The sequence below is a fragment of the Nocardioides proteolyticus genome, assembly GCF_051280635.3.
Classification (GTDB): Bacteria; Actinomycetota; Actinomycetes; order Propionibacteriales; family Nocardioidaceae; genus Nocardioides.
In genome coordinates this window covers 55110-112780 of the sequence record NZ_JBNBPO030000009.1, presented here as the reverse complement: position 1 = coordinate 112780, position 57671 = coordinate 55110, and the positions used below count along the sequence as shown (strand labels likewise).

Here is a 57671-nt window from a genome sequence, read left to right as displayed (position 1 = left end):
CGGGGGCTTCGTCCACGTCCATCCCTACGGGGCGCCGGAGCAGACGGATCGGGGCACCCTGCTGACGTTCCACACCACGTTCGAGGAGCCGGGCGACTACCGGATGTTCGTGCAGGTGCGGGTCGAGGGCCTGCTCCACCAGGTCGCCGTGACCACCACCGTCACCTGACGTCGAGCTCCAGGGTGGTCACCGGGCTGGTGAACTTGTCGGTGCGGACGCTGACCTGGAGCTCCCAGGTCCCCGCGGTGGGGAACACCACGTCGGCGACGTAGGTGCCCGAGCCCGTGGGCACCACCGGCACGGCGCCGAGGTCGACGGTGTCGCTGCTCAGGCTGACCGTCGGAGCGTCGTACAGGTCGATCGGCTCGCCGGTCTCGTCCTGCACCTGGACGATCAGCTGGCGCTGGCGCCCAGGGGCGTCGTCGAGCAGCGCGAGCACGCGCACCTCGTCGGCGCTCCCGGTCACGACGCCCGTCGTCGCCGTGTCGGTGCTCCCCTCGCCCTCCCCACCGGGTGGCTTCTGCGCGAGGAACCCGGTGACCGCCAGCACCGCGACCAGCAGAGCGGCCTCCGCCGTCACCGCCCTGCGGACGAGTCCCGTGCCGCGCCGACGGTCGTCGTGGCCCGGCCCGTCGGTGACGAGCGGGAGCAGTCGGAACCGGTTGAGGGCGGCCACCGCGACCACGACCAGCACGATCGCCACCTTGACCAGCAGCAGCCGGCCGTAGGTGGTGTCGACCAGCCCCGACCAGGAGCCGAGGATCCGCCAGCCCATGACCACGCCGGACGCCGCCAGCACGGCGACCAGCGCCGCGGCGAGGGTCGAGAAGCGGGCGAGCAGCTGGGCCGCGTCGCGCGGGCGGCCGGCGAGTGCCAGCAGGGCGATCGCGAGCCCGACGAGGCCGCCCAGCCAGACCGCGCCGGTCGAGAGGTGGATCGCGTCAGTGAGGACCAGCAGGGGGCCCGGCTCGTACGCCTGGGTGTGCCCGACCAGGGCGGGCGACCACACGGCGAGCCCGGTCACCAGCTCGTCGATGAGCGAGCCGCCACCCCGGCCTGCCGACCAGGACGCGAAGCCGAGACCGACGACGTGGAGGATCAGCACCATGAGGTCGTCGCCGACCAGCAGCGGGTCGAGCGCCTCCGGGTCCCAGACGGCCGACAGCCCGCCGCCGAGCTGGTAGGCCCCGGCGAGGGGTACGGCGAGGGCCGCTGCGAGGACGGCCACGAGCGCCGCTCCCCGGAGCACGACGACCAGCCGGCGGCGGGTGCGGTGGGGAAGCCTGACTCCGCGGGTGGTCCAGGTGAGGAACAGGGCGAGTCCACCAGCGAGCAGCAGCGCGGCGTAGTCGACCGCCAGCACCACGCTCTGCAGCGCGGACAGCACGCCGCCGTCGCTCCCGCCGAGCTTCGGCGGCTGCACCGTCGGGCTGGGAGCGCCGACGTGGAAGGTCAGCGACCCGGCGATGGGGTGACCGTCCGTCGACACCACGCGCCAGGCGACGACGTAGGTGCCGTCCGCGAGGTCGTCGGGCAGGGCGCCGATGACCACCTCGTCCCGGGCCTCGGCCTCCACCTCGACGGGGTCGCCGGCGGCGTCGAAGGCCTGCACGGCGCGGGGCACGAGCTTGACCGGCTCGTCGAAGGTGAAGGTCACCTCGGTGGGCGCCTCCGGGAGGACAGCGCCCTCGGTGGGGTCGGTGGAGACCAGGGTGGCGTGCGCCGACGCCGGTGCCGCCGCGACGACCACCCACAGCAGGGAGGTGGTCGCGGTGACCAGCACGGCGGCGACCAGCGCCGGCACACGCCTCACGCCCGGCTCAGCCCCTGCGGCCGCTGCGCGCGAGGGCGATGCCTCCCAGCGCCAGGCCACCGACGCCCGCGACGAGCGCGGCGATCGCCAGGGCGTTGCCGCTCTCGTCCTCCTCGTCCGATGACGTCGCCTCCGTCGCGCTGTCATCGGCAGGCTCCTCGGTGGCGTGGGTGTCCCCGCCGCCACCTCCGGCGGTCACGGCGACGGTCGGGGCCGGCGCCTCGAGCTCGTCGGGATCCTGGCCCTCGGCTGCGGTCTCGACCCAGCCGGTCTCACCTTCGGTGCAGGTCTGCACGACCGGGAACGCCAGGGTCTCGCCCGCGGCGTCGGGAAGCTGCAGCGAGAGCTCCACGGTGTCGCGGAAGCCGTCGGGCAGCGGGGTCCGCGCCTCGTAGACGACCTGGCTGACGCGCTCGGTGATGGCATTGCCGTGCGAGTCCTCGACCGGCTCCTCGAGCTTCTCGGTCACCTTCTCGACCGTCCAGCCCGGGTCGACCGTCGGGGTGACCTGGAGGATCTCCTCCGGGAGCGAGATGGCGAGGCCGGTGGTGGGCGAGCCCTCGCAGCCGTGGCCGACGCTGAAGGTCAGCACGGTGTAGGCGCCCGCCTCCGTCGTCGACGGGGTGACCGTCACGTGAGCCGCGGCGGGCGCGGCTCCCAGGGCGACGAGGGCGAGGGCGGCGGAGCCCGCGCCGAGCGCGGGCAGGGTACGGCGGATCTGCATGATGTGCTTCCTGACTGTGCTGATGGTGAACGTGGGTGGACAGCAGCGACCTGCCCACCCGTCACGCGGGACGGCGGTCAGGTCGCAGGCATCAGCGCGGGTGGCCCGCGGGTGGGCGTCACGCACAGGCCGTGGTGGATCGGCTGCGACCGCAGCGCCGTCACGCCGAGCGCCCGGCGCAGCACCGGCGCCGGCAGGCGCCCGGGCCGCGCCCACTGCAGGATCACCGTGACCGCGCGGCGCCGCAGCAGCCACACCGTGCCCGTCACGGCGGCCGCCACCAGGTGTGCGGCCAGCATCGACCAGGACAGTCCGAACACCGGTCCGGCGTCGCTGTGTCCGTGGTGCGGTTGCTGGCTCAGGGTGACCAGCCACGCGTGCCCGAGGACCTGGGAGGCCAGGAGCGCCGGCAGCGCGACCCGGAGGGTCACCCGCCTGCGCAGCACGGCCAGCCCGGCGACGTACACGACGGCGCCGAAGGCGGCCAGCCACCCGACCTCGGGCGCCTGCCCACCGGCCGCGAGGTGGGCCACCGTGAGCGCCACCACCGTCTCGACGCTGCTGAGCGCTGCCGGCAGCGCGACCCGCGAGCGCGGCACGCTGCGGACGGTCAACACGCTGTCATTGTGCCGGGCGAGGTGGAGAAGCGCTCGGCCCGGGTGCCGGGCTGCCTCCGCGCATGCCGCTGGCCCCACCAGGCGGTGGGGTGTGGGGCGGGGAAGTCAGCCGGGGCAGGGTGGGCCGGTCTGGACGGGCCAGGGTCGGGTGTCGTGGTCCGGTGGCGGTCCGTGCACGGTCTCGTCGACGTGGATGGGTGGGTCGAGGGTGCGGGTGCCGGTGTGGTCGACGAGGAAGTGCCGCCCGTTGGGGGTGATCCACAGGTAGGTGCCGGGTTGGACGATGACGTAGCGCCAGGTGGAGAACGTCTTCGCCCGATGATGCGCCCGGCAGGCGGGGACGAGGTTGCACGGACACGTCACCCCGCCCTGGCTGTGGGGGAGGGCGTGGTCGAGGTCGCAGCGACTGGCGCGGCGGCCACACCACGGGAACGCACAGTGGTGGTCGCGCAGCTCGACCTGGTTGCGGTGACGGTCGGGGATCTCGTAGGAGTCCACCGGGATGTGTCCGGCGAGGTCGATCACCGGACGCACGACCACCGTCGTCCCGGCCGCGGACAGCCACTCCTTGATCTGTGCGACGGTGATCGGGCGTTGCTGGTCCTCCCACCGCCCCACCGGCGCACCGCCCTCGCTGGTGATGGCGGTGTCCGAGACGTGCACGTTCAGCACGGCCCGCCGGCCAGGCGATGCGGTGGTGACCTCACCGGTGGACTCGTCGACGGTCTCCAGGTCGAGAGTCAGGTCGTTGCGGGCCAGGTCGCCGACCGCGACCGCCCGCCGCACATCGAGCGACCCGTCGTGCCCAAGCTTCCCCAGCAACACCGCGCGGCGGTTGACGGCGGTGTCGAGGTCGGCACCGTCGGCGGCGTCGAGGACCCCGTCGACCTGGACGACTCCGTCGGTGACGTGGTCGAGGTGGACGTCGAACCGCCGGGAGTCGGCGGTCTCCTCACGCCGCTGCTCGGCGGCCTCGGGGTCGTAGAGGGTGATGGCTTCGTCGATGTGGTGCTCGACCTCCCGCCAGGAGCAGGAGCGGATGTGCGGGGCGAGCTTGCGGTCGACGTGCGCAGCGGCTTCGGGGCTGAGGTCGTGGGTGAGGTCGGCGACCCGTTCGGCCTTCCACGGCGCACAGCGTCCGGCGAGGACGGCGGCGTAGATGTGCTTGAGTCGCCACGCGCACCCGATGACCCGGCCGACGTAGGCGCGGCCACCGTCGGGGGTGCGCTCGAGGGTGGCGATGAGCTCCATCAACGCGAACTCCGAGACCAGGGGTGCACCTGGGCCGGCGATCGGGATCCCGGTGTCGACATACCCCTCGGTCAGCGTCGCGGCGCCCTCCTCGCAGTCGACGATGTTCTGGTCGGCCCAGGCGGTGATCACCTGCCACTCCCGGATCAGCGAGGCGCGTCGGGCCCGGACCTCACTGGCCGCGTGGGCGAGCAGCTCGACGGTCGAGCAGCCGTCGTACTGCCCTCCCTCGTCGGTGCCGATCCGGTGTTCCATGACACCCATCCAAGCACCAGCCGCCGACACAACCCCGAGCTCGAAACCCGCCTGGGGACAGGCGATTCCCATCCGACGATGTGGACGGAAAGTGGCGTGAACCAGCCCCACCGCCCGACCATCCGGACCTACGGAACCCGCCCCGCCACCTACGCAACGGAGGCCGGCAACGCAACCCGACCCCAGCCCAAACCGGTCCGCCGTAGAAGCCCCTTACGGCCCGGCACCACCTACGAAACCGCAGCCCTCACGACACCAGCCACACCCGAGCCCGACAAGCGCTCAGCTCCGCACCAACACCCGCTTGGCCGGCGTGAGCCTCGAGGCAGGCGCGGAGAGCGTGCGGAGGTGGATGTTCTGCAGCAGGCCCACCGCGAGCATGGAGGCGAACATCGAGGAGCCGCCGTAGGAGACGAACGGCAGCGGGACCCCGGTGACCGGCATGATGCCGAGGCACATGCCGATGTTCTGGAACGCCTGGAAGCCGAACCAGCAGGCGATGCCGGCGGCGGCGATCCGGCCGAAGACGTCGTCGGTGCGGACGGCGATCCGCAGCGCGCGCCAGAGCACGATGCCGAGCAGCGCGACGACGAGCGCGGCGCCGACCAGGCCGAGCTCCTCGCCGGCGACCGTGAACACGAAGTCGGTGTGCTGCTCGGGCACGAAGCCGGACCGGGTCTGGGAGCCGTCGAACAGCCCCTGGCCGAACAGGCCGCCGTTCCCGACGGCGATCCGGGCCTGCTCGACGTTGTAGCCGGCACCGCGCGGATCGAGCTCCGGGTTGGCGAAGGCGAGGAACCGGTCGACCTGGTAGTCCTCGAGCATCCCGCTGACCACCGCGAACGCCGCGACCAGGAGGCCGCCCGCGCCGAGGCCGGCCAGCCACAGCCGGTGCGCGCCGGAGGCGGCGATCACGCCGAACACGGTTGCCGTGAGCACCAGCATGGTGCCGAGGTCGGGCTGGGCGAGGATCAGCGCGGCGGGCAGGCCGGCCACCAGCAGCATCAGTACGACGTCCATCGTGCCGACCCGGTCACGCCAGCGCCCCTCGGAGCGCTCCGCGACGACCAGCGCCATGCCGACCACCACCGCGAGCTTCGCCAGCTCCGACGGCTGCAGCGACATCCCGCCGAGCACCAGCCACGAGCGGGAGCCGTTGATCGTGGAACCCATGGTGAGCACGAGCACCAGGCCGCCGACCGCCAGGAGGTAGGCCAGGGGCGCGAGGATGCGCACCCACCGGTGGTCGGTCATCACCACCAGCGCCATCAGGCCGAGCCCGAGCACGACGTTGACGACCTGCTTGAACAGGTAGGCCCGCGGGTCGCCGCCGGTCAGGTCGTCGCGCTCGATGGTGGCCGACCACACGAGGAGGCAGCCCAGCACCGACAGCAGCACGACGGCCACGAGCAGCACCCGGTCGACGTCGGCCCAGCGCATCAGCGCGACGCGGCGTGACGCGACGGCCCGGCGCGGACGACCGGCCGCGGACGCGCGGGTGGCCTGGATGCGGTTGCTCATCGGCGCTCCTCCGGGTCGCGGGCCGGCGGAAGGATCGACCCGTCCTTGCCGAACATCGGGAGAGACTCCGGCGGCGTGGTGCCGGGGATGGCCGCCTTGCCGGGGCGGACCTGCTCGCCGTCGATGCCGTAGATCGCCTCCCAGATCGCGCGGATGCCGTCTCCGGTGGAGCCGGATCCCGTGCCGCCCTGGCTGATCATCATCACGACCACGTAGTCCTCGGTGTAGGACGCCACCCAGCCGGTGGACTGCTTGCCGTAGACCTCGGCGGAGCCCGTCTTCGCGCGGATCTGCACGTCGTCGAGGGGGAAGCCGCCCAGCTTCCACGCCATGGTGCCGGTCCGCGCGACGCCCTTGAGCGCCTCGTCGATGTAGTTGAGCACGCGCGGCGGTACGTCCAGCTTCCGCTGCCTCTTCGGCTCGATCTCGCGGATCACCTCGCCGTCGGGCGAGACCACCGCCTTGCCGATGCGGGGCTCCCACAGCACGCCGCCGTTGGAGATCGCGGCGTACGCCCGCGCGAGCTGGAGGGGGGTGACGATGGTGTCGCCCTGGCCGATCGCGAAGTTCACCGCGTCGCCGGCGCGGTAGGCGTAGCCCTCGATGCAGAACTCGCGCGCGAACTTGTAGACGAAGTCGCTGGTCTTCGCGTCCTGCGGCTTGCCCGCGATGCCGCAGTAGTAGTCCTTCTGAGAGTCGTAGTACTCGCGCTTCCACTTGCGGTCGGCGATCCGGCCGGAGGCCTCGCCGGGCAGGTCGATGCCGGTGCGCGCCCCGAAACCCCAGTCCTTCGCACCCTCGACGAGCGGGTCGCGGGCCTTGACGTCGTCGACGTCGGAGCCGTACTGCCGCCAGTAGTCGTAGCCGATCCGGTAGAAGAAGGTGTTGCAGGAGACCTCGAGCGCGCGGGCGAAGCCGATGATGCCGTGGGCGCCGGACTCGAAGTTCTTGAAGTCGCGGTTGCCGACGCGGAAGGCGGAGCCGCACGGGAGCGTGGTGTCGAGGGAGTAGCCGTTGGTCAGGGCCGCCGAGGTCATGAACGGCTTCCAGGTCGACCCGGGTGCGAACTGCCCCTGCGTCGCACGGCCGAGCAGCGGCGTACCGGCCGCCTCGGAGTAGAGCCGCTCGAGCTGCCGGTCGCTGATGCCGCCGACCCACAGCGAGGGGTCGTACGTCGGCTGGCTGGCCATCGCGATGATCCGGCCGGTCTTCGCCTCCATCACGATCGCGGCACCGGAGTCGGCCTCGAAGTTGCGGCCGGTCACCTTGTCGCGGGTCTGCCGGGCGACCGAGATCATCTCGGCCAGCTGGCGCTCGACGACGCCCTGGACCTTGGCGTCGAGCGAGGTGACCAGGGTGTCGCCGGGCTGGGCGGCGAGGCCGGACACGTCCTCGCGCACGCGGCCCTTGGAGTCGACCGCGACCTGCTGGTAGCCGGGCTGACCGCGCAGCCACTCGTCGTACTCCTTCTCGACGCCGGCGCGACCGACGACGGAGGCACCGTTGACCGAGCTGTCGCCCGACGCCTCGGCGGCCTCGAGCTCCTCCTTGGTGATCGGGCTGAGGTAGCCCAGCACGTGGGCCGCGTTGATCCCGTAGGGCTCGGGGTACTTGCGGACGCTCTGTCGGTCGACCACCACGCCGGGGAAGTCCTCGGGCTGCTCCAGGATCCGCAGCGCCGCCGCCTCGCCGACGTCGAGGGCCACCGGCACGGGCTGGTAGGGCGACCCGTTCCAGCACTCCCCCGCGACGGCGCCCTCGTCGCCGCAGAGGACCAGCTTGCGCTCGATCCGCCGCACCCGCATGTCGATCGCCTCGGCAGTGCGCCGCAGCACGATGCTGCGGTCCTCCTCGGACATCCTGCCGAGCAGGGTGCGGTCGAGGGAGACCACCCAGGTCAGCCGGTTGGTCACCAGCGGCCGGCCCATCGCGTCGACGATCAGCCCGCGCTGCGGCTGTACGACGATCTCGCGCACCGACTGCGACGCCGCCTGGCCCTGGTACTCCTCGCCGGAGACCACTTGCAGGTAGTAGAGCCGCGCCGCGAGCGTCGCGAGCAGCGAGAAGACGAGGGTCTGGATCACGATCAGCCGCAGGCGGCTGCGGTGCGATGCCGCGGTCGAGGCCATCAGGCCCGGACCCGCACGCGATCGGCGGCGCCGTCGGTCGCCGTACGTCGGAACAGCCACAGCGTCGCGGGGACGACGGCGGCGGCCGCGACGACGTCGAGCACCAGCGCGATCACCGCGACCGGCAGCAGGTCGCCGACGCCGACCGCTCCGTCACCCAGCAGCAGCCCGGTCATCGCGAACACCGACGTGCCGACGAAGGAGCCGCCCGCCGCCGCGGCCAGCGTGAGCAGGACCGGTGGGCGACGCACGGAGTCGCCCCGACCGACGTCGGCGCGGTTGTCGTGGACCAGGCGCCCGACGACGTAGCCGACGACCATGAGGGCGAGCGCCCAGCGCCCGGCCAGGTGGTCGGCGGGCGGGGCGACGTCGAGCACGAGCCCGGCGAAGAAGCCGGTCAGCGTGGCGAAGCGGGTGTCGGTGGCGATCGCGGTGGCCACCACGACGAGCAGCACCAGGTCGGGCACGACGCCCAGGCCTCCCACGCGCCAGGCGAAGTGCGGGAGCACGGTCACCTGCAGCAGGAGCGCGGCCACGACGGCGAGGACGACCGCGGCCAGCCGGCCGCCCGAGCCGGGCCTCACGGCAGGCTCCCGTCGGCCTCGATCACCCGGGCGTCGGTGCCGGACGGCACCACCACCCCGACCAGGTCCAGGGAGGTGAAGTCGACGAAGGGGTCGATGACGGCGCGGTAGGAGGTCTCGCGGAGCGACTCGTAGACCTTGCGCACCTCGCCGATCGGCACGCCGGCCACGTAGGGCGCCCCGCCCTCGCTGCCCCAGGTCACCACGGCCTGGCCGACCTTCGGCACGACGTTGCGGTCGGTGAGCTCGAGCTCGAGCCGCTCGTCGCGGCCCAGCGTGCCCTTGCCGTGGACGAAGCCCAGCTCGAGGTTGTCGCCGATCCGCCCGCCGACGGCGGACCCGGAGTCGACGACCAGCAGCACGGTGGCCGTGTGGTCGGTGACCGAGGAGATCCTGCCGACCAGCCCCTCGGCCGCGACGACGGTCATGTCGGGCCGCAGCCCGGCGTCGGACCCCGCGTCCAGCGTCACCGTGCTCGATCCCGACTGCGCCGGGCCGAAGGCGATCACCCGGGCGGGCAGGAGGGCGTAGCCGAGGTCGCCGGCCACCTCGCGGAGGCCGTCGAGCCGGGCGAGCCGCCGCTCGTCGTACCCCGCCTTGGCGAGGTCGCTGCGGAGGTCGGCGTTCTCGGCCTCCAGGGCGGCCACCTCGTCCCGCAGGGCGCCGTTGGTGCGCAGCACGTCCGGGACGCCCGCGACCGGGCGCACCACGGTCGAGACGCCTGCCTGGAGGGGGCCGATGGCCTCGCCCGCCACCTGCCGGACCGGCTCGAGCGGCGAGTCGTCGCCGCCGGCGCTGTCGACCACCATCAGCGTCGCGCACGCGAGGAGGAGCGCCACCACCAGCGAGCGCGACGGCCGCCCGGGGTCGTCGTCGGGGTCGCGCTGCGGGCCGGTACGGCGGAGGCCGGCCTGCGACGGCGGCCGGACGGGCCGGGTGTCGATCGCCATCAGAACCGCCGCGGGTTGGTGACCAGCACCTGCTGGAGGGCCTCGAACTCCTCGACGCAGCGACCTGCGCCCATCGCGACGGACACCAGCGGGTCGTCGGCGACGTGCACGGGCATCCCCGTCTCGTGGCGGATCCGCTCGTCGAGCCCGCGCAGCAGCGCGCCGCCGCCGGTGAGCACGATGCCGCGGTCCATGATGTCGCCGGACAGCTCGGGCGGAGTCTGGTCGAGGGTCACCCGGACGGCATCCACGATGGCGTGCAGCGGCTCCTCGAGGGCGTGGCGGACGTCGGCGCTGGTGACGTTCACCGTGCGCGGGAGGCCGGTCACCATGTCCCGACCGCGCACCTCGCCCTCCGGCTCGCCGGGCCGCGGGAACGCGGAGCCGAGGGTGATCTTGACGTCCTCGGCGGTGCGCTCTCCCAGCATCACGCCGTGCTCCTTCTTCATCCACGCGACGATCGCGGCGTCGAGGTCGTCACCGGCGGTGCGCACGGAGAGGGAGGTCACGATGCCGCCGAGGGAGATGACGGCGACCTCGGTCGTGCCCCCGCCGACGTCGACGATCATGTTGCCGGTCGCCTCGTGGACCGGGAGGCCGGCGCCGATCGCGGCGGCCATCGGCTCCTCGACGACGTAGACGCGGCGGGCACCGGCCTGGTAGCCGGCCTCCTTGACCGCGCGCTGCTCGACCGGCGTGATGGAGCTCGGCACGCAGATCACCATGCGGGGCTTGGCGAAGTAGCGGCGGCGGTGGACCCGGGCGATGAAGTGGCGCAGCATCTGCTCGGTCGCCTCGAAGTCGGCGATCACCCCGTCACGCAGCGGTCTGAGGGCGGTGATGTTGTCGGGCGTGCGGCCCAGCATCTGCTTGGCCTCGTGGCCGACCGCGATCACCTCGCCGGAGGAGTCGTTGAGGGCGACCACGCTGGGCTCGTCGAGGAGCACCCCGCGCCGGCGGACGTACACGAGCGTGTTGGCAGTGCCCAGGTCGACGGCCATGTCCCGGCCGATGATGGAGTTCGCCCTCACGCATGCCTCGCAAAGCGTCGCCGGACCGACCCGGGTCGGGCAGGTCCGCTCGTGCGCATTCGGGGAAGCCGGACCACTCCAGGGAATGCTCCGGGGCGACCACCGGGCGCACGGGTACGGCGGCCTCCGGTGGCGAGACTAGGTACGCCGGGCCGTCGGGCCGTGGAGCCACGCCGGGGCGGCGTGTCCCGGAAGCCCGCAGGGGCCGGTCACCCCAGGTTCGGGAACCAGAGCGCGATCTCGCGCTCGGCGGACTCCGGGGAGTCGGACCCGTGCACGAGGTTCTCCCGGTTCGACAGCGAGTGGTCGCCGCGGATGGTGCCGGGCGCGGCCTTGCGCCCGTCGGTGGCGCCGTTGATCCCGCGGACCACCTCGATCGCCTCGTCGCCCTCGAGCACCAGCGCGACCAGCGGGCCACTGGTCACGAAGTCACGCAGCGGCGGGTAGAAGTCGCGCTCGACGTGCTCGGCGTAGTGCGCGTCCGCCTGGGCGGCGTCGATGTGGCGCAGCTCCATGGCGGCGATAGTCAGGCCCTTGGCCTCGAAGCGCGAGAGCACGCTGCCGACGAGACCGCGGCGGACGGCGTCGGGCTTGATGAGGACGAGAGTGCGTTGGGTCACGGAGCCAAACTATCCGCCTTCCGGCCCGGCCCGGTGCACTACCTCCGCTGGAGGGAGCGGGCGATGACGTCGTTGGCCGACCGCTGGAACGCCGCGACGATCGCGTCGAGGGTCAGCCGGCGGAGCTTGGCCAGCGTGCTCTCGAGGTGCTCGGCCTTGTCCCGGGAGCCGTGCTGCTCGTGCCGCCACGGCTCGAGCACCTCGTCGTGGAGCACCTCGGTGAGCTCGTGCGCCAGGGCCGACATGTGCCGGGCGATGGCCTCCCCCGCGGCGCGCATGCCGCTGACGGGAATGTCGAGCTCGATCAGCGAGACGGCGACGTCGAACCCGTGGACCGGCGTGAACTGGACGGTGCCGCGCTCGTCCTCGCTGCGTCGGAGCATGCCGAGCTCCTCGATGAGGGCGACCTCCTCGTCGGTGAGCCGACGGCCGGCGTGCTGGTCGAGCTGGCGGCGGGTGAGGTCCTGCGGTCCGCCGACCGTCCACGACGTGAGCATCGCCCGCTGGACCGCGAGGTCCTCGATGCTGGCGTCGTTGGGAAGCGACGCGAGGTACTTCTCGATCGCCTGCAGCGTGAACCCGTGGCCCTGCAGCGCCCGGATCATCTCCAGCCGGGCGAGGTGGGTGTCGTCGTACCACGCCATCCGGCCGCGACGAGCCGGAGGCGGGAGCAGCCCGAGGCTGGCGTAGTAGCGGGTCGTGCGGACCGTGAGGCCGGCCGCCGAGGCCAGCTCGTCGACGGTCCGCAGCGCGCCGTCGTCCGCGGGGTCCTGAGGGGGCTCTACCCCGGCAACGGCGGTCATGACTGTCACAGTACGACTGTCACGCGCTTCCTGCAACGTGCCGTAACCAACCCAGTTCCTGCGTGTTGTCCCAGCGATCCACCGGCCTCCGATACCTGGGGTTGACGTGCGTCACACCGCGGTGGACAGTACGGGTGTGACAGTAGAACTGTCATTCATGACCCGTGGCCGGGCACGGCAGGACCCAGGAGGAGCCGAGATGGCGGCAACCAGCAGCGATCGCGTGCTGCCGGTCCTCCGTGGTCCGCTGGGCGAGCTGGTCGGCATGCTGGCCTTCACCCGCAAGGTCTTCGGCGCGGTGGTCGCCTCCGTCGCCGCACGCCGCTTCCCGGTGGCCGAGAGCGTGGTCCAGACCTGGTTCGCCATCCGGGTCTGCACCCTTCCGGCGCTCGCCGTCTCGGTGCCGTTCGGGATCATCCTCGCCCTGCAGGTGGGGGTGTTGGCCCAGGAAGTCGGCGCCGTGTCGTTCACCGGGGCGGGCAACACGCTGGCCGTGGTGCGCCAGGCCTCACCGCTGATCACCGCCCTGATGCTCTCCGGCGTCGCCGGCTCCGCCATCTGCGCCGACCTGGGCGCCCGCACCATCCGCGAGGAGATCGACGCGATGGAGGTGATGGGGCTGCCGGTCGTCGAGCGCCTCGTCGTGCCGCGGATGCTGGCCGTCGTCGTGGTCGCCGTGCTGCTCAACGGCGTGGTCATGTTCTTCACGATCATCACCACCCTGTCGGTGAGCGTGGTCATCCAGGACCTGCCGCCCGGCAGCTACCTCGCCTCCGTCACCACCCTCGCCCAGCTGTCCGACCTGTGGCTCTCGCTGGTCAAGGCGGCCGTGTTCGCCGTGATCTGCGCGGTCGTGTCGTCCTACAAGGGCCTGCGCGCGGCGAAGGGACCGACCGGCGTCGGCGAGGCCGTGACCAGTGCCGTGGTCACCAACTTCGTGCTCCTCTTCGCCGCCAACTTCGTCATCTCGCAGGTGCACAGCACCTTCGCCGGAGGGCCGATCGGATGAGCGCGACGAGGACACCCGGCCCGGTCGACGTCCTCGGCCAGGTCGACCGCGCCGTGGTCGGACCGCTGGCCGGCATCGGGCTGCAGCTGGTCATGGCCTGGCGCGCCGTCGCGGGCCTGCCCCTGGCAGTCACCCGCTACCGCGGCGAGGTGGCGAGGGTGCTCGCCGAGGTGACCCTCGGCTCGGGGATCTTCCTCGTCGGGGGCGGCGTGGTGGGCGTGGTCCTCCTCCTCTCCACACTGACCGGCACCGAGGTCGGCCTGGAGGGCTACCAGGGGCTCGACGTGATCGGCCTCGCGCCGCTCACCGGCTTCATCTCCGGCTACGCCAACACCCGCGAGCTGGCGCCGATGGTCGCCGCGCTCGGCTTCGCCGCCCGGATCGGCTGCGGCTTCACCTCGCGGATCGGCGCGATGCGGATCAGCGAGGAGATCGACGCGCTGGAGTCGATGGCGATCCGCCCCATCCCCTACCTGATCAGCACCCGGCTGGTCGCGGCGTGGATCGTGGTCATCCCGCTCTACCTGATCGGCCTGGTCGGCACCTACGTCGCCACCGACTTCATGGTCACCACGTTCTACGGCCAGTCCGCAGGCACCTACGACCACTACTTCCGCACGTTCGTGGCCCCCGTGGACGTCCTCTACTCGGCGGTCAAGGTCGTGGTTCTGACCACCGTGGTGACTCTGATCCACTGCTACCACGGCTTCACCGCCAGCGGCGGGCCGGAGGGCGTCGGCCGCGCCACGGGCCTCGCGATCCGCGCCAGCATCATCTCCCTGACCGTCGTCGACATCCTGCTGACGCTCCTGCTCTGGGGCGCCGACCAGCAGGTGCAGATCTCGGGGTGAGCGCGCGGTGAGCGAGTTCGTCTTTCCCCACACCCGGGTCGACCCCCGCGTCCTGCGCCTGCGCCTGGCCGCGGTCGGCCTCTCCGGCTTCCTGTTGCTCGGCCTGCTCGGCGGGCTGCTGGCGCTGCAGACCCTCGGTGTGCTGAGCGGCGACGTGCGGCTGACCGTCCGGCTCCCCACCGTCGGCGACACCCTCGGCATCAACTCCGACGTGAAGTACCACGGACTGCGCGTCGGCCGCGTCGTCTCGGTCGACCCCGGCGTGGGGGGCGTCGACGACACCGACAGGGACGGCCCGGGCGCGCGGCGCGTGCCCGAGGCGGAGGTCCTGGTCGCTGCCGAGCACGCGGAGCTGATCCCGGCCGGGGTGAGGGCGCGGGTGCTCCCCGGCACCCTGTTCGGCAACGAGTACGTCGACCTGGTGGCCGCCGGACGAGGCGAGCCGGCCACCGTGAAGCCGGTGGCCGGCACCGGCGCGGCCACCGAGCACCTCCGCGACGGTGACGTGGTGGAGGCGGACACCTCCCGCGCCACGCTGCGGCTGATGGACACCTTCTCCGCCACCCAGCGGCTGCTGTCGTCGATCGACCCTGCGCAGTGGGACCTCGCGCTGTCGGAGATGGCCTCCGCCCTCGACGGCCGCGGCGAGCGGATCGCCGAGATAATCGTCGACGGCGACGCCTTCCTCGGTCGCTGGGCCGACCTGCAGCCGCAGGTGCGCCGCGACCTCGAGCTCCTGGCTGACAACGCCGACCTGCTCGCCGACGTGGAGCCGCAGCTGGTCGGCGCCCTGCGCGACTCCCGTCCGCTCGCCCGGACCCTGGTGAAGCAGGAGGAGGGCACGACCGCTCTGCTGACCGGCGTGCCGCGGCTGCTCGACGGCGACGACGGCGTCACGGCCTTCCTCCGGGCGAACGGCGACGAGACCGCCCGCCTGCTGAACGCGACGGCGGCCAACCTCGAGGTCTTCGCCGAGCGCTCCCCCTCCTTCGCCCTCGTGCTGCGCAACGTGCCCGAGCTGCTCCGCAACGGCGCCGCGGCGGTGCGAAACGGTCGGATCCAGATGGAGGGCGTCCTGGGCCTCCAGCTCCTCGAGCCGTACGACGCCGAGGACTGCCCCCGCTACCGCGACCGGTCCGGGCCGTGTGCCGGTGGTCGCCGGTGAGCCGCCAGCTCAGCGAGCTCCGGCGGCACCGCGGCGCGGTGATCGGCGTCGTGCTGTTCACCGCGCTCGCGCTGACCCTGACCGCCACCGTGGCGGGCACTCTCTCGCGGGCCCAGCGCGGCGACGCGATCGAGCTGCACGCCGTCTTCAGTGACGCGACCGGCCTGCGCGCCGGTGACGACGTCCGGGTCGCGGGCGTCCGCGTCGGCCGGGTCAAGGAGGCCCGGCCCGGCACCGGCGACGAGCGTGGGCTGGCGGTGGTGACGATGACGGTCTCCGCAGAGCAGCCGCTCCACGAAGACGTCATCGCGTCGGTCGACTACCTCAACCTGATGGGCCAGCGCTACATCGACCTCTCCCGGCCCGACCGCGACGCGGAGGGCCCCCGGCTGACCGACGGCGCCACCATCCCCCTGGAGCGCACCCGTCCGGCACTCGACCTCACCGCGCTGTTCAACGCGTTCGAGCCGATCTTCGACCTCCTGCAGCCGACCGACCTCAACCAGCTGGCCACCAACATCGTGCAGGTGCTGCAGGGCCAGGGCGGCTCGATCCAGCACCTGCTGACCCAGACGGCCGAGCTGACCTCCGGCGTCGTCGACCGCGAGGACGCGCTCGCGCAGGTCGTCGACAACGTCAACCTGGTGCTGCGCACCACCGAGGCGCACCGCAGCGAGGTGGTCGACCTCGTCGACGGGCTCGACTCCCTGATGGAGGGCCTCGCCGACGACCGCGACCGGATCGCCACCAGTCTCGACTCGGTGGTGCGGCTGAGCCGGACCACGGCGGAGCTGGTCGACGCCACCGGTGACGACCTGGTCGACGTCACGGCTCTCACCGAGCCGCTGGCCGGCCACTTCGCCCGACGGCGAGAGCTGCTCGACGACACGATGGTGGCGGTGCCCCGTCAGCTGGACACCTACCTGCGGACCCTCGGCTACGGCAGCTACCTCAACGTCTACGTCTGCACGAACTTCGCGCAGATGAAGGGGTTCGATCCGAAGCTCGACCTGGGCGTGCTCGGCGACCGTCACTCGAGGAGGTGTCGCTGATGGGCACGATGGCCGAGGTGTGGCGGAGCCTCGCGTGGCCGCTGCGGGTGGTGGTCGGGATCCTCCTGCTCGGCCTGGTCGCGCTCGGCCTCAAGTCGCTCGACGGCGACCCGGTCTACCACGCCAGGCTGCGGCACGCCGCAGGGATCGAGGCGGGTGACGACGTACGCGTGGCCGGTCTCCGGGTGGGCCGGGTGACGGCGGTCGAGGCCGAGCGCGACGAGGTCGACGTGGCCTTCGTGCTGCACCGCGCTCCCGCCGACCTGGGCCTCTCCGCGGACAGCACCGTGGAGGTGAAGCTGCTCTCGATCCTCGGCGAGCGGTTCCTGTCCCTCAATCCCGGCGCGGGCGAGACGTTGGCGCGGGGCGCGACGATCCCGGTCGAGCGAGCCCTCGACACCTACACGATCGAGCGGTTCTGGCTCGAGAGCACGCCCCGGGTGGAGGCGCTCGACCTCGAGCGCATGCAGGAGGCCGTCGACGTCCTCGCCACCGACGCGGCGGTGTCCCCGCGGCAGCTGCGCGACGCACTGGACGGCATCGCCGGGGTCTCGAGCATCGTGCAGGCGCGGGAGGCACAGCTCGACGAGCTGCTGGCCTCCACGCGCGGCGTCACCCGGCTGGTCCTCGACCAGACCAGCAAGGTCGACCGGGTGCTGGCCAACGGCACGGCGGTGCTCGTCATGGTGCACCAGCGGCGGGAGGCCGTCCGAGCCCTGCTGCGCGACGCCAACCGCTTCGTCACCGGCCTCGCGACTCTCGTCCGGGAGGGCGCCCCTCACCTGCGCCCGGCGCTCCGTGACCTCGAGAAGGTGCTCGCGGTCGCGCGTCGGCAGGAGAGGTACCTCGACCGCACGTTCGAGCTCGCCGGCCCCACGATGCGGGTCTTCACCAACGCGACCGGCGACGGCCCGTGGCTGGGCGTCAACGCGCCGGCGGCGATCGTCCCCGACGACCTGATCTGCTCTCTCGCCCCGGAGGACTGCAAGTGAGCCGCCGCAACGTCCTCCTCCTGATCGCGGGCCTCGTGACGGCCGCCGTGGCGCTCTCCGGAGCCCGCCTCGCCGGATGGCTGGACGGCGAGGACGACGAGCTGATGACCGTCACCGCCGACTTCACGGACACGACCGGCGTCTACGTCGGCAACGACGTGACGTACCTCGGCGTGGAGGTCGGCGAGATCGTCGAGGTGCAGCCGCGCGGCACCACCATGCGCGTGGTCATGCGCCTCGAGCGCGGCACGGAGCTCCCCCGCGACGCGGGCGCCGAGATCCTGCAGGGCTCGCTGGTCACCGACCGCTTCATCGAGCTCGGTCCCGCCTACACCGGCGGGCCGCGGCTCGCCGACGGTGCGCACATCGACCAGTCCCACACCCGCGCGCCGGCGACGATCGACGAGGTGGCGACGGCCATCGACGAGCTCGTCCTGGCACTCGACGCCGGGCTCGGCGACGACGCCGGCGGGAGGAACCTCGGCGACCTGCTCGCCACGACCGCCGACACGCTTGCCGGCAACGGCCCGCACCTGCGTCGAGCGCTCACCGAGAGCCGGCAGGCCCTGGCGGTGATCAACGCCAAGGACGCGGACCTCGCGGCGGTCACCGACAACCTCGTCGAGCTCGTCGAGGTGTTGGCCGACCGCGACCGGACCATCCGGACGTTCACCCGCACCGCCGCGGAGACCAGCACGGTGCTGGCCGACCAGCGTGACGAGCTGGTGTCCATGCTCGACAGCCTCGATGACCTGACCCGGCGGGCCGACCGCTTCCTCCGGCGCAACGGCGACGTGCTGCAGGCCGACCTCGCCGGCGTGGCCGATGTCGTCCGACTCGTGCGCAGGCACCAGGCGTCGCTCGAGGAGGCCTTCGACGTCATGCCGACCATGGCCGAGAACTTCGCCCGCGCCTACGACTGGGACCTCGGCCGGCTCCGGGTGCAGTTCTCCTTCGCGGCCGGCCCGTTCTCCGCAGCGTTCCGGGCGCACGCCTGCCGCGTCTTCGGCGAGGCCCTCACCGGCAACCTCGGCAAGCAGCTGTGCGCCGCGCTGTTCACACCGCAGGGCACCGGGCTGCTCGACGGGATCCTGGACGGCGTCTTCGACGCGGTCCCGGGAGGCATCCCGTGACGGCGACCGTCCGTCGCCTGGCCGCGGCGACCAGCATGGTGATCACAGCCGGAGCGGCGGCCGCCGGCTGCGGGCTCCAGCTCGAGGACGTGCCGATGCCCGGCCTGGTGAGCGGGCCGACGTACGCGATCGTCATCGAGTTCGACGACGCCCTCAACCTGCCGGTCGACGCGCCGGTGAAGCTGGAGGGCGCGACCGTCGGCCAGGTCACCGCGGTGGAGCCCGGCAACTACCTGGCCGAGGTCGAGGTCGCGGTGTCGGAGTCCGTCCGGCTGCGGAGCAGCTCGCGGGCCGAGATCCGGCTCACCTCCCCGATGGGATCCTCCTTCGTGCAGCTGCTCCCGGGGCGGAAGGGACCGGTCCTGCAGGAGGGCGCCACCCTGCCGGTGGCGGCCACGACGACCGCACCGGACGTGACCGACCTGCTCACCGCCCTGTCCACCGTGGTGACGGGTGGCGCGTTCGCGGACATCTCCACGATCGTCGACCAGCTCAACGTCGCCCTGACCGGCAACGCCGGCAGCGTGCGGCGGCTGCTGCGCCGGCTCGACCGGGTGGTCACCGACCTCAACGCCGACTTCCCGACCGTCGACCGCCTCACGGGCGCCCTGACCCGTCTCACCGACCAGCTGGTCGACGACCTCCCGCTGGTCACCGACTCCCTCACCGACCTGACGGACCTGGTGGTCTCGCTGGACGCCCAGCGCCAGGAGCTGGTCGCCGCGATGGAGTCGTTGAGCCGCTTCGACGCGGTCGCCACGCCGGTGGTGGGGGCGGTGCAGGACGACCTGGTCGCCCAGCTGAAGGACCTGAAGCCGGTCGTGCGCACGCTGCTCGACAACCGCAGGAGCCTCGACGGCGTGATGGCCGGCCTGGTCGCCTTCGCCAGTGGGAGCGACGAGGCCGCGCCCGGCGACTACGCGAACTTCGACCTGACCTTCCTGATGGACCTCCAGGCGCTGTTGAAGGTCGAGTACGGCGACCTGCCCACGGTGGACCCGCAGGTCCCGGACCCCCGCAGAGCCGAGGCGTCCCGGTGACCGGCGCGCAGCACCTCGCGGCGCAGCAGGCGGAGCGCGCCACGGCGCAGCGCGCCGCCTCCGGCGCCCGGCTGTGGCGGCGGCGGATCCGGACCGCCCAGGCCCTGATCCTGGTGATCCTGGTCGGGGGGGTCGTCTACGTCGCCGACACCGTGGTCGGCGGCTCGCTCTTCCGCGACCCCTACCGGGTGACCGTCGAGCTGCCGCAGGCGGCCGGTCTCCACGAGGGGTCCGTCGTGAACTACCGCGGCCAGCGGATCGGGGAGGTCGTCGACGTGCGGCTCAGCGACCGGCCGGGAGTCGCGGCGGTGGCCGAGCTCGAGATCGAGTCGCACGTCGACATCCCCCGCGACAGCGCGATGCAGGTGCGCAACCTGTCGGCGGTCGGCGAGCAGTACCTCGACGTACGGCCGCGCACGGACGAGGGGCCCTTCCTGACCGACGGTGCGACGGTGCCGGTCGACGAGACGACGGTCCCGCTCGGGGTGCCGGAGGTGCTGGCCCACGCCCAGGAGCTGATGCGGCACATCGACGTCGCGGACATCCGGACGATCGCGACGGAGACGGAGGCCATCTTCGGAGACGGCGCGGAGAACGTCCAGCTCCGCGCCCTGGCCATCGAGCTGGAGACGGCCTTCGCGATGCTCCGCCGGCTCGAGCCGGATCTCACCCGGCTGGCCCGGACGGCGCAGGCGCCCCTGCAGACGATGCAGGACCTCTCCCCCGAGGTGCGCCGGCTGAGCGGTGACCTTGCGGCGATCGCCGAGGCCCTCGCCGAGGCCACCCCGGACATCCGCGCGACCGTGGTCACCTCGCTCGACCTGCTTCCCCGCCTCGACCGGTTCTGGAGGGAGGCGTCCCCGGAGCTGCGGCGGCTCCTGCGCGACGGTGTGCCGCTCACCGAGATGGCCGCCCGCCACCTGCGCGGCCTGCACCACTGGCTGGACTGGGCACCCCTGCAGGCGAAGGTGATGGCCGGCAGCACCCGCGACGGCAGCGGTCGCGTGCTGCTCGTCCCGCGCATCCTCAAGAACTGCGTCTACGACCGCAGCCACCAGCGCGACGTCTCGCAGCTGGAGCGGCGCAAACCCCGCACCGACGTGCGGTGCACCGACCCGCCCCCGGGGACGCAGGGCCGCGGCTCCGCGAACGTCCCCCGTCAGTAACCCCACCCGAGAGGAAACCGATGACCGACAACCTGGCCGACACCCTCGCCGTCCGCGCCGAGATCGAGCAGGAGATCGCCGGCCTGACCGTGCCGATCGCCTTCGCCCGCACCGTGGCGGAGCAGGCGGACCGGCCGGCGTACTCCGACAAGGTCGGGATCGACCTCTCGGGCGGCTACGCACCCGGCTGGCGCACGGTGACCTGGCGGGAGCTGCGGGAGCAGGCGCTCGACGTCGCCGGCGCGCTGCTCGAGGCCGGCGTCAACGGCGGTGACCGCGTCGCGTTCATGGCCGGGAACCGGATCGAGCACATCGTCGCCGACATCGGCGCGACCCATGCCGCAGCCGTCACCATGTCGGTCTACAACACCCTGTCGCCGGAGCAGGTCGCCTACGTCGCGGGCCACTCGGAGCCGACCGTCGTGGTGCTGGAGAGCGCCGATCACCTGGCCCGCTGGGAGCGGGCGCTGGCGGAGACGGCGTCGATCCGCAAGGTCGTCCTCATCGACGCGGAGGCTCCCGCCGGCGACGACCGGTTCGTCGCGTGGACCGACTTCCTAACCGCCGGCAGCACCTGGCGCTCGACGCACGCAGCGGAACTGGAGGCGCGCACGGCAGGGATCCGGCCGGAGGACCCGCTGACGATCCTCTACACCTCGGGCACCACGGGCAACCCGAAGGGTGTGGTGCTCACCCACCACGGCGTCCTCTACGAGTGCATCTGCTCGTTGCGGGTCGCCGCCCCCTCCCAGCAGAACGACTTCATCTCCTACCTGCCGTTCGCACACATCGCCGAGCGGACGCTGGGGCTCTACATCCCGCAGATGCACGGCGCCCACATCCACCTGGTCGCCGACCCGGCACTGCTGCTCGGCGCGCTCGGCGAGGTGCGTCCCACCCGCTTCTTCGGCGTGCCGCGCGTGTGGGAGAAGATCAAGACCGGTGTCTCCGCCAAGCTCGCCGCCGAGACCGACCCGGAGAAGCGGGCGCAGGTCGAGCAGGCGCTCGCGGTCGGCCTGGAGTACGTCGAGGCCCAGCAGTACGGCGGCACCCCCTCCCCCGAGCTCGAGGCGCGGTTCAAGGCCGTCGACGAGGGGCTGCTGGCCTTCCTCCGGGCGCTGCTCGGGCTCGACCGCTGCGAGTGGGCCGCCTCCGCCGCGGCCCCCATGCCGTTGGAGGTCGCGAGGTTCTTCGCGGGTCTCGGCATGCGCATCTACGACGTCTACGGCATGACCGAGACCTGCGCCGCCGTCACCGCCTGCGGGCCCGAGCAGTTCCGGCTCGGCACCGTGGGCCGCGCCCTCCCCGGCATCGAGGTGCGGCTGGCCGACGACGGCGAGATCCTCGCGCGCGGTCCGGTGGCCTCCCAGGGCTACTACAGGCAGGAGGACGCCACCCGGCAGCTCATCGACGACGACGGCTGGGTGCACACCGGCGACATCGGCGAGATGGACCAGGACGGCTTCCTCAAGGTGGTCGACCGGAAGAAGGAGATGATCATCACCTCCTCCGGCAAGAACATCGCACCGTCCAACATCGAGAACTACCTGAAGGAGAGCCCGATCGTCGGGCACGCCCTGGTGTTCGGGGAGGGCCGGCCCTACGTCGTGGCGGTGCTGACCCTCGACGCCGAGATCGCGCCGGTCGTGGCCCAGCAGCTCGGCGTCGAGTACGGCGGCGACCTGGCCGAGCTCGCCCAGCATCCCGCGATCCTCCAGCTGGCGCAGCAGGCGGTCGACGCCGCCAACGAGCGGCTCTCCCGGCCCGAGCAGGTCAAGGCCTGGGAGCTGCTGCCGGTCGAGTGGACCGCCGAGTCCGAGGAGCTGACGCCCACGCTGAAGCTCAAGCGCCGTGTCGTCCACACCAAGTACGCCGATGTCCTCGAGCGTCTCTACTCCTGACCGCGAGCGGGCGGGTGGCCTGCCCGCCCGCCCGCTCGGGCCGGGAGGCGTCGTCTGGTACTCCGCCGGCGACCAGCGGCAGCTCGCGCTCGCCGTACGGCTGCTCCTGCACCAGGTGGCCCACCCGATGGTCGGTGCCGGGGTCGAGCAGCAGTCGGTCTACAAGACCGATCCCTACGGCCGGCTCTGGCGGACCACGATCTCGGTCGTCAAGAGCGTGTACGGCGGCGCGGCGTCCGCCGAGGAGGGCTACCGGCTGCTGCGGATGCACGCCCAGATCAAGGGCGTGGACGCGCAGGGCCGGGCCTACCGCGCGCTCGACAAGCAGGCCTACGCCTGGGTGCACTGGACCGCCTACGAGAGCAGCCGGCTGTTCCTGCGCGACTTCGGCCCGGGACTGACCGACGACCAGGACGAGCAGCTGTTCCAGGAGTGGCGCCGGCTCGGCCTGCTCATCGGGGTGCGACCCGACCAGCTGCCCGAGACCCGGGAGCAGTTCTGGATCGGCTGGCAGGAGATGCTCCCGCGGCTGGAGAACAACCCCGTCGTGCAGGACCTGTTGTGGATGGCGCCCCGGGCACCGCGGCTCCTGCCGGTCGGGCACCGCCTGGCCGACCGGCTGCTCGCCCTGGCGGCCGCACCGCTGCTGCGGGCCCAGCGCGACGTGATCGCGGTGACCGTCGACCCTGACCTGCGCGCCCGGATCGGGCTTCCCCCGCCGTCCCCGCGAGCCCACCGCACGGTCCGCCGGGTGCAGCGGCTCTCCCGGCTCGGCAACCGGCTGCCCGAGCCGGTGCGGTTCAGCCTGCTCGCCTACCTACGGGCCCGCCGCACCCGTCGCGGCGGCGCCACCTCGCCCGAGCCCGTCCGCTATCCCTGACCGCCCCCTGATCGATCGCCTGACGACCCCCTGACCGCCGAGGAGTCCCCCATGACCAGCACAGCCAGCACAGCCAACCCAGCCAGCCCAGCCACCCGCACCTCGGTGCGTCCCGCGTGGGTGACCGACGACCGCATCGCCGGCTGGAGCCGCTGGGTCCACCGGGACCCGTCGGGCACCGCCACCAGCATCGCCACCGCGCCGTACGACGGCCTGCCGACCGCGGAGGTGCCCGCGTCCACTGCCGACGACGTCGCGACGGCCATCGACAGCGCTCGAGCGGCGCAGCGCGCCTGGGCCGTCGTGCCCTACACGGCACGGGCGGAGGTGATGCTCCGCTTCCACGACCTGCTGGTCGAGCGCCAGGACGAGGTGCTCGACCTCATCCAGTGGGAGATGGGCAAGGCCCGGTTCAGTGCGTGGCAGGAGATCCTCCAGGTCGCCAACCTGGCGCGCCACTACGCCCGCCACGGCCGGCGCTATCTCGTCGACAACCGGGTGCGCGGCGCGATGCCCGGCCTGACCAGGGTCCGCGAGGTCCGCGTGCCGAAGGGCGTGGTCGGCATGATCTCGCCGTGGAACTACCCGCTCTATCTCGCCGTCGGCGACGTGGTCCCCGCGCTGCTCGCCGGCAACGGGGTGGTCAGCAAGGCCGACTCGCAGACGCCCCTCACGCTGCTGTGGGCCCGCGCCCTGATGGCCGAGGCAGGGCTCCCCACCGACCTGTGGCACGTCGTCGTCGGCCCCGGCTCGGTCGTCGGTGACGCGATCATCTCCGGCGTCGACCACATCTGCTTCACCGGCTCCACCGCGACGGGGCGGCACGTGGGCCGCCGCGCCGGGGAGCGGCTGATCGCTGCGTCGCTGGAGCTCGGGGGCAAGAACCCGCTGATCGTGCGCGAGGACGCCGACGTGCAGCGTGCCGCGGCCGGCTGCGTGGCCGCGGCCTTCGCCAACACCGGCCAGATGTGCATCCACGTCGAGCGGGTGATCGTCCACGAGGCCGTGTACGACGCCTTCCGCGACGCTCTCGTGTCGGCGACCGCAGCGCTGAGGCTCGGCCAGACCTTCGACTTCACCGTCGACGTCGGCTCGCTCGCGTCGCAGGCCCAGCTCGACACGGTGACCGCCCACGTCGACTCCGCCGTCGCGGCGGGAGCGACGGTCGTCGCCGGCGGCCGGGCCCGTCCCGACCTGGGCCCGCTCGTCTACGAGCCCACCGTGCTGGAGGGGGTCACCGCCGACATGCCGGTCTGCCTCGACGAGACGTTCGGTCCGGTGGTCTCGCTCTACCGGGTCGGCAACGACCACGAGGCGCTGGTCAAGGCCAACGAGGGCAGCTACGGCCTGTCCGCCAGCATCTGGTCGCGCGACGTCGACGCCGCCGAGAAGATGGCGCAGCGCGTCCGGGCGGGCTCGGTGAACGTCAACGACGGTGCCGCGGCCGCCGCCGGCTCGATCGAGGCCGGCATGGGCGGCATGGGTGACAGCGGCCTGGGCCGCCGGCACGGCGCCGAGGGCATCCGCAAGTACACCGAGTCGCAGACCGTCGCAACCCAGCGCCTGGTGCCCCTCGGCCCGCCGCCGTCGATGACGCTGGAGAGGTTCGTCGGTCTCGGCAACGCGCAGCTGCGGCTGCTCAGGAGGCTGCGCGTGCGCTGAGCTCCAGCGCCAGCGCTGGGGCCAGGTCGCCCTTCGAACCGACCTCGATCACGTCGAGGCCGAGCCAGCCGGCGAGCCGACCCAGCTCGGCCGCGAGCTCGGCCGCGGTGTCCGGCGGCGCAGCGGCCTCCGCGAAGGCGGCGGGGACGAGGAGCCTGCCCGTCGCCCGGTCGGCCTTGAGGTCGACCCGCGCCACGATCCGGTCGCCGAGCAGGAAGGGCAGCACGTAGTAGCCGTGCACCCGCTTCGCGGCCGGGGTGTAGATCTCGATCCGGTAGTGGAAGTCGAACAGGGCCTCCGTGCGGGCCCGCTCCCACACGACCGGGTCGAAGGGGCTGAGCAGCGCGCGGGCCCGGACCCGCCGGGGCAGCCGTGCGTCCCGGTGCAGGTAGGCGGGCCGTCGCCACCCCTCCACCGTGACCCGCTCCAGCTCGCCGGCCGCGACCAGCTTCTCCGCAGCGGCACGCGCGGGCGTCACGCCGGTGCGGTAGTAGTCGGCGAGGCAGTGGGCGCTGGCGACGCCGTGCGACCGAGCGGCCCGGCGGACCAGCTCCACGTGGGCCTCCGCCTCGGTCAACGACGGCTGGGCGAGCACCGCCGGCGGCAGCACGCGCTCGGGGACGTCGTACTGCACCTCGAACTGCTGGTTGCGGCCGGCGATCGCGAGCTCACCGGACATGTAGAGGTAGTCGAGCGCGACCCGCGCCTGCGACCAGTTCCAGCCCCAGTGCTCCCGGGCCCGCGGCGTGCCGTCGTCGAGGTCGCGGGCGGTGACGGCGCGTCCGCGGCGGCGTACCTCCGCCAGGACCGCACCGGCGTGGTCGTCGTCGACCGACCTCCACCACTTGCCGCGCTGCTCCCGGTAGTACCGCCTCCGGAACTCCATCACGGGCCAGAGCTCGACGGGCATGAACGCCTGGACGTGAGCCCAGTACTCCACGATCCGGCGGCGACGGCCGGAGGCCGCCCGCCGCAGCAGGTCGGGGTCGTAGGGACCCATCCGCGAGTAGAGCGGCATGAAGTGGGCGCGCTGGAGCACGTTGACGCTGTCGACCTGGAGCACGCCGGTCCGCTCGAGGGTGCGCGCGAACGTGCGCATCGTCGGCGAGGCGTGCGGCGGGTCGGTGAACCCCTGCGCCGCGAGCGCGACCCGCCGGGCCTGGGCGCGCGACAGCGACTGGGTGGTGGGCACGCGGCAACCCTAGGAGGCGGCACCGACAGGACCGACAGGACCGGCAAGACCGACCGGACCGACAAGAGCCGACAGAGCGGCCCGGCGGGCGGCCTCAGTCCAGCTCGACCAGCTTGGCACGGACGGCGTACATGACCGCCTCCATCCGGGAGTGCAGCTGCAGCTTCTCCAGCATGTTGCGGACGTGGTTCTTGACCGTGTTCTCGCTGATCGCGAGCTGGCTGGCGACGTCGCGGTTGCTGAGGCCCTTGGCGACCAGGCGCAGCACCTCGAGCTCGCGGTCGGTGAGCTTGAGGGCGGGCCCCTGCGACCGCTCGGGCTTCGACATCGTCTTGAACTCGGTGATCAGCTTGGCCGCCATCGACGGGCTGATCAGGGACTGGCCGTCGGCGACGACGCGGATGCCCTGCGCCACCTCCTCGATCGAGGAGTCCTTGAGCAGGTAGCCGGAGGCGCCGCTCTTCACCGCCTCGTAGAGGTCGGCCTCCTCGTCGGAGACGGTCAGCATGATGATCTTCGTCATCGGGACCGCCTCCTTGATCGCGACGCACGCCTCGATCCCGGACTTCTTCGGCATGCGCACGTCGAGCAGCACCACGTCGGGCACGGTGCTCACCGCGAGGTCGACGCCCTCGGCGCCGTCGCCGGCCTCGCCGACGACGTCGATGCCCTCCTCGATGCCCAGCAGCATCGTCAGGCCGCGCCGGAAGAGCTCCTGGTCGTCGACCACCAGCACGCGCACCGGCTCGGTCACCGGTTGTCCCGGTCCGGCCGCCGACAGAGTCCCACTCGCCACCGCCGCATCATGACACGTTCACCAACAACGTGCCGGGGGCGGGTCGCTCCGCGCCTCTCAGCTCTCCCGCTCGCCCAGGTCGAGCGAGATCACGCCGTAGTCGTACCCCTTGCGCCGGTAGACAACGGACGGACGTTCGCTCTCCTTGTCGACGAAGAGGTAGAAGTCGTGGCCCACGAGCTCCATCTCGTACAGCGCCTGGTCGAGGGTCATCGGGCTGGCCGGGTGGGTCTTCTCACGCACCACCAGCGGGCCGTCACCGGTCACGGTGATCGGCCCGACCTGCCGCTCCTCCACCGTGTCGTCCGCCGGCGCAGGCTCCTCCATCCCGTCCACCGGGACGGCTGAGAGCGCCTGGGCGACCGAGACGGGAGTCCGACGCCCGCGGTGCACGCGGCGGCGGTCGGCCGCCTTGCGCATCTGCGCGGCCATCTTGTCCAGGGCGAGGTCGAGGGCGCCCATCTTCTCGTCGGCCGCGGCCTCGGCGCGGATCACCGGCCCCTTCGAGTAGGCGGTGAGCTCCACGTGGACGGCATGGTCGTGCTGTCGCGGATTCGGTTCGCAGTCGACCTCGACGTGCACCCGCATGATGCGGTGGTCGTGCTTCTCGAGCTTCGCGAGCTTCTCGGCGGCATGCGCCCGGAACCTCTCCGAGATCTCGCAGTGCCGTCCGGTGACCACGACGTCCATCGTTACCTCCACGTGTTGGTTGATGGGTTCTTCGGTTGTGCAGGTCGAGGCAGGCCCCGCACGACGCGGAGCGACGCTCCGCGGAGACGCGCGGGTGGAGTCCGCCCGGCCGACCTGGTCTTCGTCCCCACACCCGCCTGCTGAGGCGCTCGCAGCTTGTTGCCACTACTGACCTTCTCCCGGGGGCGACCGCATCCGGCGGCCGACCCGGGGCAGGACTTACGACTAAGCCGCACCGTGATCGTCGGCGCGAGCGCCGACTTACGTGGGCCGTTTCGCCTGCGACTGGCCTCGGCTTGCCGGCACCGGCAGGGCTCCTGCCCGGCCTGTGCGGCGCAACCACGGACCCGGGCGGACTCCATGTTGAGACGTTAGTCGGTCGGTGGTGACGGCGGAAGGCTTGCCGCCGATCGCGGCGGCGGCACCCTCCTCGCGGTCGCGGCCACGGCCGCCGCGGCCCGTACGGCGAGGCCGGCCGACTCCAGCGCGCGCTGCGCCTCGCGCAGGGTCGCGCCGGTGGTGAGCACGTCGTCGCACACCACGACGTGGGCCCGCGGGACGCGCTCACCCAGCCGCCGGACGAGCCGCGCCGGGGCGGTCATCGAGCCGGCGAGGTTGGCGGCGCGCCCGCGGGCGTCGAGCCCGGACTGGTCGGCGACGCCGGGCCGCAGGCGGAGGAGCCGGCCGACGGTCGCCGGCCGGCCCGCCGCCACGAGGGCCCGGACGGCGAACCTGGTCATCGCGAGGGTCGCGTCGTGACCCCGCTGGCGGACGGCGGCCGGGCGGGACGGCACCGGCACCAGCACGACGGGGTCGTCCCGGGCGGTGGCCGTGGAGTCCAGCGCCACCGCGGCGGCCTGTGCGAGGAGGCCGCCGAGCGGCCGCGCGAGCGCCAGGGCCCGCTTCTCCTTGTGGGCCAGCACCATGGCCCGCACCACCGCGTCGTAGGGCCCGGTGGCGAACGGTGGCACCAGCCCGGGCGGCACGGGCGACGGCCAGGCGAGCGCCGCCCCGTCCGGCAGCGAGCCGCGGCAGCCCTCGCACAGGACCCTGCCCGGCCGACCGCACCCCACGCAGGCCGACCCGAGCAGCAGGTCCACGAGCCCGTCGGCGAGCATCGGGAGGACCCGCACGGGATCGTGGCGCATCGGGCGGGCAGGCATCGGGCCAGACCAGCAGCCGGGCGGTGCGGGACACAAGCCGGGCCGCGCGGGCTGTGGACCGCCGCCATCGTGCGGTCCGACGGCGGGGCCGGAGCTACCCCGAGTAGTCGAGCTGGTCGAGCGGCGCCACGTCGACGTCGTACTCCTCCTGCGTCACGACGTCGGCGTAGTGGTCGGCGTAGATGGCGAGGGTGGCCGCGCGCGGCGTGGGACTGCCGGCCAGGCCGATCACGTCGCCGGGCACCAGGGTGGAGAGCGCGTCGGCGCCGATCGCCGCACCGTCGACGGGCACGTTGTCCACCTCGTAGAGGGCCCGCGGCTGCGTCGGGGTGAGCAGCGCGAGGTGCACCGGGCCGTTCCAGGCGATGTCCTGGATCCGGCTCCCCTCCGCCGCCCGGACGACGAACGGCTCGCGCACCCGGGCCACCCGGCCGCGCCGGTCGAGCACCACCCGCGCCCCGACCACCTCGTCACCGGCGGCGGTGCGGACCACGCCGATCAGCCGGGTGCCGTCGCGGGAGACCAGCAGCCGGTGCGCACGGCGGCCGGAGATGCCCGGTACGTCGACCCGGCGCGCCCGCGATCCGCGGACCGACCACACCACCGCGGCGCCCTGGCGCCGCTCGAGCACCCAGAGCCGGCCCCGGTGGTCCCAGGTCGGCTTGGCGAACGTCCCGTTGGTGGTGAGCACGGTCTGCGCCGGCGCACCCGCCGGGTCCTCGACGGGCGCCAGGCGCAGCCGTCGACCGCCCTGGTCGACCGCGGCCGCGCGGTCGCCGTCGGTGCTCGCCGTGACCTCGAGGATCCCGGCGGACTCCTCCCCGAAGGGGCCGGTCGCCGGGACCAGCGCACCGCTGCCGCCCGAGAGCAACCGGCCGCGGCTGGTCCCGAACAGCTGCGTCGTCGCGTCGGCACCGGCCGGGTCGAAGCGGGCCGCACCGTCGACCGGGTACGTCGTGCCACCCCCGGGGATCGCCAGGTCGGTGCCGCCGACGCTGACGCGGAACGCGGTGATGTGGCTGTCCTGGCGCAACGTCCACGCGAGCTGGGCGAGAAGCAGCTCGGCCGCCTCCGGGCGCACGCTGGGAGCGTCGCCCACCAGGGTGATCGCGGCGACGCCCTCCTCGTCGACCGGCACGGAGAGGCCCACGCTCAACCCCCGCGGGAGGAAGCTCCGGACGAGTCCCCGCACCCGCGGCGGCGGGCCGGCGAACAGCGCCGACACCAGCGTGGTCGCGAGCTGGTCGCCCTTGGGCACGAACACCGGCTCCGGCACCAGGATGCTGGCGATCGGGTCGAAGTAGTACAGCGAGACCTGGCGGTAGCGCTGCTGGAACCAGGGCGCCGGCACGACCAGGGCGTCGCGGAGGTCGCTGATCCGGAACTCGCCGTCCTTGATCGTGATTCGGAAGCGCAGCGTCATCTCGTCGTCGGGCAGCGGACCACGCCAGGCGCCCATCTCGTCGAGGCGGTCGGCCGCGGTCAGCTCGACGGAGACCTCGCCGCCGAGCTCGCGGGCAGGCAGCGCGTCGCCGTACACGATCGTCTCCCGCTCGGGGTTCCACTGCCCGGCCGCCTCGTCGGTGAGGTACTGCTTCGCGACGCTGGTCTGCACCGGCCACGCGGTCATCGCCTCGAGGAAGCCGGTGACCACCTCGGTGCGGGACGCGCCCGGCACCGGGGGCCGGGCGTCGATGTCGCTGGGCCGGTGAGCGTCCTGCTCCTCCGTCACGCTGCTCTCGACGACCGGACCCTCGTCGGGCAGGCCGACGCACCCGCCGAGGAGCACCACGGCGAGGAGTGCGGCGAGGAGGGGCGGCACCCGACGGCTCACGGCAGGCTCCCCTCCCCCGTGGGCACGACGGTGGTCCGCTCGGTCACCATCGCGGCGTCGCTGGACGCCGCGTCGCGCGGCACGAGCGGCAGCGGGCTGCGCCGCACCGGCGCCCCGGCACGCCGGGGCACGGTCAGCCGGAACTGGGCCCCCTGCCCGCTGCGGCCCCAGGCCTGGAGCCAGCCGCCGTGGAGGTGGGCGTCCTCCTGCGCGATCGCGAGACCGAGGCCGGTGCCGCCGCTCGTGCGCGCGCGGGCGGGGTCGGAGCGCCAGAACCGGTTGAACACCATGGCCGCCTCGCCCGGCGCCAGCCCGACGCCGTGGTCGCGGACCGTGATCGCGGCGGCCTCGGCGTCGGCGGCCAGCCGCACGACCACGACCTCGTCGGGGTCGTCGTGGGCGGCGTGGTCGATGGCGTTGGTGACCAGGTTGCGCACGATCCGCTCCACGCGACGGGCGTCGACCTCGGCCCGCACCGGGGACGGCGGGTGCTCGACGACGACCCGCACCCCGCGCTGGTCGGCCAGTGGCCGAGCGGCGTCGACCACCCGGTGGACGAGGTCCAGCAGGTTGATGTCCTCGGTGTCGAGGACCACCGCGCCCGCGTCGAAGCGGCTGATCTCGAGCAGGTCGACCAGGAGGTTCTCGAAGCGGTCCAGCTCGGCCTGCAGCAGCTCGGCCGCGCGGGCCGTCGACGGGTCGAAGTCGGCGCGCGCGTCGTGCAGCACGTCGGAGGCCATCCGGACGGTGGTGAGCGGGGTGCGCAGCTCGTGGGACACGTCGGAGACGAACCGGCGCTGCACCCAGCTGAGCTCCTCCAGCTGGCGGATCTGCCGCTGGAGGTTGGAGGCCATCTGGTTGAACGAGTAGGCCAGCCGCGCGATGTCGTCCTCGCCGGTCACCTCCAGGCGCTCCTGGAGCCGGCCCGACGCCAGCCGCTCGGCGACGCGGCGCGCGAGGCGGACGGGCGTGACCACCTGCCGGGTCACCAGCCAGGTGAGCCCGGCGACCAGGGCCAGGAGCAGGCCGGCCGCGGTGAGCAGCGCACGGGTGACCAGGCCCAGGGTCTCCTCCTCCTCGGTGAGGGGGAACAGGAAGTAGAGGGTGTAGGTGTTGCCGTCCGACGGCAGCTGGACCTGGGACCCGACCACCACGCCGGGCACCGTGGTGACCTTCCCGTCCTGGGTGCGGGTGATCTCGCTGTAGGTCCAGGCGGTGCGGCGGTTGACGCCGTCGAAGTGGTTCTCGAGGTTGGTCGGCACGCTGCGCAGGTCGAGCCCGCTGGTGTACTCCCCGCCCCCCTCGCGCAGCGGTGGGTCGTCGCCCTCCGGCCCGGCGAGCACCACGCTGAACCCGCGCGTCTCCCCACGGTTGATGATCTCGTCGACCAGGTCGCGCTGCTGCCGGCCCGCGTTGACCTCCGTGCCGGACGCGGCAGCCAGCCGGTCGCGCGCGTCGCCCACCTCCGCGTCGACCTCGCCGAGCACCACCTCGACCCGGTGGTCGAGCAGGCCCTCCCGGGTCTGCTGCAGGAGGTACCAGCCGACGACGCTCACGATCACGGCCGACAGCACCACGGTGCTGACCACGACGCGTGCCTGGATCGACCGCCGCCAGAAGGTCAGGGCGCGGCGGATGCCGGGCGAGAGCCTCGCCCACGAGCTCCGGAGGGCCCCGGCCACGGGTGTCCCGCCCCGCCTAGGCCGAGCCGGCCTTGTAGCCGACGCCGCGCACGGTCAGCACGATCTCGGGATGCTCCGGGTCGTGCTCGACCTTGGACCGGAGACGCTGGACGTGCACGTTGACCAGCCGGGTGTCCGCGGCGTGCTGGTAGCCCCAGACCTCCTCCAGCAGCACCTGGCGGCTGAACACCTGGCCCGGCCGGCGCGCCAGGCACAGCAGGAGGTCGAACTCCAGCGGGGTCAGCTGCACCTCCTCGCCGCCGCGGGTCACCGAGTGACCGGCGACGTCGATGGTGATGTCCCTGATCGTGAGCGTCTCCTGCGGCACGGCCTCGGTGCGTCGTACGCGGGCGCGGATCCGGGCGACCAGCTCCTTGGGCTTGAACGGCTTGACGACGTAGTCGTCGGCGCCCGACTCGAGGCCGACGACGACGTCGACGGTGTCGCCCTTCGCCGTCAGCATCACGATCGGCACGCCGGACTCGGCGCGGATCTCCTTGCAGACGTCGATGCCGTCCTTGCCGGGCAGCATCAGGTCCAGCAGCACCAGGTCGGGGCGGTAGTCGCGGAACACCGCGAGCGCCGCATCGCCCCGGAGACAGACCCGGCTCTCGAAGCCCTCCTGCCCCAGCACGATGCCGAGCATCTCCGCGAGCGGCGCGTCGTCGTCGACGACGAGGACGCGCCCCTTCGTCGGGTACGACGCTCCGGCGGGCTGGGTCATGGGCGCAATCCTAGGTCCGGAACGGGTGGAGCCCCGCACTCCCGGAGAGTGCGGGGCTCCGGTGCTCGAGCCGTTGCGCCGCTCAGGCAGCTTGCTGCCTCCCTCGACGCCGGAGACGCGCTCGCGCTGTCGAGCCCTGCGCGGCAGCGCGGCGGGAGGCGCCGCTCAGGCAGCTTGCTGCCTCCCTCGACGCCGGAGACGCGCTCGCGCTGTCGAGCCCTGCGCGGCAGCGCGGCGGGAGGCGCCGCTCAGGCAGCTTGCTGCCTCCCTCGACGCCGGAGACGCGCTCGCGCTATTTGACTCAGTAGCGGTAGTGGTCGGACTTGTAGGGGCCCTCGACCGGGACACCGAGGTAGTCGGCCTGCTCCTGGGTGAGCTCGGTGAGCTCGACGCCGAGCGCGTCGAGGTGCAGTCGGGCGACCTCCTCGTCGAGGTGCTTGGGCAGCACGTAGACGCCGACCGGGTACTCGTCGGTCTTGGTGAAGAGCTCGATCTGCGCGAGGACCTGGTTGGTGAAGGAGTTCGACATGACGAACGACGGGTGGCCGGTCGCATTGCCGAGGTTGAGCAGCCGGCCCTCGGACAGCACGATGACCTTCTTGCCGTCGGGGAAGATCCACTGGTGGACCTGCGGCTTGATCTCGTCCTTGACGATGCCCGGGATCTTCGCCAGGCCGGCCATGTTGATCTCGTTGTCGAAGTGGCCGATGTTGCCGACGATGGCCTGGTTCTTCATCTTCTCGAAGTGCTCGACACGGATGATGTCGAAGTTGCCCGTCGTGGTGATGAAGATGTCCGCGAACTCGACGACCGACTCCAGCCGCCGGACCTCGTAGCCGTCCATCGCCGCCTGCAGCGCGCAGATCGGGTCGATCTCGGTCACGATGACCCGGGCGCCCTGGCCCCGGAGGGACTCCGCGGAGCCCTTGCCGACGTCGCCGTAGCCGCAGACGACGGCGACCTTGCCGCCGATCATGACGTCGGTGGCTCGGTTGATGCCGTCGATCAGGGAGTGGCGGCAGCCGTACTTGTTGTCGAACTTCGACTTGGTGACCGAGTCGTTGACGTTGATCGCCGGGAAGAGGAGCGAGCCCTCCTTGAACCGGTCGTAGAGCCGGAGCACGCCGGTGGTGGTCTCCTCGGAGACGCCCTTGATGCCGTTGGCGATGTTGGTCCAGCGCTGCGGGTCGTTGTCGAGCGAGCGGCCCAGGACGCGCAGCACCTCCTTGAACTCCTCGTTCTCGGTGGTCTCCGGACCGGGCACGGCGCCGGCCTTCTCGAACTCCACGCCCTTGTGCACGAGGAGCGTGATGTCGCCGCCGTCGTCGAGCAGCATGTTGGGGCCGACCGGGTTGCCGGACTCGTCGGTGAAGTCGAAGACCTTCTCCGCAAGGTCCCAGTACTCCGCGAGGGTCTCGCCCTTCCAGGCGAACACCGGGGTGCCGGTCGGGTTGTCGACCGTGCCCTCGGGGCCGACGACGACCGCGGCCGCGGCGTGGTCCTGGGTGGAGAAGATGTTGCAGGACGCCCAGCGCACGTCGGCGCCGAGCGCGACCAGGGTCTCGATGAGGACACCGGTCTGGATCGTCATGTGCAGCGAGCCGGCGATCCGCGCGCCGGCCAGCGGCTTGCTGTCACCGTAGCGCTCGCGCAGCGCCATCAGGCCGGGCATCTCGTGCTCGGCGAGGGAGAGCTCCTTGCGGCCGTACTCGGCCAGGCTCAGGTCAGCAACCTTGTAGTCCATGAAATGTGGTCCTCGAGGCTCGGAAGTTCTTCGTCCTGCGGCGCATCTGCGCTCATTCGGGATCTCCCGCGCATGACCTGCACCACCCTACAAGCGCAGATCGGGTCTGGGTGAATCCCTAGGAATGTCCCGTCGCGTCCTCGTGGCCGGGCTCGAGCGGGTCCTTCGCCCGGCCGAACGGGAGCAGGGCCACCACCGTCACCACGACGGCGCCGACGCCGAGGCCGATGACAGCGGAGATGCCGGTGTTGACCAGCCAGGCGAGGGTGGCGCCGAGGAAGCCGTGGACGGCGTGCTCGACGTCGTGCTCGAGCCCGTGGACCCAGTCGTACGGCGCGTCCCACCAGCCCACCTCGTGCACGTTGACGAGCAGGATGTGACCGCCCACCCACAGCATCGCGACCGTGCCGACCACCGAGATCACGGCCAGCAGCCGCGGCATCGCCGCGACCAGGCCGTGGCCCACCCGCTGGGCGAGGCCGGACCGGCGCTGGGTCAGCAGCAGGCCGGTGTCGTCCATCTTCACGATCGCCGCGACCACGCCGTACACGACGATGGTGATGGCGATGGCCACCACGACCAGGATCGCCAGCCGCGACCAGAAGCCCTCGGCGGCCACCTCGTCGAGCGCGATCACCATGATCTCCGCGGAGAGGATCAGGTCGGTCCGGATGGCTCCGGCGATCATCTGCTTCTCCGCCTCGGGACCGATCTCGACGACGGGGACCGGGTGGTCGTCGTGGGCGGAGAGCTTGTGCCAGATCTTGTGCGCGCCCTCGTAGGCCAGGAACGCACCGCCGAGCATGAGGATGATCGGCAGCAGGTCGGGGAGGAACTCGCTGAGCAGGAGCGCCGCCGGGAGGATCAGCAGCAGCTTGTTGCGGATCGAGCCGATCGCGATCCGCTTGACGATGGGCAGCTCGCGGTCGGCGGCGACCCCGTGGACGTACTGCGGTGTCACCGCCGTGTCGTCGACGACGACCCCGGCGGCCTTGGTGGTGGCGCGGCCGGCGGCAGCACCCACGTCGTCGACCGAGGCGGCGGCCAGCTTGGCGATGGCGGCGACGTCGTCGAGCAGCCCGAACAGGCCGGCGCTCACGCGAACACTCCGGCGACGGTCACGGTGAGGGACATGGCGCGAAGGCTACCGGCCGGCGAGAGCCCGCTCGCCCGCCTGCTCGTGCTCGACGTCCGGCTCCTGGGCGACGGCCGTCAGCCGGACCGCGTCCTTAACCTCCCGCTGCGCGGACGTCCAGGGGTCGACCACGTGCTGCAGCGCCCGGCGGACCGGCGGCGACGCCAGGAGCAGCGCCAGCGCGGCGCCGACCGCCGTGGCGGTGAGGAACCCGAGCCAGCTGCGCTCGGCGGCCCACGGCTGGAAGCCGACGTACTCCAGGCCCTTCACCCCGAACCCGTGGAAGAGGTAGACGACGAGGGTCGCCGACCCCATCCGGGCGAACCAGCCGTTCCACCGCGGCACCAGCGCGAGGAACGCCAGCGCGCCGGCCATGCCCACGACCACCAGCAGCAGGCGGGTGAGGACCACCTCGGTGTCGGAGGCGTCGACGAGCTCGTAGGGCCGGTAGTAGAGGTAGGTGCGCTCGGCCCACCGGTCGAGGCTGCCCGCCAGCAGCCACAGCACGCCGAGGACCGCGAGGCCGAGAGCGGCCGGGAACCGGCCGCGCAGCCAGCCCAGCCGCTCCGGCGTCGCCTTGAGGCCGAGCACGAAGAACGGCAGGAAGCCGAGGATGCGGGCGACGTCCATCACCTTGGCCGGCTCGCCGCCGACGAAGCCGCCGGCGAGGCAGACCGCGACCGCGACGACCACGCCGCCCCACATCGGCCGGAACAGCGGGGTCAGCAGGCGCCACACCACCAGCGCCAGCAGGTACCACAGGGGGAAGTGCGGGTCGGTGAACAGATCCTGGATCTGCTCCCCGCCGACGTGGACGCGGAACACCGCGAGCGCCGCCTCGAACAGGACGTACGGCACGAGCAGCGTCCGCACCAGCTGCCACATCCGCTCGGGGGCGTACTCGAACGCGCGGGAGAGGTAGCCGGAGATGAAGATGAAGGCCGGCATGTGCCACAGGTAGAGGAAGTCGTAGACCCGGCCGCCCGGTCCGTCGGCCGGGAGCAGGGCCCAGGTGTGGCCGACGACGACGAGCAGGATGAGTGCCATCTTGGCGTTGTCGAGCCACGGGTCCCTCGAGGCGGCCATGATCCTTCGCTACCCGGCACGGCCCCCTGCCATACGCGGGAGTGACCCGGGCCACGCCTCAGTCGTCGACCAGCCCCAGGCGGAGGTACTCCGCGGCGTAGGTGCCGTGGAGCAGCAGCGACGCGTAGCGGGCCACCTCGCCGTCGGACTCCGTGGTGACCGTCTCCACCCGGACGTCGTGGTCCTGCGCCGCCTCTTCGAGCCGGCCCCGGTCGGTGCGGGCGACGGGGTCGTCGATGCCGTCGTCGAGGACGACCAGCACCGGCCGCCGGTCCCCCGCGCCGTCGGCGACCGGGTCGGCGAAGACGTTGCGCGGTCGGGCCGCCTCGATCACGGGGAGCAGGTGCTCGCAGTCCCCCGCCAGCGCGGTCCGCCCGGAGGTACGACGGATGGACTCCGCCACCCGGCGCGCGGCGCGCGCGGCGAGGACCGACCCGCCCCACAGCAGCGGGTTGGCGTCGGCCAGCGAGATCGCCAGCATCTTCGCCGGGTTGATGGAGAGGTCGCGGTGGGGCGAGCAGCTGATCGCGACGTGGTCGAGGGCGTCGGCAACGGCGTCGGGGTCGGCGGTCGGGGCCAGCTGCACCTGGTGGAGGAAGGACAGCACGGCGACGGCGATGGCGAGCTGGTCGCCGGTGCTGGTCGGCAGGATCGTCGTCCACCGCCCGGCGGCGTGCTCGGCCACCATCGAGCCCGGCGGGCACGCCACCACCAGCTGGCAGCCGCGGCGGGCCGCCTCGGCGACCGCGGAGGCCGTGCCGGGGTCGGAGCCCTCCGGCGCGAGCACCACGACCAGGTCGAGGCTGCCGGCCCATCCCGGCATCGACGGCGAGGGCCAGGCCACGAACGGCACCGGGCAGAACGGCTCGAGCACCGCCCGCAGCAGCCGGGAGTCCGGACCGGCCGCGAGCACCGCCCGGGGGCGGGTCTCGCTGGACCGGGCGACGGCCTCGGCGATCGCCTCCGCGGCCTCGTCGACCTCGCGTCGTACGCGGGATCCGGACTCGGCGAGGGTGCGCAGCCGCAGGTCGGCCGAGCCGAGCGCCACCTCGTCGTCCAGCCGGGACTCGTCGAACCAGACCATCGCCTGCCTCCTCAGCCCGGCTTGCGGGCCTCGTCGACGAGGAGCACCGGGATGCCGTCGCGGACGGGATAGGCGAGGCCGCAGCCGGTGCAGACCAGCTCCGGGGTGTCGGTGAGGTCGAGGTCGGACCGGCAGTTCGGGCACACGATGATCGCCAGGAGCTCCTCGGAGATCCCGTGCCGCTCGCCCGCGCTCACCGGGCTGCTCCTGCCTGGCCACCGCGGATGATCGCGAGGACCTCGTCGCGGACTCGGGCCATGGTGGACTCGTCCTTCCCTTCGGCGTTGAGCCGCAGCAGCGGCTCGGTGTTGGAGGCGCGCACGTTGAACGCCCAGTCGGCGTGGCTGACGCTCAGCCCGTCGAGCCGGTCGACGGTGACGCCCTCGCGGGCGCCGTACTCCTGCTCCAGGGCCGCGAGCACCGCGGCCTGGTCGTCGACGGTGCTGTTGATCTCGCCGCTCATCGGGTAGCGCTCGAACTCGGCGAGGAGGTCGGACATGGTGCCGTCGGACTCGGCGAGCGCGGCCATGGCGTGCAGCGCGGCCAGCATCCCCGAGTCGGCGCGCCAGAAGTCCCGGAAGTAGAAGTGCCCGCTGTGCTCGCCGCCGAAGATCGCGTCGGTCTCGGCCATCGTGCCCTTGATGTAGGAGTGGCCGACCCGGGTGCGCACCGGCTCGCCGCCGAGCTCGCGGACGATCTCGGGGACCGCTCGCGAGGTGATCAGGTTGTGGATGATCGTGGCTCCGGGCTCCTTGCGCAGCTCACGGGCGGCGATCAGGGCCGTCAGGGTGGAGGGCGAGACCAGCTCACCGCGCTCGTCGACGAGGAAGCAGCGGTCGGCGTCGCCGTCGAAGGCCAGGCCCAGATCCGCCCCGACCTCCTTGACCTTCGCCTGCAGGTCCACGAGGTTCGCCGGCTCGATGGGGTTGGCCTCGTGGTTGGGGAACGTCCCGTCGAGCTCGAAGTACATCGGCACCATCTGCACCTGCCCGGCGAGCCGGTCGAAGACGGCGGGCGCGGTGTGGCCGGCCATCCCGTTGCCGGCGTCGACCACCACCGTGATGGTGCGGCCCTCGACCGGCGCGAGGGACAGCAGGTGGGCCGCGTAGGCCTGGAGCACGTCGTCCTGGGTGAGAGTGCCGATCGGGCCGTTCCCGCCCGCCGGGCCGGAGCCCGCGGTGGAGCCGGCGGCGACCCGGTCGCGGATCTCGGCCAGGCCGCTCTCCATGCCGACCGGCTGGGCGTGCGCCCGGCACAGCTTGATCCCGTTGTACTGCGCCGGGTTGTGGCTGGCGGTGAACATCGCCCCGGGCAGCCCGAGGTGCCCGGAGGCGAAGTAGAGCTGGTCCGTAGAGGCCAGCCCGATCATCGTCACGTCGGCGCCGGCCGCCGTCGCGCCGTCGGCGAACGCGCCGGCGAGCGCCGGCGAGCTGGGGCGCATGTCGTAGCCGATCACGAGGGCGTCGACCCCGAGCACCTCGACGTAGGCCGCGCCGGTGGCGCGGGCCAGGTCCTCGTCGAGCTGGTCGGGAACCGTGCCGCGCACGTCGTAGGCCTTGAAGACCTTGTCGAGGTTGTCCGCAGAGGTCGTCGCGCTGGAGCCACTGGCCATGCTCCGGACCCTAGTCAGTCGGACGTGAGCATGCGCAAGTGGCCCTTGCGGGCCACCTCGCGCCCGGCCTCGCGCGGCTGCTCGGCCGGAGCCGGCACCGGGCGCGCCGCCTCCCGCACCGCGTCCGCCAGCGCCAGCAGGTCGTCCCCGCTCGGGCCCTGCTGCTGCGTGCCGAGGGCGAGCCGGACGACCTCCCAGCCCCGGGGTGCGGACAGGCGCTCGCTGTGCACGTCGCACAGGTCGTAGGCGTGCGGCTCGGCGAAGGTCGCCAGCGGGCCGAGCACGGCGGTGGAGTCGGCGTACACGTAGGTCAGCGTCGCCACCGCGCGGCGCGTGCAGGCGGTCCGCGAGCAGGTGCGCAGGCGCTGGGGTGCCGGACTCACGCTCACGCGGGGAACCGTACCGCTCGACGGCCCCGGTGGCGGATAGGCTCGCTGGTCGTGGAGTCGGGAGCGGACGAGGGCGGCGAGCACCTCGCGCGGGGACGCCGGCGGGACCGCCGCGGGCGCGGCATGCGGGGCCCCGCCGTGCTGCCGCTCGTCGGTCCGCTCGGTCCGGGCTCGGTCCACCGGCCGCCGAAGCCGCGCAGCCGGCGCGAGGTGTTCGACCGGATCATGCTCGACGTGGTCACCGAGATCGAGGAGCGGTGGGCCGACCGCCTCGGCCTGGTGGAGTACGCCGTCGAGGACACCCCCCAGCTGCCCGACGACTGGGACTCGGGCCGGGTCCCGCTCTCGTCGCTCGTGCGCGGCTCCGGTACGACGCCGACGCGGCTGGTCGTCTTCCGCCGGCCGCTCGAGCATCGGGCCGGCGACGGCGCGGACCTCGCCGCCATGGTGCTCACCGTCGTCGTCGAGCAGGTGGCCGAGCTGCTGGGGATCGAGCCCGGCGAGGTCGACCCCCGCTACCCGTCCGACGACGACTGAGCCGACCGGCGCTACTGCGGTCGGACGGCCGGGATCCGTGCCCTGACCTCCGCCGGGCGCAGCCGCAGCGTGCCGAGACCGGCGCTGCGCCCCTCCACGGGCATCGCCACCAGCGCGGAGATCCGGGTGTTCCGGGCCTCCACCGTCACCCGCACCGCCGCGCGCGGGAGCCGCACCGAGACGGCCCGGTCGGCAGCGACCTCGACCCGCTGCTCCGCCAGCTCCCGGCCGGCCGCGTCGAAGGAGTGCACGTGCACCACCCCCGGGCGGATGGCGCCGCCGAGGAGCAGCGTCTTGCGCCCCGAGGGCAGCACGGCCGCTGCCGGCGCCCGCAGCTCCGGGACCGGGGCGAGCAGTGCCAGGTCTCCCCGGACCAGCATCCGGGCGGACGCAGCCAGCGGACCGGTGGACTCGACGACGAGGCCCAGCACGCCCTCGCCCGCCGGGCCGGTCAGCAGCGGACGGAGGTCGACGGTGCTCATCGCACCGGGCGGCACCGCCACCTCCTCCGCGCCGGCCGGGGTGAACACCGACTCCCGAGTGACCAGGCGGACCGTCGCGCGGACCTCGTCGTCACCGGGGTTGGCCAGGAACAGCGAGGCGTTGGCGGGGGCCTGCGCCACCCCGAGGATCAGGGACCGGGTCGCCGGGGCGGCGTGGGCCGGCAGGAAGTCCGTCGCGACCCGACCGCGGCCCAGCGGGTCCCAGGTGTTCCGGGCCGTCAGCGTCACCCGGCCGCGGGTGACGGTGACGTGCGCGGCGGTGGCGCTGCGCCGCGGAGCCGCCTCGGCGAGGTCGATCCGCTTCACGCTGTGGGGCGGCACCTGGATGCCGCGCAGCGCCGGCTCCTCGACCGGGCCGTCCGCGCCGTGGAGGGCGATGTCGACGACCGCACCACCGTCGTCGGGGTTCACCAGCTCGAGGGTCGTGGAGTAGCGGGCCGACGCGCCGACGCCGACCAGCCACTCGTCGTACGACGGGGCGCGGCACTCGGGGACGGCGAGCCGGTCGCTGCGCCCGGCGACGATGCCGGGGGCCGCGGCTCCCTCGCCCTCGATCACGGTGACGCCGCCGCTGCGCCGCACGGCGGCCGCGCCGTCGTCGGGCACGGCGAGGACCGAGGGCTCGCCCAGCTCCGCGCCGCCCGGGGGCGCCGTGCGCACCGCCACGTCGCCGTCACCGGTGGCCGGAGCCCGCGTCACCCGCACCGGGCCACCGTCCTGCGGCCTCGCCGCCTCGGGGCAGACGACCGTCGCGGCGGTGAGCCGGGCGGTCTCCGGCGGGATCGGGCCAACCAGCGGGTCCTCCTGGTCGCCGATCACCCCGATCGCGAGCGCCACGACCGCGAGGAGCGCGATGCCGAGCGCGACCAGCACGTCGATGCGTCGCTCCCTGCGCTGGGCCGCACGGCGGCCGGTGGCTTGCTCACTCATCGCGGTTCCTCCTCAGCGGCGGGAGCGACAGGACGACCAGCACGGGGATCGCGACCAGCTGCACGAGCAGCAGCAGCGGCCGCAGCCAGGAGCCGTCCCCGGTGAACGACGCCGGCTCGGGGGTGACCTCCCAGGCGCGGGTCCCGCGCTCGGAGCTGGCCTGCACCAGGCCGGAGGTGGCGTCCAGGCTGGCCGCCACGGCGCCGTCCGCGGGGGCCGCCTGCACGATGTAGCGGATGCCGCGGTCGGAGAGCTCGCCCACCGCGTCGGGCGACGGTGCGGTGACCAGCGCGCGGACCAGCCGGGTCGCCTCCGGGTCCTCGGGGGTCAGCGCGGCGATCTCGTCCTCGCCGACCGTGGGGCCGTCGCCGCGGTGCACGTCGTAGGTGAGCCCGTCGGCGACGCTGCCGCGCAACACCAGGACGCCGTCCGCCGGATCGCCCTCGGCTCGCTGGGCCATGTAGACCGGGACGTCCGACGGCGCGCGGTCGGTCAGCTCCGCGCCGCCCCAGCCGGCGAACCACACCAGACCGACCAGCGGCGCCACGACCCCGGCCAGCGCCGCGACGGCGACCCCGCCCTGGACCGGCCGCGGCAGGTCGCCGAGGTCGCGAAGCGCGAGGCCGCCGAGCACCGCGGCGGTGGTCCACGTGCCGTGGAGCAGGAGCAGCACGGCCCCGACGCCCGGCTGCTGGGTGGCGACGCCGGGCAGGTCCAGGGAGACGGTCGCGAGCGGGACCGCGACGACGGCCACCACCGCTGCCACCAGCCAGCAGACGACCACGGGGACGCGCGTCCTGCGGGGCAGCAGCGCGAGGGCCGCGAGGACCGGAAGCACGAGGCCGACCCACCAGGGGGCGCCCAGGTCGCCCAGCCGGCCGGCCAGCAGGTCCCATCCCGACGTGGCCTCGGTCGGCCACCGACCGATGTCGAGCACCGTCGCCCGGAAGGCGCCGGAGAGCAGGGCGGGCAGCCACCACGGCACCAGCACGACCAGCGGCACGGCGAGCATGGCGACCGGCGGTCCCCAGACCGAGCGCTGCCGGACCTCCCCCGGAACCAACCGGGTCGCGCAGCCGAGGATCACCGCCAGCAGCACGGCGACCAGGACCCACGCCGGCGGCGTCAGGGCGGTGAGCAGCGCGAGGAGCAGTCCGGCCCGCCAGCCGGCTCGCCATCGATGCGCCGCGGCGGGGTCGGCGAAGCCGAGGGCCGCGTGCGCGAGCCAGGGCAGCACGGCGGCGGCGACCACGACGCCCCACCGGCCACCGCCCCAGGCGCCGGCGGCCAGGGGCACCAGCGCCCAGGTCACCGCGCCCCACATCAGCAGCCACCGCGGCGCGCCGTACGGCGTCACCAGGCGGCAGACCACCCGCAGGAAGCGCCACGCGCCCCACAGCGCGACGGGGGCCGACAGCGCCATCAGCAGCGCCATCAGCAGCGACGGCCCGAACGGGATGCCGGCGACCGCCAGGAACAGGACGTACGGCGGCGCCGGCACCTCGCTGCCGAAGCCGATCGGGTGCCACGACCGGAGGTGGAGCGCCCACCAGTCGCCGACCGACGACGGGGCCGGCGAGAGGGCTCCCCCGGCGACGCCGCCGACCACCTCGCGGACGCCGATCAGCAGCGCGATCACGGTGACCGCCATGCCGAGCGCGACCGGACTGGTGAAGAACCGGACCACGATGCCGTCGTCGGCCAGGTCCTCGTCCTCGTCGCGGTGCCGAGCGGGCGGCGGGGCCCCGGCGGCGTCGCGCTCGAGCGCGGCGGCACGCCGCCGCTCCGCGACGTCGGCCGCCTGGTTGGTCGCGGCGGCGACCAGGTCTCCCACGAAGTCGAGGCCGTGGCGGTAGGGCAGCCACCAGGGCGGACGGAGCCGCCGGACGCGGTCGGGGTCGACGGCGGCCCCGCGTCGGCGGCGCGCCCGGCGAATCCGGCCGGGGTGGCGATACACCGAGACGAGCGCGGCGAGCTCGTCGAGCGCCTCGCCGACGGCCCGCACGCACAGCAGGCCGAGCACCCGCAGCAGGGAGCCGAGCGCCAGGCGCACGACCTGGAACGGGAGTGCGGCGCCACGAGCGTTGGCGAGCAGGGTGAACAGCGCGGCCCGCCGCTCCTGGAAGTGCGTGTGCCGACCGGTCAGCTCCGTGCGTCGTACGCCTCGGTGGGCCGCCTCGACGTGGAACACCACCGCCTGCGGCACCACGAGCGTCGTCCGGCCGGCGGCCGCGGCACGCCAGCCGAGGTCGAGGTCGTTGCCGAACACGGGGAGCTCCTGCTCGAAGCCGCCCAGCTCCTGCAGCGCCGAGCGGCGCACGAGCATCCCCGCCGTGTTGACCGCGAGCACCTCGCGGACCTCGTCGTGCTGGCCCTGGTCGTACTCGCCCCGCTCGAGACCGGTCTCCCGGCGCCCGGTGCCGCTGAGAGTGACGCCGAGCTCGAGCAGCCGGCGCAGCGAGGGCCACTCGCGCAGCTTGGGGCCGAGGATGTCGGCGTCGGGACGCTCGGCGGACGCGGCCAGCAGGCGCGCCAGGGCGTCGGGCGCCGGCAGGCTGTCATCGTGCAGGATCCACAGCCACTCCGCCGCGGGGGCCGCGCGGTCGAGGGCGGCGAGACCCTCGTCGACGGCGGCCGGGAAGCCGGTGGCGGCGGGCAGGCGGAGGACGGTGGCGGGCGGGCCGTCGGCCAGCGCGGACTCGAGGAGGTCGGGGCTCTCGTCGCGGCTGCCGGTGTCGACGGCCACCACGGCGCAGAAGGGGGCGGTCTGCGACCGGAGGCCGTCGAGGACGGCCGGCAGCCACGAGGCGCCGTCGTGACTCACGAGGAGTACGGCGACCTCGGGTTGCTGCGACACAGCGTGGAACCCTACGTCCGCCGGACCGGCGGTCCGAAACCGCCGGAGCCCGGCCGACGCGGGATCAGACCGCGCGCTTCTTCAGCTTGCGCCGCTCCCGCTCGGACAGCCCGCCCCAGATGCCGAAGCGCTCGTCGTTGCTCAGTGCTGCCTCGAGGCACTCGATCCGAACCTCGCAGGTCTGGCAGACCTTCTTGGCCTCCCGCGTCGATCCGCCCTTCTCAGGGAAGAACGCCTCGGGGTCGGTCTGAGCGCACAGTGCACGCTCCTGCCAGCCCACCTCTTCGGACTCTGCCTCCACCAGGAAGAGTTCCCTCACGATTTCGCCCCTAACCACTCGACCCCGTGCCCGAACGACACACATGGAATTACATGCATGTCATACCCCGGGAGTCAAGGTTGAGTCTGCTATATGCGGTCCCGTTGGGACCTAGGTCCTGCGGACACGGCAGAGTTGCGCCCGTGCAAGCGACACTGACGAGGCTCACCATGCTGTCCGGCGGGATCGGCGGCGCCCGGTTCCTGCAGGGCCTCCTCCACGGCATCGCCTCCGGCAGCATCCCCGGCGTGGCCGCCGACGCGGAGGTCACCGTCATCGCCAACACCGCCGACGACTGGTGGGTGCACGGCCTGAAGGTCTGTCCCGACCTCGACACGGTGATGTACACCCTCGGCGACGGGATCGACCCCGAGCGCGGCTGGGGCCGGCGGGAGGAGACCTGGAGCGCGAAGGAGGAGCTCGCCGCCTACGGCGTGGAGCCGACCTGGTTCGGGCTGGGCGACCGCGACATCGCCACGCACCTGGTGCGCACCCAGCTGATCGAGTCGGGCTATCCCCTCTCCGCGGTGACCGCCGCGCTGTGCCGCCGGTGGCTGGCGCCCACGTACGGCGACCGGCTGGCGCTGCTGCCGATGACCGACGACCGCGTGGAGACCCACGTGGCGATCGCCGACGCCGACGCGCCCAGCGGGAGGCGGGTCGTGCACTTCCAGGAGTACTGGGTCCGGCTGCGCGCCCAGGTGCCGGCCGAGACGGTCCTCTTCGTCGGCCTCGACCAGGCCACACCGGCACCCGGCGTGGTCGAGGCGATCGCGAACGCCGACCTCGTCGTGCTGCCTCCGTCCAACCCCGTCGTCTCGGTCGGCACCATCCTCGGCGTCCCCGGCGTGCGAGAGGCCGTGCGCTCGACGTCGGCCCGGGTGGTCGGCCTGTCCCCCATCGTCGGCGACACCCATGTCCGCGGCATGGCCGAGCAGATGCTGACCGCCATCGGCGTCGAGGTCAGCGCCGCCGGCGTCGGGCTCCACTACGGCGCCCGGGACCGCGGCGGCGTGCTCGACGGCTGGCTCGTCGACGAGCGCGACGCCGCCCAGGTCGCCCGTCTGGAGGCGGGCGGGGTCGCGGCGGCCGCCGTGCCGCTGATGATGACCGACCACGACGCGACCGCCGCCATGGCCGCCGCGGCGGTCCGGCTGGTCACCGAGGGCGCCTGATGGTCGAGCTTCGGGTGGTGGCACCCGACGGTGTCCCCGAGGTGCGGCCCGGCGACGACCTCGCGGACGTGCTCGACCCGGCGCTCACCGCCGTCGGCCTGGCCGACGGCGACGTCCTGGTCGTGACGAGCAAGGTCGTCAGCAAGGCGGAGGGACGCATCGAGCGCGGCGACCGCGAGCGGTGGGTCGACGCCGAGACCGAGCGCCTGGTGGCGCGCCGGGGGCCCACCCGGATCGTGCGCAACCGGCTCGGGCTCACCATGGCGGCGGCGGGCGTCGACGCCTCCAACACCGAGCGCGGGTCGGTGGTGCTGCTCCCCCGCGATCCCGACGCCTCCGCCCGCGCACTGCGCGCGGCGGTCGCCCGGCGCAGGGGCGTCAACGTCGGCGTCGTCGTGACCGACACCGCCGGCCGCGCGTGGCGGGAGGGCCAGACCGACATCGCCATCGGCGCCGCCGGCCTGAGGGTGCTCGAGTCGTTCGCCGGTCGGCTCGACGCCCACGGCAACGAGCTCGCCGTGACGGCCCCCGCGGTGGCCGACGAGATCGCCTCCGCCGTGGAGCTGGCCCAGGGCAAGCTCGGCGCCCGACCCTGCGCGGTGCTGCGCGGCCGGGCCGACCTCGTCCTGCCGCCCGGCGACGACGGCCCGGGCGCTCAGGCGCTGGTCCGCCCCGAGGGCGCGGACCTGTTCGGCTACGGCGCCCGCGAGGCCGTCGTCCGGGCCGTGGCCGGCGACCCCGCGGGCAGGGCACCCTTCGGGAGCCCGGTCGCCGCCGACGAGCTGGTCGCCGCGTTCGGCCGGGCCGGCATCGAGGCCGACGTGCGCTCCGCCGACGACGTGGCCTGCGACGCCCGCGCCCGAGCGGCCGTCGACATCCTGGCGTTCGCCCACGGGTGGGCCGTCGCACCCGAGGCCGAGCGCGGCACCGATCTGCGGCTCCGACCGGTGACTCCGTAGACTGCCCGCGATCCACCGACGCCGACAGCCGCCGACAGACGAGGTACCCCGCACCGTGGCCAAGACCAGCAAGTCCGCCAAGTCGGACCGCCAGAAGGTCATCGACGAGATCCGGCGCAAGCAGAAGGGCGCCGAGAAGCGTCAGGGCATGGTCATCGTCGGTGTCTGCGTGCTCATCGCCCTCCTGATCGTCGGCGTCGCCGCCTACAACCCGGTGCGCACGGCGATCGAGAAGGCGCGCTACGCCAACACCCCGCTCGACGAGATCGGAGCCAGCGCCGACGTGTGCGGCAAGATCACCGAGAAGGAGGCCACCGGCAGCGGCGAGCACGTGCCGACCGGCACCCAGGTGGAGTACGACGAGGCGCCGCCCGCCTTCGGCGCCCACTGGAACGAGGCCGGGGTGGCGCCGGCCCCGATCGCCGAGCGCTTCTACACCGAGGACAGCCGTCCCGAGCTGGAGTCGCTCGTGCACAACCTCGAGCACGGCTACACCATCCTCTGGTACGACGAGACCATCGCCGACGACTCGTCCGAGATCGCCGCCATCAAGGCGATCGCCGCCAGCCTCGACGCCAACGACACCAACCAGCGGCTGAAGTTCAAGGCCGTCCCGTGGACCAGCGAGGACGGCAAGGACTTCCCGAAGGGTCAGCACATCGCGTTCACGCACTGGCGCCTGGACCCCGAGGAGCAGAAGCAGTACGGCGCCTGGCAGTACTGCTCGGAGACCAGCGGCGAGGCGCTCCAGGAGTTCATGGACAAGTACCCGTTCACCGACTCCCCGGAGCCCTACGTCCCCTGATCCGCCCGGTCGGATCAGGTCGGGTCAGGTCAGGTCAGGTCAGGTCGGTACGGCCCTTCTCCTTGAGCGCCGCCACGACGGCCTTGACGTCCTGGGCGCGCTCGCGCGTGGTGACCAGCAGCGCGTCGGGGGTGTCGACCACGACCACGTCGTCGAGACCGATCACCGCGACGACCCGGCCCGAGGCAGGCACGACGAGCCCGGTCGCCTGTGCGACGTGGACCGCGTCGGCGTCGCCGAGCACGGTGCACTCCTCGTCGACCCCCAGCAGCTCGGCCAGCGAGTCGAAGTCGCCGACGTCGTCCCACCCGAAGCTCCCCGGCACGGTGACCACCTTGCCGGCGGCGGCCGCGGGCTCGGCCACGGCGTGGTCGATCGCGATCCGGGGCAGGCTGTCCCACAGGTCCGGTAGGCGCTCCGGCTCGGCGGCGATCGTCCGCAGGGTGGCGGCGAAGGCGGCGTCCTGCTCGGCCAGCAGGTCCAGCAGGACCGTGGGCCGGACAACGAACATGCCGGCGTTCCAGCGGTAGCGCCCGGTCGCGAGGTACTCCTCCGCCACCGGCACCGACGGCTTCTCGACGAACTCGACGACCCGACGGGCGGCGGGATGGCCCTCCAGGGCCTCGCCCTGGTGGATGTAGCCGAACGCCGCGGAGGCGAAGGTCGGCTGGATGCCGATGGTGACCAGCCACCCGTCGCGGGCCGCCGCGGCGGCGTCGGTCACGACCCGCACGAAGACCGCGTCGTCGGTGATCACGTGGTCGGCGGCGAAGGAGCCCATCACCTCGGCGCCGCGCCGCTCCAGCACGGCGGCGGCGAGCCCGATGGCGGCCATGGAGTCGCGCGCGGAGGGCTCGGCCAGCACGGCGTCGCCCGGCAGCCCGGTGAGCTGCCCGCGCACCGCCTCGCGGTGGGCGTCGCCGGTCACGACGAGGAAGCGGTCGCCCACGATCGGCGCCAGCCGCTCCCGGGTCTGCTCGAGGAGGGTCCGGCCGGAGCCGGTGAGGTCGTGGAGGAACTTCGGCGATCCGGAGCGGGACAGCGGCCAGAGCCGGGTGCCGGCGCCTCCCGCGGGGACGACGGCCCAGAAGCCGGGGATCTCGTCAGCGACCATGCGCGGCACCCTATCCTCGGCCCCCTATTGTCGGCGTCGTGACCTCCTCGGCCAGATCCACGTTCTCCGGCGTACTCGCCGAGCGGCTGCAGCACGACCCGGGGCAGCCGCTGGTCACCTTCTACGACCACGGCACCGGCGAGCGGGTCGAGCTCTCGGTGACGACCTATGCGAACTGGGTGGCCAAGGCCTCGTCCCTGCTCGTGGACGAGCTGGACCTCGAGCGCGGCGACCGGATCCGGGTCGACCTGCCGCCGCACTGGCTCGGCACGGTGTTCCTCGGTGCCGCCTGGACGGCCGGGCTGGTGGTGACCGACGGCGACGACGTGCAGGCGGTGGTCTGCGGGCCGGCGTCGCTGCCGACGTGGGCGGCCCGCGCCGCCGACGTCGTGGTGCTCGCCTGCTCCCTGCTGCCCCTCGGCGTCCGGTTCGCGGAGCCGCTGCCCTCCGGGGTGCACGACGTGGGCGTGGAGATCTGGTCCCAGCCCGACGCCTTCACGCCGTGGGACCCGCCCGGGCCCGACGACCCGGCCCTCGCCTCGGCGGCCGGCGAGGTGTCGCAGCGTGAGCTCTGGGCGGCAGCGGCCGCCGGGACCCTGGTCACCGGCGGCCGCCTGCTGTCGGTGGCCGACCCCGTCGCCGAGCCGGCCACCTTCGCCGAGCCGCTCGCGCAGGGCGGCTCGCTCGTCCTGGTCGCTCGGGCCGAGCGGGACCAGCTCGAGGCGACGTACGTCGCCGAGCGTGCCACCGCTCGCTTCCCCGCCTGAGCGACCAGGACGAGACGGCTGGGGTGCGCTACACCATCAGGTCGTAGTGCTTGTAGGAGAGCGTGTTGAGCTGGATCCGTCCCTTCCAGCCGCTCGTGGTCCCCGGCAGGATGTAGAGCCGGCCGGTCTCGCGCGAGCGAGCCACGAAGTCGGGCTGGCGGTTGCGGCCGAGCCGGCCGACCCCGACGAGCATGTCGTAGCCTCCGGCCGACACCTCGAGCGTCCGGCCGCTCGTCCAGCCGCCCGGACCGTTGCCGTAGTAGAGCCGCACGGTGGAGCCCGAGCGGATGATGCTGTCGAGTGCGCCGTCCCCGTCGACCAGTCCGGCCGGAACGTGCGACGACCCGCTCACGGCGCTGTACGCGCCGTAGCTGTGCGCCAGGTTGTGGTCCTTGACGCCGAGGCCGGAGCCGCCCTTGCCGGGGTAGACCCGCATCCGGCCGCCGATCGGCTGGGCCATCAGGTCGGGGTAGCCGTCGCCGGTGACGTCCCCCGGCGAGGTCAGCAGGCCGACCTTCGCGAGCAGGTTCGTCAGCATCACCGGCTCCTGGAAGCGGTTGCTCCCCTTGCCTCGGTAGAGGAAGAGCGCGCCGTCGCTGCGGCGGCGGGCGATGAAGTCGTTGTACCCGTCGCGGTCCCAGTCTCCGGCCTTGTAGATCCGCTGGGCCCAGGTGGCGTTGACGCCGGTGTCGAACTTGCCCTTGATCTTCCAGCCCCGGCTCGTCAGCTCGAGGGCGAAGGTGAAGATGCGCCCGTCGCTGGCCCGGCGGACGAGGAGGTCGTTGGTCTCGCCACCGGCGTAGTGCTGCTCCAGCTCGCGCCCCGAGAAGCTGCGCTGTCCTGCGTCGGCGAGCTCGCGGATCCGGTAGAGCTTGTCGTAGAGGTAGCGGCCGGGGCAGGCGGTGGAGCCGGCGTCGCGGTGCCCGCTGATCGCCGGGAAGGTGCGGTCTCCGATCCGGACGGACTTGTCGCCGGCGTCGACACCGTGCAGCGCGAGCTTCCAGGCGAACAGCGCGCCGTAGGCCCGGATCATCGCCGAGGACGGGCGGGCCGTGTCGAAGTTCCCGACGGCCGACATCGCGAACGAGTACTGGTTGTAGCCGGAGGTGTGCGCGCCCACCACCGGTCGGTCGACACCGCCCGCGCGACCCTCCCACACCCGACCGAACCGGTCGACGAGGAAGTTGTAGCCGATGTCGCTCCACCCGCGCGAGCGCGTGTGGTAGCTGTAGATCCCCCGGATGATGCCGGGGACCTGCGACGAGGTGTAGTCGTTGGCGTTGACGGTGTGGTGGACGTAGCCGCCGTGCACCTCGTAGTAGCTCAGCGACCGCTTGTCGCGGAGCGACTCGTTGGCGCCCCACTGGGAGCGGGAGTAGATCTTCGGCTTGGGGGTGAAGGCCCCGGCCTGCAGTGACAGGTCGTCGCCCTCGGTGGGGGTGTCGCCATCGGTGGGGGTGTCGCCGTCGCTCGGCTCGCCGCTGCCGTCGGTCGCCCCCTGTCGGGGAGCGAGGCGGCCGGTGTCGATCGCGGGCGCCTGCTTCGCCGTGGCCGACTCCTTGCCCGGGTCGATCACCGCGAGCCTCATGTCGGCGGGCGCGCCCTTCTCGGTGTCGACCTTGACCTGCACGGCCTCGACGTCGCCGACGAGGACGGCGTCGGTCCCCGGCCGGGCCCGCTTGCCCTCCGCGGTGCTCGGGTCCGGTCCGTGCTCGTCGTGGTACTCCGCGTGCGTCCAGCCGGTCCACTTCCCGTCGACGCGGGTGCGCACGTTGACCTCGATGCCGTCGTGGTCGACGTGGGCGTCGCGCGACCAGGTGACCCCGACCGTGCCGTAGCCGTCGACCGGCAGCGCCTCGCTGAGGACGGACCGGCCACCGCCGTTCGCCGCCTTCGCGGTGGCCCGCAGGTTCACCCGGGCACGCACCCCGGCCGGCGGGGTGAGCGGGTACTCCTCGACCTCGGTCTCCACCGGCTTGGTGGGGACGCGCGAGGGGAACTCCGCCGAGCGCAGGCTGACGTCACCGGGCGCGACGTCGGCGGGCTCCGCCGGACGGACGTCCATGGTGACGGTCCGAGCGGCGGGGGTCAGGACGGCGACCACGACGGCCAGGGCGAGCAGCTGCTGGCACAGGGTGACGAACCGGCTGCGGCGGCCGCGCCCTGCGGTCTCCGGGGTGTACGACGACATGGTGGTGTGCTCCAGACGTGTGCGGGGAAGTAGTCACACGAGTAGCAACTTTCACATGCGTCACACCGCCTGGGAAGGCTTCGTGAGTAACTACAAGAGTGTAATTTCCACTCGACACGCCGGACGCGCGCCCCCGATTTCCATCGGCGGCCCGGTCGTCCCCCTGAGTGGCCGGCGCTCAGATGTCGGCGCCGAGCTCCTCGTCGGTCTCGTTCTCGTCCTCGTCGTCGGCCGCGTCGTAGTGCAGGTAGCGGATCGCCTCGTCGGGGTCCCCGTCGAAGCCCAGCCGCCCCTGCTCCAGCACGAGCACCCGGTCGCACATCTTCTTCACCGACGGCGCCGAGTGGCTCACGTAGAACAGCGTCCGGCCGCTGCGCCGGATCTCCTTCATCTTGCGCAGGCACTTGCGCTTGAACGGCTTGTCCCCCACGGCCAGGACCTCGTCGGCCAGGAAGATGTCGGAGTCGACGTGGATGGCCACCGCGAACCCGAGCCGCGCCTTCTGCCCCGAGGAGAAGTGACCCACCGGCGCCTCGAGGGTGCGGCCCAGGTCGGCGAACTCGACGATGTCGTCGTACTTGCGCTTGAGCTCCTGCTCGCCCATGCCGAGGATCGCCGCGTTGAGCACCAGGTTCTCCCGGCCGCTCAGCTGCGGGTGGAACCCCGCCCCGGTGGCGATCAGGCCCGCGATCCGGCCGCGGGTGAGCAGCGTGCCGTCGTCGGGCCGCATCACGCCGTTGATCATCTTGAGCAGCGTGCTCTTGCCCGAGCCGTTGAGCCCCATGAGGCCGATCGACTCGCCCTGCTCGACGGTGAACGAGACGTCGTCGATGGCGCGGAACTTCTCACTGGTCTGGTGGCCGCGCGCCTTCGCCACCGTGACCTCCTTGAAGGTCCGGTGGTAGCGGAGGGTGAACTCCTTGGTGACGTTGCGGACGACGATCGACTCGGCCATCTCAGAGGCGCTCCGGGATCTTGTTCTCGAGCCGGCTGAACACCAGCTGGGAGACGCCCAGCAGCACCAGGCCGGCGGCGAGCGCCAGCAGCCCGTTGGTCAGCAGGTGCTCGGGCATCACGATCTTGTCCCGCTCGGCGTCGCTGACCGTCCCGACCCAGAAGGCCCGCTGGAACAGGAGCACGGCGTCGGCGAGCGGGTTGAGCAGGTAGTACTCCGCGAACCGACCGAACCTCTCCTCGACCATCGCGAAGGGGTACATCATCGGCACGCCGAACCGCACGAAGTTGGTCAGCACGTTGACGGCGTTGCCGAAGTCGCGGAAGAACACGTTGGCGGCGCTGAACAGCAGCGCGCCGGACAGGCCGATCGCGGCGATGATCAGCAGCGCGAGCACGAGCGCGGCCATCCCGACCGGGTCGGGCGTCCAGCCGTAGAGCAGGCAGGCGATCAGCAGGATGATCACCTGCGGCACCACGTGGTAGAGCGAGACGAGCATGGTCGCCACCGGGAACATCTCCCGGGGCATGGCCATCTTCACCACCAGCGCCTTGTTGCGCATGATCGACCGGGTGCCGGCGTTGAACGTCTCGTTGAAGAAGTGGACCAGGATCAGTGCCGCGAACAGGTGCAGCGGGAAGTTCGGCACGTCCTTGTGGAGCTGGAACAGGAACCCGATCACGAACCAGTAGATGAAGAACTGGGTCAGCGGGTTGATGTAGGACCACATCAGCCCCAGGAACGAGCCCTGGTAGCGGGCGCTGATCTCGCGGCGGACGAGCAGCTTGAGGAGGTAGCGCCGCTGGAAGACCGCCAGGAGCCCGTTGTCCGCCGACGGGGGCTTGAGCGGTGCCTCCACCCGGTGCGGCGTGATCTGGTCAGTCATCGCGGCTCGCCCCGCGCCCCTCCAGCCGGCTGTCGTCCAGCCACGGCTCGAAGGTCTGCTCCCAGGCGGCCGGCGAGGTGATCTCCGGCAGCGCGGCCCGGTACTGCGCGGCCAGCTGCGACCACTCGCGTCGATAGCGGGCGTGGATCTCGAGCGTGCGCTTCATCAGGTCCTTGAACTTCTCCTGGTCGCGCACGTAGAGCGCCGCGCTCGCGCCGTCGTTCATCGACACGATCGCGGAGTCGAAGCCGGCGATCCGGTACCACTTGGCGTCCATCGCCCGGATCTCCGCCTCCGGGAACTCCCGCGACAGCGGGCGCGGCTTCCTCAGCTGGCGGATCGGGGCCAGGCCGGCGGTGACCAGCTGCGAGAGCCGGCTCGGCACCTCGGTGATGTCCTTGCCCTTGCGGGGAGGCTTCTCGCGACGTACCGGCGGGAAGGCGTCGGGGTCCGCCTCGAGCTGGGCGTCGGTGAACTGCTTGCGCAGCGCGTTGACCTCGGCGAGCCGGGTCGGGAGCATCGCGTGCAGCGCCTCGGGCCCCGCCAGGACGTCCTCCAGCGCCTGCAGCCGCAGCTCCGCGGTGGAGTACTGCATGGAGACCAGGTGGGCGATCTGGTGGTTGAGGCTCTCCCGGATCATCCGGCCGCCGCGCGGGTAGGCCGAGTGCAGCAGCGCCGCGACGAACCGGTTGCGCAGGTGGAAGTAGGCCTGCCAGTCGACGGCGTCGTTCTTGTCCGACCACGGCACGTGCCACACAGCGGCGCCGGGGAAGGTCACGGTCGGGTAGCCCGCAGCCTTGGCGCGCAGGCCGTACTCGGAGTCGTCCCACTTGATGAAGAGCGGGAGGGACAGCCCCACATCGGCGATCACCTGCCGGGGGATCAGGCACATGAACCAGCCGTTGAAGTCCACGTCGACCCGCTTGTGCAGCCAGCGCGCCGAGCGCAGGTTGCGCGCGCCGAAGTCCCAGTCGTTGTAGGAGTCCAGCGGCGACATCCACCAGAACCGCCACGGGTGCACGATCTCGCCGTAGCTGTGCAGCCGGCTCTTGGCGAAGAGGCTGAACATGTGGCCACCGACGATCGTCGGCCGCTTGGCGAGGTCGCCGAAGGTGACCGCGCGGATGATCCCCTCGGGCTCGCAGACGACGTCGTCGTCCATCATCATCGCGTAGGTCGCGGTGCCCTTGCGCAGCGACTCGAGCTGGCCGCGTGCGTAGCCGCCGGAGCCACCGAGGTTGCCCTGCTCGATCACGCGCAGCCTGCCCTGCAGGCCCGCCTCCGCCGAGGGGAAGTGCTCGCTCCCGGTGACCTTCTGGGTGCCCTGCTCCATCACGAAGACGGTGTCGAGGTAGGGCAGCAGCTCCGGAGTCCCCAGCTGGCCGAGCAGCTCGGCGCAGAAGTCGGGGCGGTTCATCGTGGTGATCGCGAGGTCGACCGTGCCGTGCGTCGCGCGGTCCGCGGGGACCTCGGCGGTCCACTCCGCCGACTCGACGGTCACGTCGCCGTGGCCGGCGAGCACGTCGTACCAGTACCAGCCGCCGTCGACGAAGGGGGTGAGGCTGAGCTCGAAGGTCAGCGTGGTCGGGCCCTCGGCGGTGGTGACCGCGCTGTCGACCTTCTGCTGGCGGCCGTTGGCCATGGACTTGTTGACGACCACGGTGGCGCCGGCACCGCGGACGGTGACGCTCAGCGTGACCGCCGAGACCACGGTCCAGCGCCGCCAGTAGCTGGCCGGGAACCCGTTGAAGTAGGTGCCGAACGACAGCTTCTCGCCCGAGGGGATCCGCACCGCCGTCCGGCTGAGCACCTGGTCGGGCTTGACCGACTTGCCGGTGGTGACCTTCTGGCGGATGGCCGCGTTGTTGAGCTCCTTGGCGGCCCGGGAGCCGCCCACGACGTACTTGTCCTCGTCGAGCGTCGCCTCCTCCGGGTCGAGGTAGAGCGGCAGCACGTCGAGGTCGTCGTCGAGCGGCAGGATCTGCCGCTGCAGCAACCGGGTGGTCGTGCCGGTCATGCGTCCACTCCCCCGCTCTTGAGCTCGGCGCCGTCGGCGAAGTAGGGCCGCAGCCGGTTGTCGTACATCGACAGCGCCGAGGCGATGGCCATGTGCATGTCGAGGTACTTGTAGGTGCCGAGCCGGCCACCGAAGAGCACCATCGGCTCCTTCTCGGCGAGGTCGCGGTACTTCAGCAGCTTCGCGCGGTCCTCGGCGGTGTTGATCGGGTAGTACGGCTCGTCGTCCGCCTCGGCGAAGCGGGAGTACTCGTGCACGATCACCGTCTTGCCCTTGATGTGGGTGCGCTCGGGGTGGAAGTGCTTGAACTCGTGGATCCGGGTGTACGGCACGTCGCGGTCGTTGTAGTTCATCACCGCGCAGCCCTGGAAGTCGTCGACCTGCTTGACCTCGGCCTCGAGGTCGACGGTCCGCCAGGAGAGCCGGCCCTCGGAGTTGCCGAAGTACTCGTCCACCGGGCCGGTGTAGACGATCGGGACCTTGCCGCGGAACCGGTCGGCGAAGCCGTCGGCGGCGAGGAAGTCGGTGTCGAGGACCACCTCGATGTTGGGGTGGTCGGCCATCCGCTCCAGCCACGCGGTGTAGCCGTCGACGGGGAGGCCCTCGTACTTGTCGTTGAAGTAGCGGTTGTCGAAGCTGTAGCGGACCGGCAGCCGGGTGATGATGTCCGCGCTCAGCTCGGTCGGGTCGGTCTGCCACTGCTTGGCGGTGTAGCCCTTGACGAAGGCCTCGTAGAGCGGGCGGCCGATCAGGCTGATCGCCTTCTCCTCGAGGTTGGTCGCCTCGTCGGTGGCGATCTCGCTCGCCTGCTCGGCGATGAGCGCGCGGGCCTCGTCGGGGGTGAAGTACCGGCCGAAGAACTGGCTGATCAGGCCCAGGTTCATCGGGAACGAGTAGACCTGGCCCTGGTAATTGGCGTAGACCCGGTGCTGGTAGCCGGTGAACGAGGTGAACCGGTTGACGTACTCCCAGACCCGCTCGTTGCTGGTGTGGAACAGGTGCGCGCCGTACTTGTGGACCTCGATGCCGGTCTCGGGCTCGCGCTCGCTGTAGGCGTTGCCGCCGATGTGGGAGCGCCGCTCGACCACCAGCACCCGCAGGCCGAGGTCGGCTGCGCAGCGCTCGGCGATGGTCAGGCCGAACAGGCCGGAGCCGACGACGACCAGATCCGGCTGGCCGGGGTTCGGAGCTGCACTGGCTGGACTGGGCACAGTCGGTCAGTCTACGGATCGGGACGGGAGCCGCCGCATCCGACGCGCGTCCCGCAGGGCTCGGGTGACGTTGCCCACCTCGCCTCGCCCGCCTCGCAGCGGGCTCGCCAGCACCACCGCGAGGGCGATCAGCCAGGGCTTGAGCCGGACGAGCGGGTTCTCGC

52 protein-coding genes (2 of these 52 cut by a window edge) are annotated in these 57671 nt (G+C 72.7%); 17 read left to right on the top strand and 35 right to left on the bottom strand.

Annotated elements, in window-relative coordinates; translation table 11 throughout:
• Positions 1 to 169, top strand: partial view of a DUF8832 domain-containing protein gene (locus tag ACPOLA_RS07640; protein WP_435769811.1) — the 3' end only. Its footprint begins 719 nt before the window's first position; 169 of the gene's 888 nt are visible here — the last part of the coding sequence; its start codon lies beyond the left edge, outside the window; its stop codon occupies positions 167 to 169.
• Here the strand turns inward: ACPOLA_RS07640 and ACPOLA_RS07635 are convergent.
• From ACPOLA_RS07635 to ACPOLA_RS07585, 11 genes are all read right to left on the bottom strand, one after another.
• Positions 162 to 1814, bottom strand: a complete 1653-nt coding sequence (locus ACPOLA_RS07635; protein WP_435769810.1) for a copper resistance CopC/CopD family protein — start codon at positions 1812 to 1814, stop codon at positions 162 to 164. The genes ACPOLA_RS07640 and ACPOLA_RS07635 overlap by 8 nt on opposite strands.
• Positions 1815 to 1821: 7 nt before the next feature.
• Entirely contained in the window at positions 1822 to 2538 is a 717-nt protein-coding gene (locus tag ACPOLA_RS07630; RefSeq protein WP_435769809.1) for a YcnI family copper-binding membrane protein, read from the bottom strand.
• A gap of 77 nt (positions 2539 to 2615) precedes the next feature.
• Positions 2616 to 3155, bottom strand: coding sequence for a hypothetical protein (locus tag ACPOLA_RS07625; RefSeq protein WP_435769808.1), 540 nt, complete (start codon positions 3153 to 3155; stop codon positions 2616 to 2618).
• Positions 3156 to 3260: 105 nt separating this feature from the next.
• A complete protein-coding gene (locus ACPOLA_RS07620) occupies positions 3261 to 4661 on the bottom strand; it encodes an HNH endonuclease (protein ID WP_435769807.1) in 1401 nt (466 codons plus the stop codon).
• Between the two features lie 282 nt (positions 4662 to 4943).
• Positions 4944 to 6182, bottom strand: a complete 1239-nt coding sequence (rodA, locus tag ACPOLA_RS07615) for a rod shape-determining protein RodA (protein WP_435769806.1) — start codon at positions 6180 to 6182, stop codon at positions 4944 to 4946.
• Positions 6179 to 8311, bottom strand: coding sequence for a penicillin-binding protein 2 (gene mrdA, locus ACPOLA_RS07610; protein ID WP_435769805.1), 2133 nt, complete (start codon positions 8309 to 8311; stop codon positions 6179 to 6181). Before mrdA ends, rodA begins: the two co-directional genes overlap by 4 nt.
• Positions 8311 to 8895, bottom strand: coding sequence for a rod shape-determining protein MreD (gene mreD, locus ACPOLA_RS07605; protein WP_435769804.1), 585 nt, complete (start codon positions 8893 to 8895; stop codon positions 8311 to 8313). Before mreD ends, mrdA begins: the two co-directional genes overlap by 1 nt.
• Positions 8892 to 9845: a rod shape-determining protein MreC gene (gene mreC / locus ACPOLA_RS07600; protein ID WP_435769803.1), complete on the bottom strand. Its 954-nt coding sequence runs from the start codon at positions 9843 to 9845 to the stop codon at positions 8892 to 8894. The genes mreD and mreC overlap by 4 nt, the downstream gene beginning before the upstream one ends.
• The gene (locus ACPOLA_RS07595; protein WP_435769802.1) at positions 9845 to 10876 is read right to left on the bottom strand and encodes a rod shape-determining protein; all 1032 of its coding nucleotides are present in this window, start codon (positions 10874 to 10876) and stop codon (positions 9845 to 9847) included. The genes mreC and ACPOLA_RS07595 overlap by 1 nt, the downstream gene beginning before the upstream one ends.
• 209 nt (positions 10877 to 11085) lie before the next feature.
• Entirely contained in the window at positions 11086 to 11496 is a 411-nt protein-coding gene (ndk, locus tag ACPOLA_RS07590; protein ID WP_435769801.1) for a nucleoside-diphosphate kinase, read from the bottom strand.
• Between the two features lie 38 nt (positions 11497 to 11534).
• Positions 11535 to 12299, bottom strand: a complete 765-nt coding sequence (locus ACPOLA_RS07585) for a MerR family transcriptional regulator (protein ID WP_435769800.1) — start codon at positions 12297 to 12299, stop codon at positions 11535 to 11537.
• Positions 12300 to 12498: 199 nt separating this feature from the next.
• Between ACPOLA_RS07585 and ACPOLA_RS07580 the strand changes: the two genes are divergently transcribed.
• The 11 genes from ACPOLA_RS07580 to ACPOLA_RS07530 are packed head-to-tail and all read left to right on the top strand — an operon-like array spanning position 12499 to position 25150.
• Positions 12499 to 13308: an MlaE family ABC transporter permease gene (locus ACPOLA_RS07580; RefSeq protein ID WP_435769799.1), complete on the top strand. Its 810-nt coding sequence runs from the start codon at positions 12499 to 12501 to the stop codon at positions 13306 to 13308.
• Positions 13305 to 14159 carry an MlaE family ABC transporter permease gene (locus tag ACPOLA_RS07575; protein WP_435769798.1) on the top strand — a complete coding sequence of 285 codons (855 nt, stop codon included), beginning with the start codon at positions 13305 to 13307 and terminating at the stop codon, positions 14157 to 14159. Before ACPOLA_RS07580 ends, ACPOLA_RS07575 begins: the two co-directional genes overlap by 4 nt.
• A gap of 7 nt (positions 14160 to 14166) precedes the next feature.
• The gene (locus ACPOLA_RS07570) at positions 14167 to 15324 is read left to right on the top strand and encodes an MCE family protein (protein ID WP_435769797.1); all 1158 of its coding nucleotides are present in this window, start codon (positions 14167 to 14169) and stop codon (positions 15322 to 15324) included.
• The gene (locus ACPOLA_RS07565; protein ID WP_435769796.1) at positions 15321 to 16376 is read left to right on the top strand and encodes an MCE family protein; all 1056 of its coding nucleotides are present in this window, start codon (positions 15321 to 15323) and stop codon (positions 16374 to 16376) included. Before ACPOLA_RS07570 ends, ACPOLA_RS07565 begins: the two co-directional genes overlap by 4 nt.
• Positions 16376 to 17368, top strand: coding sequence for an MCE family protein (locus ACPOLA_RS07560; RefSeq protein WP_435769795.1), 993 nt, complete (start codon positions 16376 to 16378; stop codon positions 17366 to 17368). The genes ACPOLA_RS07565 and ACPOLA_RS07560 overlap by 1 nt, the downstream gene beginning before the upstream one ends.
• Positions 17365 to 18501: an MCE family protein gene (locus tag ACPOLA_RS07555; RefSeq protein WP_435769794.1), complete on the top strand. Its 1137-nt coding sequence runs from the start codon at positions 17365 to 17367 to the stop codon at positions 18499 to 18501. Before ACPOLA_RS07560 ends, ACPOLA_RS07555 begins: the two co-directional genes overlap by 4 nt.
• Positions 18498 to 19541, top strand: coding sequence for an MCE family protein (locus tag ACPOLA_RS07550; RefSeq protein WP_435769793.1), 1044 nt, complete (start codon positions 18498 to 18500; stop codon positions 19539 to 19541). The genes ACPOLA_RS07555 and ACPOLA_RS07550 overlap by 4 nt, the downstream gene beginning before the upstream one ends.
• Positions 19538 to 20707, top strand: coding sequence for an MlaD family protein (locus tag ACPOLA_RS07545; RefSeq protein ID WP_435769792.1), 1170 nt, complete (start codon positions 19538 to 19540; stop codon positions 20705 to 20707). The genes ACPOLA_RS07550 and ACPOLA_RS07545 overlap by 4 nt, the downstream gene beginning before the upstream one ends.
• Before the next feature lie 20 nt (positions 20708 to 20727).
• Complete coding sequence (locus ACPOLA_RS07540; protein ID WP_435769791.1) at positions 20728 to 22608, top strand: AMP-dependent synthetase/ligase; 1881 nt, start codon at positions 20728 to 20730, stop codon at positions 22606 to 22608.
• On the top strand, positions 22583 to 23488 hold the full coding sequence (locus tag ACPOLA_RS07535; protein WP_435769790.1) for an oxygenase MpaB family protein: 906 nt from the start codon (positions 22583 to 22585) through the stop codon (positions 23486 to 23488). The genes ACPOLA_RS07540 and ACPOLA_RS07535 overlap by 26 nt, the downstream gene beginning before the upstream one ends.
• A gap of 51 nt (positions 23489 to 23539) precedes the next feature.
• Complete coding sequence (locus tag ACPOLA_RS07530) at positions 23540 to 25150, top strand: succinic semialdehyde dehydrogenase (RefSeq protein WP_435769789.1); 1611 nt, start codon at positions 23540 to 23542, stop codon at positions 25148 to 25150.
• On the opposite strand, the gene ACPOLA_RS07525 is transcribed toward ACPOLA_RS07530, so the two are convergent.
• The 14 genes from ACPOLA_RS07525 to ACPOLA_RS07460 form a co-directional block, all read right to left on the bottom strand.
• Entirely contained in the window at positions 25128 to 26342 is a 1215-nt protein-coding gene (locus ACPOLA_RS07525) for a winged helix-turn-helix domain-containing protein (RefSeq protein WP_435769788.1), read from the bottom strand. The genes ACPOLA_RS07530 and ACPOLA_RS07525 overlap by 23 nt on opposite strands.
• 94 nt (positions 26343 to 26436) lie before the next feature.
• On the bottom strand, positions 26437 to 27138 hold the full coding sequence (locus ACPOLA_RS07520) for a response regulator (protein WP_435769787.1): 702 nt from the start codon (positions 27136 to 27138) through the stop codon (positions 26437 to 26439).
• 57 nt (positions 27139 to 27195) lie between these two features.
• Positions 27196 to 27828 carry a ribosome hibernation-promoting factor, HPF/YfiA family gene (hpf, locus tag ACPOLA_RS07515; RefSeq protein ID WP_435769829.1) on the bottom strand — a complete coding sequence of 211 codons (633 nt, stop codon included), beginning with the start codon at positions 27826 to 27828 and terminating at the stop codon, positions 27196 to 27198.
• A gap of 371 nt (positions 27829 to 28199) precedes the next feature.
• Positions 28200 to 28991 carry a ComF family protein gene (locus tag ACPOLA_RS07510; RefSeq protein WP_435769786.1) on the bottom strand — a complete coding sequence of 264 codons (792 nt, stop codon included), beginning with the start codon at positions 28989 to 28991 and terminating at the stop codon, positions 28200 to 28202.
• A gap of 94 nt (positions 28992 to 29085) precedes the next feature.
• The gene (locus ACPOLA_RS07505) at positions 29086 to 30825 is read right to left on the bottom strand and encodes an LpqB family beta-propeller domain-containing protein (RefSeq protein ID WP_435769785.1); all 1740 of its coding nucleotides are present in this window, start codon (positions 30823 to 30825) and stop codon (positions 29086 to 29088) included.
• A complete protein-coding gene (gene mtrB / locus ACPOLA_RS07500; RefSeq protein WP_435769784.1) occupies positions 30822 to 32507 on the bottom strand; it encodes an MtrAB system histidine kinase MtrB in 1686 nt (561 codons plus the stop codon). The genes ACPOLA_RS07505 and mtrB overlap by 4 nt, the downstream gene beginning before the upstream one ends.
• Positions 32508 to 32523: 16 nt before the next feature.
• Positions 32524 to 33231 (bottom strand): MtrAB system response regulator MtrA, encoded by a 708-nt coding sequence (gene mtrA / locus ACPOLA_RS07495; RefSeq protein ID WP_435769783.1) that lies wholly within the window; start codon positions 33229 to 33231, stop codon positions 32524 to 32526.
• A gap of 301 nt (positions 33232 to 33532) precedes the next feature.
• Positions 33533 to 34975 (bottom strand): adenosylhomocysteinase, encoded by a 1443-nt coding sequence (gene ahcY, locus ACPOLA_RS07490; RefSeq protein WP_435769782.1) that lies wholly within the window; start codon positions 34973 to 34975, stop codon positions 33533 to 33535.
• 118 nt (positions 34976 to 35093) lie between these two features.
• The gene (locus ACPOLA_RS07485) at positions 35094 to 36074 is read right to left on the bottom strand and encodes a DUF808 domain-containing protein (protein ID WP_435769781.1); all 981 of its coding nucleotides are present in this window, start codon (positions 36072 to 36074) and stop codon (positions 35094 to 35096) included.
• A gap of 45 nt (positions 36075 to 36119) precedes the next feature.
• A complete protein-coding gene (locus tag ACPOLA_RS07480) occupies positions 36120 to 37196 on the bottom strand; it encodes an acyltransferase family protein (protein ID WP_435769780.1) in 1077 nt (358 codons plus the stop codon).
• 58 nt (positions 37197 to 37254) lie between these two features.
• Positions 37255 to 38280, bottom strand: coding sequence for an SIS domain-containing protein (locus ACPOLA_RS07475; RefSeq protein ID WP_435769779.1), 1026 nt, complete (start codon positions 38278 to 38280; stop codon positions 37255 to 37257).
• A gap of 11 nt (positions 38281 to 38291) precedes the next feature.
• Positions 38292 to 38477 (bottom strand): Trm112 family protein, encoded by a 186-nt coding sequence (locus tag ACPOLA_RS07470; RefSeq protein ID WP_435769778.1) that lies wholly within the window; start codon positions 38475 to 38477, stop codon positions 38292 to 38294.
• Entirely contained in the window at positions 38474 to 39892 is a 1419-nt protein-coding gene (locus ACPOLA_RS07465) for a phosphomannomutase/phosphoglucomutase (RefSeq protein WP_435769777.1), read from the bottom strand. Before ACPOLA_RS07465 ends, ACPOLA_RS07470 begins: the two co-directional genes overlap by 4 nt.
• Positions 39893 to 39906: 14 nt before the next feature.
• Positions 39907 to 40275 carry a DUF3499 domain-containing protein gene (locus tag ACPOLA_RS07460; protein WP_435769828.1) on the bottom strand — a complete coding sequence of 123 codons (369 nt, stop codon included), beginning with the start codon at positions 40273 to 40275 and terminating at the stop codon, positions 39907 to 39909.
• A gap of 57 nt (positions 40276 to 40332) precedes the next feature.
• On the opposite strand from ACPOLA_RS07460, the gene ACPOLA_RS07455 reads away from it, so the two are divergent.
• Positions 40333 to 40818, top strand: coding sequence for a metallopeptidase family protein (locus ACPOLA_RS07455; RefSeq protein ID WP_435769776.1), 486 nt, complete (start codon positions 40333 to 40335; stop codon positions 40816 to 40818).
• A gap of 11 nt (positions 40819 to 40829) precedes the next feature.
• Here the strand turns inward: ACPOLA_RS07455 and ACPOLA_RS07450 are convergent, their stop codons facing one another.
• The 3 genes from ACPOLA_RS07450 to ACPOLA_RS07440 form a co-directional block, all read right to left on the bottom strand.
• Positions 40830 to 42251: a DUF5719 family protein gene (locus tag ACPOLA_RS07450; protein WP_435769775.1), complete on the bottom strand. Its 1422-nt coding sequence runs from the start codon at positions 42249 to 42251 to the stop codon at positions 40830 to 40832.
• The gene (locus tag ACPOLA_RS07445) at positions 42244 to 45108 is read right to left on the bottom strand and encodes a glycosyltransferase family 2 protein (RefSeq protein WP_435769774.1); all 2865 of its coding nucleotides are present in this window, start codon (positions 45106 to 45108) and stop codon (positions 42244 to 42246) included. The genes ACPOLA_RS07450 and ACPOLA_RS07445 overlap by 8 nt, the downstream gene beginning before the upstream one ends.
• Positions 45109 to 45172: 64 nt before the next feature.
• A complete protein-coding gene (locus ACPOLA_RS07440; protein WP_435769773.1) occupies positions 45173 to 45427 on the bottom strand; it encodes a WhiB family transcriptional regulator in 255 nt (84 codons plus the stop codon).
• A gap of 143 nt (positions 45428 to 45570) precedes the next feature.
• On the opposite strand from ACPOLA_RS07440, the gene cofD reads away from it, so the two are divergent.
• The 3 genes from cofD to ACPOLA_RS07425 are packed head-to-tail and all read left to right on the top strand — an operon-like array spanning position 45571 to position 48366.
• On the top strand, positions 45571 to 46602 hold the full coding sequence (gene cofD, locus ACPOLA_RS07435) for a 2-phospho-L-lactate transferase (RefSeq protein WP_435769772.1): 1032 nt from the start codon (positions 45571 to 45573) through the stop codon (positions 46600 to 46602).
• Complete coding sequence (cofE, locus tag ACPOLA_RS07430) at positions 46602 to 47561, top strand: coenzyme F420-0:L-glutamate ligase (protein ID WP_435769771.1); 960 nt, start codon at positions 46602 to 46604, stop codon at positions 47559 to 47561. Before cofD ends, cofE begins: the two co-directional genes overlap by 1 nt.
• A gap of 55 nt (positions 47562 to 47616) precedes the next feature.
• Complete coding sequence (locus tag ACPOLA_RS07425) at positions 47617 to 48366, top strand: DUF3105 domain-containing protein (protein WP_435769770.1); 750 nt, start codon at positions 47617 to 47619, stop codon at positions 48364 to 48366.
• Positions 48367 to 48400: 34 nt separating this feature from the next.
• Here the strand turns inward: ACPOLA_RS07425 and ACPOLA_RS07420 are convergent, their stop codons facing one another.
• Complete coding sequence (locus tag ACPOLA_RS07420) at positions 48401 to 49480, bottom strand: mannose-1-phosphate guanylyltransferase (RefSeq protein WP_435769769.1); 1080 nt, start codon at positions 49478 to 49480, stop codon at positions 48401 to 48403.
• Between the two features lie 38 nt (positions 49481 to 49518).
• On the opposite strand from ACPOLA_RS07420, the gene ACPOLA_RS07415 reads away from it, so the two are divergent.
• Positions 49519 to 50247 (top strand): TIGR03089 family protein, encoded by a 729-nt coding sequence (locus ACPOLA_RS07415; RefSeq protein ID WP_435769768.1) that lies wholly within the window; start codon positions 49519 to 49521, stop codon positions 50245 to 50247.
• Between the two features lie 28 nt (positions 50248 to 50275).
• Here ACPOLA_RS07415 and ACPOLA_RS07410 read toward each other — a convergent pair whose 3' ends face one another.
• The 6 genes from ACPOLA_RS07410 to ACPOLA_RS07385 form a co-directional block, all read right to left on the bottom strand.
• Entirely contained in the window at positions 50276 to 52438 is a 2163-nt protein-coding gene (locus tag ACPOLA_RS07410) for an N-acetylmuramoyl-L-alanine amidase (RefSeq protein WP_435769767.1), read from the bottom strand.
• Positions 52439 to 52616: 178 nt separating this feature from the next.
• Positions 52617 to 53393, bottom strand: coding sequence for an ABC transporter ATP-binding protein (locus ACPOLA_RS07405; RefSeq protein ID WP_435769766.1), 777 nt, complete (start codon positions 53391 to 53393; stop codon positions 52617 to 52619).
• Between the two features lies 1 nt (position 53394).
• Complete coding sequence (locus tag ACPOLA_RS07400; RefSeq protein ID WP_435769765.1) at positions 53395 to 54279, bottom strand: ABC transporter permease; 885 nt, start codon at positions 54277 to 54279, stop codon at positions 53395 to 53397.
• Positions 54272 to 56296, bottom strand: a complete 2025-nt coding sequence (locus ACPOLA_RS07395; RefSeq protein ID WP_435769764.1) for a glycosyltransferase — start codon at positions 56294 to 56296, stop codon at positions 54272 to 54274. The genes ACPOLA_RS07400 and ACPOLA_RS07395 overlap by 8 nt, the downstream gene beginning before the upstream one ends.
• Positions 56293 to 57507 carry a UDP-galactopyranose mutase gene (glf, locus tag ACPOLA_RS07390; protein WP_435769763.1) on the bottom strand — a complete coding sequence of 405 codons (1215 nt, stop codon included), beginning with the start codon at positions 57505 to 57507 and terminating at the stop codon, positions 56293 to 56295. The genes ACPOLA_RS07395 and glf overlap by 4 nt, the downstream gene beginning before the upstream one ends.
• Before the next feature lie 6 nt (positions 57508 to 57513).
• Positions 57514 to 57671: the 3' portion of a glycosyltransferase family 2 protein gene (locus ACPOLA_RS07385; protein WP_435769762.1), read on the bottom strand. Its footprint extends 757 nt past the window's final position; only the last 158 of its 915 coding nucleotides appear in the window; its start codon lies off the right edge, out of view; it ends in the stop codon at positions 57514 to 57516.

What these genes read in the sequence shown, in the direction of transcription:
- ACPOLA_RS07450 (WP_435769775.1), bottom strand. Translation starts at nt 42,251, where the DNA reads ATGAGTGAGCAAGCCACCGGCCGCCGTGCGGCCCAGCGCAGGGAGCGA.
- ACPOLA_RS07535 (WP_435769790.1), top strand. Translation starts at nt 22,583, where the DNA reads ATGTCCTCGAGCGTCTCTACTCCTGACCGCGAGCGGGCGGGTGGCCTG.
- ACPOLA_RS07585 (WP_435769800.1), bottom strand. Translation starts at nt 12,299, where the DNA reads ATGACCGCCGTTGCCGGGGTAGAGCCCCCTCAGGACCCCGCGGACGAC.
- ahcY (WP_435769782.1), bottom strand. Translation starts at nt 34,975, where the DNA reads ATGGACTACAAGGTTGCTGACCTGAGCCTGGCCGAGTACGGCCGCAAG.
- ACPOLA_RS07400 (WP_435769765.1), bottom strand. Translation starts at nt 54,279, where the DNA reads ATGACTGACCAGATCACGCCGCACCGGGTGGAGGCACCGCTCAAGCCC.
- ACPOLA_RS07395 (WP_435769764.1), bottom strand. Translation starts at nt 56,296, where the DNA reads ATGACCGGCACGACCACCCGGTTGCTGCAGCGGCAGATCCTGCCGCTC.
- ACPOLA_RS07560 (WP_435769795.1), top strand. Translation starts at nt 16,376, where the DNA reads ATGGGCACGATGGCCGAGGTGTGGCGGAGCCTCGCGTGGCCGCTGCGG.
- cofE (WP_435769771.1), top strand. Translation starts at nt 46,602, where the DNA reads ATGGTCGAGCTTCGGGTGGTGGCACCCGACGGTGTCCCCGAGGTGCGG.
- ACPOLA_RS07420 (WP_435769769.1), bottom strand. Translation starts at nt 49,480, where the DNA reads ATGGTCGCTGACGAGATCCCCGGCTTCTGGGCCGTCGTCCCCGCGGGA.
- ACPOLA_RS07480 (WP_435769780.1), bottom strand. Translation starts at nt 37,196, where the DNA reads ATGGCCGCCTCGAGGGACCCGTGGCTCGACAACGCCAAGATGGCACTC.
- ACPOLA_RS07620 (WP_435769807.1), bottom strand. Translation starts at nt 4,661, where the DNA reads ATGGAACACCGGATCGGCACCGACGAGGGAGGGCAGTACGACGGCTGC.
- mrdA (WP_435769805.1), bottom strand. Translation starts at nt 8,311, where the DNA reads ATGGCCTCGACCGCGGCATCGCACCGCAGCCGCCTGCGGCTGATCGTG.
- hpf (WP_435769829.1), bottom strand. Translation starts at nt 27,828, where the DNA reads ATGGACGTCGTGGTCACCGGACGGCACTGCGAGATCTCGGAGAGGTTC.
- ACPOLA_RS07465 (WP_435769777.1), bottom strand. Translation starts at nt 39,892, where the DNA reads ATGGCCAGTGGCTCCAGCGCGACGACCTCTGCGGACAACCTCGACAAG.
- ACPOLA_RS07410 (WP_435769767.1), bottom strand. Translation starts at nt 52,438, where the DNA reads ATGTCGTCGTACACCCCGGAGACCGCAGGGCGCGGCCGCCGCAGCCGG.
- mreC (WP_435769803.1), bottom strand. Translation starts at nt 9,845, where the DNA reads ATGGCGATCGACACCCGGCCCGTCCGGCCGCCGTCGCAGGCCGGCCTC.
- mtrA (WP_435769783.1), bottom strand. Translation starts at nt 33,231, where the DNA reads ATGACCCAGCCCGCCGGAGCGTCGTACCCGACGAAGGGGCGCGTCCTC.
- ACPOLA_RS07405 (WP_435769766.1), bottom strand. Translation starts at nt 53,393, where the DNA reads ATGGCCGAGTCGATCGTCGTCCGCAACGTCACCAAGGAGTTCACCCTC.
- ACPOLA_RS07580 (WP_435769799.1), top strand. Translation starts at nt 12,499, where the DNA reads ATGGCGGCAACCAGCAGCGATCGCGTGCTGCCGGTCCTCCGTGGTCCG.
- ACPOLA_RS07630 (WP_435769809.1), bottom strand. Translation starts at nt 2,538, where the DNA reads ATGCAGATCCGCCGTACCCTGCCCGCGCTCGGCGCGGGCTCCGCCGCC.
- ACPOLA_RS07530 (WP_435769789.1), top strand. Translation starts at nt 23,540, where the DNA reads ATGACCAGCACAGCCAGCACAGCCAACCCAGCCAGCCCAGCCACCCGC.
- ACPOLA_RS07510 (WP_435769786.1), bottom strand. Translation starts at nt 28,991, where the DNA reads ATGCCTGCCCGCCCGATGCGCCACGATCCCGTGCGGGTCCTCCCGATG.
- ACPOLA_RS07475 (WP_435769779.1), bottom strand. Translation starts at nt 38,280, where the DNA reads ATGGTCTGGTTCGACGAGTCCCGGCTGGACGACGAGGTGGCGCTCGGC.
- ACPOLA_RS07540 (WP_435769791.1), top strand. Translation starts at nt 20,728, where the DNA reads ATGACCGACAACCTGGCCGACACCCTCGCCGTCCGCGCCGAGATCGAG.
- ACPOLA_RS07575 (WP_435769798.1), top strand. Translation starts at nt 13,305, where the DNA reads ATGAGCGCGACGAGGACACCCGGCCCGGTCGACGTCCTCGGCCAGGTC.
- rodA (WP_435769806.1), bottom strand. Translation starts at nt 6,182, where the DNA reads ATGAGCAACCGCATCCAGGCCACCCGCGCGTCCGCGGCCGGTCGTCCG.